Genomic DNA, 57671 nt, shown 5'->3' with positions numbered 1-57671 from the left:
TGGCCTATACGCTGCCGGTCGAGTGGGGCCCGGTTTCCTCATTGACGTTCTACAACGATTACAGCCTGATCTACGATAAAAACAACGATTATGATGACACGTACATGAACGTCACCGGCATGGCAGTATCGGCAGGTGGTGTCTATGCCTACTTCGACATCATCAATGGTGAAAATCAGCCGTTCGTGACCGGCGCCATGGCGGGTCCGGGTCAAAGCGGCGAAGACAACACCATCTTCAACATCAACGTCGGTTACTACTTCTGACGATCCAGCGGTGAAGATGATGGACAAGGCGGGCGAAAGCCCGCCTTTTTTATGCCAACCTCTCTCTGGGCGGCACCACGTAGGCGTGGCCGCCTGAGCACGGCCAACCACCATCGGCAGGGGCAGTAGATGGAAGCGGAAGTCCAGGAAATACGCGAGCACTTGCGGCATTACCCGCCGTTCGATCGGCTTGATCCCCAGTGGCTGGATCAGATCGCCGCGCGCACGGATGTCGCCTACTACCGCGAGGGTTCGACCATCCAGGAATACGGTGAGCCGATCGACAACCTGCGTTACGTTCGCAGCGGCGCGGTCGAGGTCTACCGGCACAACGGCGAGCTCTACAACCGGATCGGGGAGGGCGATATTTTCGGCCACACGGGACTGCTGCACAATCGCCGCGTCCGGTTCCCGGTGCGCGCCATCGAGGACACGTTGCTCTACCTGATCCCGGCCGACGTCTTCGATCAGCTCTGCGAAGAAGATGACCAGTTTGCGGATTTCGTCGAACTGTCGGGGCCACGCCTAAAGGCCACCGTCGAACAGAACGAGCGCGAGAATGACCTGATGGTCAGCCGGGTGCGGCGGTTGTTGACGCGCAGCCCGGTCAACATCGAGGAAAACGCCCCGGTGCACGAGGCCGCGCGCCTGATGACTGAGCACCATGTCTCGTCGATCCTGTTGTTCTCGAAATCCGACCCGGATGACGAACGGGCGTTTGCCGGCGAGGAACATGGCCATTGGCGCCTGACGGGCATCCTGACCGACCAGGACCTGCGCGCTCGCGTGCTGGCCGCGGGCCGGCCGGGTGACACGCCACTCGCCGAAATCAAGCATGACCGGCTCATCACCATCCAGTCGGACGAATCGGTGTACGAGGCGATGCTGGCCATGCTGCGCAACAACGTGCACCACCTGCCGGTCCTGCATCGGCGCCGGCCGGTGGGCGTGGTGCATCTCTCCGATATCGTGCGCTACGAGACGCACAGCAGCCTGTACCTGGTCAGCAACATCTTCAACCAGGGGTCGGTCAAGGGGCTGTCCCGCTTGATGCCGGACGTGCGCGCGGCGTTCGTGCGTCTGGTCGACGACGGTGCGACCTCGCAGATGATCGGTCAGGCCATGTCCAGCATCGGACGCAGCCTGATCCGTCGCCTGATCGAGCTTGCCGAGGAAGAACTGGGTCCGCCGCCGGTGCCGTATTGCTTCATGGTCAACGGGTCGATGGCGAGAAACGATCAGACCATCACCACGGACCAGGACAATGCCCTGATCCTCGACGATTCGTTCGATCCCGCCGAACACGATGCCTGGTTCGCCGCACTCGCCCAGCGCGTGAGCGATGGTCTGCATGCCTGCGGTTATCCGTACTGCAGCGGCGGGATCATGGCCACGAACGACAAGTGGCGCCAGCCACTGTCGGTCTGGCGGCGGTATTTCACCGAATGGATCGATGAACCGGACCCGGAAAAGCTTCTTCACAGCTCGATCTTCTTCGATCTCGAGGCCGTGCACGGCGAAGAACGATTCGTCGAGCAACTGCAGGACCTGGTCGCCGAGCGGGCGAGCCACAGCCCGCTGTTTCTCGCCGCGCTGGCTCGTAACGCGCTCAATCGAACCCCGCCGCTTGGCTTTTTCCGGACCTTCGTCATGGAAAAGGACGGGCAGCACAACAACTCCATCAACCTGAAGCGGCGCGGTACGGCCCCGCTCGTGGACGTGATACGCGTGCATGCCCTGGCCGTGGGGTCACGTTCCCAGAACTCGTTCGAGCGGCTGGACGACATCGTCAAGGCCAACACCCTGCCGGCAGGGCAGGCGGACAAGCTGCGCTACGCGCTCGAGTTCATTTCCATGGTGCGTATCCGCCACCAAGCGTATGACCTCAAGCATCACCATGCCCCGGACAACAACATCGAGCCGGAGAACGTCTCGGATGGCGAACGCCACAACCTCAAGGACGCGTTCCAGGTGCTGAGCAACGCCCAGAAATTCCTGCGGTTTCGTTACCCAATGCCGACTCGATGAGCCCGGCCGCCGCGCATCAACAACGGAGCGAATCGACCTGGGCGGCGTTCTTTGCCGACCAGGCCGATCGCTGCCGGGACCCCGCCTTGCGTGCGTTCTACGCCGCCGGATTGCCGGCCCCGGATACGCCCTTGCAGGACGTGCCGCTGATGGCGCTCGATTTCGAGACGACCGGCCTGGACGTCCACCGTCATGCCATCGTCTCGATCGGGGTGGTGCCGTTCGATTTGAAACGTATCCGCCCGTCGGCGGGCCGGTACTGGGTCGTCCGACCACCGCGGCCCCTGGACGAAGCCTCGATTCGGTTTCACCGCATCACCCACGCGGAGGTCGCCCGGGCGCCGGACCTGGACGAGGTGCTCGACGAGGTATTGGCGGCCTTGGCCGGGCACGTGGTGGTGGTTCATTACCGCGGCATCGAGAGGCCGTTCCTGGACGCCGCCGTGCTGGCCCGGCGTGGTGAGCGTTGCCTGTTCCCGGTGATCGACACCATGAGAATCGAGGCACGCCAGGTACGTGCCGGCTGGTGGAATCGCCTCAAGGGCCTGTTCTCGGCGCGACGCACGTCGATCCGACTGGCCGACAGCCGCACCCGCTATGGCCTGCCGGGCTACTCAGCGCACCACGCCAAGCTCGATGCATTGGCGACGGCCGAACTGTTGCAGGCGCAGATCGCGCGCCATTACCGCCCGGAGACGCCCGTGGGCGAACTCTGGGAATGACCCCGGCAAAGGATTGTCGATTGGATAGACACGAAAAAAGGCGGCCGAACGGCCGCCTTTCGCGTTGGTCGAACCCGGACCGATCGCGGCGGGAGTCCGCCGTGACCGGCACGGGGCGCGTCACTTGCCGCGCGGTTCGCTCATCAGTCCCTTGACGATGGCATAACAGCCCACCAGCAGGACCACCGTGAACGGCAGGCCCGCGGCGACGGCCGCGGACTGCAGTGCCGCGAGGCCGCCACCCACCAACAGGGCGATCGCGATCGCGCCCTCGATTACGCCCCAGAAGACACGCTGGGGCTTGGGTGCGTCGATCTTGCCGCCGGCGGTGATGGTGTCGATGACCAGCGAGCCGGAGTCCGACGAGGTCACGAAGAAGACGATCACCAGGAAGATGGCGATGAACGAGGTGATCTCGGCCATCGGCATCTGGCCCAGCGTCTCGAACAGCTGGACGGGCAGGTCGGAGTTCTTCGCGCCTTCAAAGCCGTTCTGCAGCTGGTTGATGGCGGTGGTGCCGAAGGCGGTCATCCAGAACACCGAGACGGTGGACGGCACCAGCAGGACCGCGACCAGGAACTCGCGCACGGAACGGCCACGCGAGACCCGGGCGATGAACATACCGACGAACGGCGACCAGCTGATCCACCAGGCCCAGTAGAACGTGGTCCAGCCCTGGCTGAAGTTGGCGTCCTCGCGGCCGAACGGGTTGGAGAGGAACGGCAGCTCGGTGATGTACGAGCCGAGGTTCTTCACGAACCCGGTCGCGATCATCAGGGTCGGGCCGACGAACACGACGAACATCAGCAGGATGAAGGCCAGCACCAGGTTGATCTCGGACAGGCGCTTCACGCCCTTGTCGACGCCGGCGACGATCGAGATCACCGCAACGGCCGTGATGGCCGAAATCAGGAGCACCAGCGTGGTGTTGCCTTCGGGCACGCCGAACAGGTGCGACAGGCCGGCGGAGGCCTGCTGCGCGCCGATCCCGAGCGAGGTGGCGAGGCCAAACAGCGTGGCGAAGACGGCCAGGATGTCGATCAGGTGGCCCGGCCAGCCCCAGATGCGCTCACCCAGCAGGGGGTAGAACATGGAGCGGACGGTCAGCGGCAGGCCCTTGTTGTAGGAGAAGATCGCCAGCGACAGTGCCACGATCGCGTAGATCGCCCAGGGGTGCAGACCCCAGTGGAAGATGGTCGCGGCCATGCCCAGGCTCATCGCGCCGGCCGGGTCGCCCTCGGCGCCACCCAGCGGGGCCCAGTCGGTGCGTGCGCCGTCTTCGCCCATGCTGACGCCACCCAGTGAGGTGCCGTAGTGGGACAGCGGCTCGGACACGCCATAGAACATCAGGCCGACGCCCATGCCCGCGGCGAAGAGCATCGCAAACCATGACAGGTAGCTGAAGTCGGGCGCGGCCTTGGCCCCGCCGATCCGCACCCGGCCCAGGGGCGAGAAGATCAGCACCAGGCACAGGATCACGAAGATGTTTGCCGCGCCGATCAGGAACCAGCTCATGTTGGTGTTGATCCAGTTCTTGGCGCCATCGAACCAAGCGGTCGACTGGTCGGGCAGGGCGAGCGTCAGCACGACGAACGCCAGGATCACCAGGGAGGAAAAGGCGAACACCGCGCCATGGATGTCGATATTCACGCCCATCGGCGCGGCCTGGTAGTTGTCCTGCCCGATCTTGTAATCGGTATCGATCAGGTTGGCCGCCCCTTCGGGGGCCGGGACGCCGACCGATTCGCTATGCGTGTCCGGTGCGTTATCGGGTTTGTTGTCCACGTGTGTCTCTCCGTCGGTTTCTGGTTGACCAGGTCAGTTCGTTTGATCGTTGGGCATTCAGGGTCGAACGAGGAAGACCGAGACGTTCGAGTGCGCGGCGACCTTGCTGCCGTTGGCCGGCATGATCGCGTCGATGTGGTGGGGGAGGTGCGTGCCCATCACCACCAGATCGGCGCCGACGTCGTCGATAGCCTTGAGCAGGATGTCGTCCAGGTCGGTCACCGGGTCGTGACTGTTGTAGACCCGAGCCGTCGGGGCATGGCCGTTGTCCGGCGCGTGCTCCCGGGCGAAGGCCTTGAGCTTCTGCTCGTATTCCTCGGGGGTTCTGGCTACCGAGCTGGGCTGGGAGGTGGTGACACCCACGTAGCAGAGTTGGGCGTTGTAGTGACGTGCCATGTCGGCTGCCACCGTCAACGGTTTCTCCAGCGCATCGAGGTGCGCGAGATCCACCGGGACCATTATCGTTTGATACATGCGTTCGGCTCCTCCTGGAATGGCATGAAAGCGGTTTGTCTCCCGATTCATGAACGACACGGTTTGGGCGCCGGATGCCGGTTAATGCGTTGGATTTTCGCCCCGACGCCCGAAAGACTCGCCCGAGTATAGGCACAGCCGATTTGCTGTGCGAATCCCGGCGATTGACGCGGGGATTGGCTCGGCTTCTGAATCCGCGGTCTCAGGACAGGGTAGCTGCCTTGTCAACTCCAATGGCGAACTCGGTTGTCGTGCCTTTATTATTAATCGGCTAATAAATGGTAGGGCTCGGGAAAAACACCGCGGATTAATCGGGATTGGATGGCCCATTTATCCAACGTGCCGTTGTCAAAACCGAGGCGATTACCCGTCGCTGATCAATCGCCACAACGGCTGCCCACTCGCCCGGTATTTGCGCTCGAACGGCGTCATGGGCGGCTCGTCATCCTCGACCGGTTCGATACGGGCGGTACGGCCATGGAACTCGAGGGCCAGCGCGAGCTCCTGGACGTACACCCGCCAGTTGCTGCGTGACTCGAATCGGCCGCCCAGGGCGACGACGCTGGGAAACACCGGATGGGCATGGAAACGCCGCTTCAAGTGGCGCGGTTTGGGTTCCGGGTTGGGGTAGAGCAGGTAGTGGCGTTCCGGTGTCCAGCCGGCTTGCCGGGCCAGCCGCCAGAAGTCGACCAGGTCGGCACGCACCAGCAGGCAGTTTGGTGGCGTGTCGGCCCGCTGGCGCGACAGGCGATCGGCCGAGCGGTCGACGCCGATTACCCAGTGGCCGGGGTAGCGGCGGGCGAGCAGGCGACTGCTGTCGCCGGTGCCGCAGCCCGAGTCGAGGATCAGGGGGCGATCGACGGCGGCCATCCGCTCGGTCACCTGGTCGAAGGCGTCGCGGTTGTAGTCGGCGATCGGCTTGGCGAAGGGCGCCTGCGCATGGCGACGCAGTTGGCGTTCGAGGTCGTCGTGCGGGCCGGTCTGGCTAGAGGTGACCGAGCGAGACACTCCGCTGGCCGGGGTGTCGTCCGTCCCGGCACCCATCACCCCTGAGCTCTGGGGATGATCGGCGTCACTCATCGGCCGTCGACGTCGTGACCGGTTGGCGGCGCACCCGGTCGCTCAACAGGATGCCGGCCCAGCGCGTCTGCGGGCTCGAATCCAGGGCGAGCTTCGCGATCATGGTCAGTGGCACGGCAAGCAGCATCCCGATCGGTCCGAACACCCAGCCCCAGACCAGCAGCGAGATCAGCACGATCACTGGCGAGAGGCCCAGTGTCCGGCCCAGCAGGCGCGGTTCCAGGATGCTGCCGATGCTGATGTTGACCACCAGGTACAGGGCACCGACCAGCAGCAGGTCCAGCGAGGAGCCGCTGACCACGGTGACCAGCAAGGCCGGTACCGCGGCGATGAACGAGCCGATGGTGGGGATGAAGTTGAGCAGGCCCGCGAGGATGCCCCAGAGGATGGCGAAATCGATGCCCAGCCAGGAGAGTCCCACGCCCACCAGCACACCGGTGACCACGCTCGCCCCGGTCTTGATAAGCAGATAACGGTAGACCGAGCGCAGGAATCGCCGGGTCCGTACCCGTGCCCGGCGACGACCAGGGAAGGCGGCGGCGAGCTTGTCGGCAAGCGTGCGCTCCTCGAGCAACAGGAACATGAACGCCAGCAGCACCAGCAGGGTGCTCGCGGTGAACTGGCCCAATCCGGTCGCGATGCCGGTGGCCGTGCCCGTGATCGTGCTCGTGGCCGGCAACGGAATCTGCGCCGGGAGCAGTTCCGGCGGCGCGCCACGCTCGGCAAGCATCGTGCGGATCTGTTCCAGCCATCCTGCCAGCTTCGCCTGGTAGGCCGGGGCCTGCGTCGCCAGGCTTTCGGCGGCGCCCTGCAGGGCGAGAAAGAGCAGGAAGAAGGCCAGGCCCACCAGCGAGAAGAGGAACAGGATCGAGACCAGGCCGGGCACGCCGCGACGCTGCATCCAGGCCATCGGCGGGGCGCTGATGATGGCGAGAAAGGCGGCCAGCAGGAACGGTGTGACGATATGGCTGACCGTCTTCAACCCCGCGAGCAGGATGAACACCGCCGCGGCGCCCAACAGCCAGGTGAGCGCGCCCGGCCGATGCGAGGGCGGGGTATCGGTGATCATGCCGAGGTCTCCTCGCTCGTCGCAATGCCGTGCTGACGCAGCAGCGGCTCGATGCTCGGCTCACGCCCGCGAAAGGCCTTGAACAGGGCCAGCGGGTCCTCGCTGCCACCGCGCTCGAGTATGTGGACCAGGAAGTCCGAACCGGCACGCTCGTTGAACACGCCGTCTTCCTCGAAACGCGACCAGGCGTCCGCCGAGAGGACCTCGGCCCACTTGTAGCTGTAGTAGCCCGCGGCATAGCCACCGGCGAAGATGTGCGCGAAGCCATGCTGGAAGCGGTTGTAGGCCGGCGGCTGGATCACCGCGACCGAGTCACGTACCTCGTCCAACGTTTCCTGGATGCGCGCGCCGGTGGCCGGGTCGAAGTCCTGATGCAGGAGCAGGTCGAACAGCGAGAACTCGAGTTGCCGGACCATCTGCATGCCGGCCTGGAACTGGCGCGCGGCGCGCATCCGCTCGAACAGATCGGCCGGCAGCGGCTCGCTCGTGTCGACGTGACGAGCGAACAGGTCGAGCGCCTCGCGCTCCCAGCACCAGTTCTCCAGGAACTGGCTGGGCAGTTCCACGGCATCCCAGGCGACCCCGCTGATCCCGGCCACCCCGGCGGCATCCACCTGGGTGAGTAGGTGATGCAGGCCGTGCCCGAACTCGTGAAACAGCGTGGTGACCTCGTCGTGGGTGAGCAGGGAAGGCTTGCCGCCCACCGGCGGGGTGAAATTGCAGGTGAGAAAGGCGGCCGGTTGCTGGATGCTGCCGTCGGGCAGTCGTCGGCGCTGGATGGCACCGGCCATCCACGCCCCGCCACGCTTGTTGGCCCGCGCGTACAGATCCAGGTAGAAGCGGCCACGCCGGTTGCCGTCGCGGTCCTCGACCTCGAAAAACCGCACGTCCTCATGCCAGGTGGGGACGTCCTCGCGTTCGCGCACGCGGATGCCGAACAGGCGACCCACCACCGTGAACAGGCCCTCGACTACCCGGTCGGCCGGGAAGTAGGGCTTGAGCTGCTCCTGGGAAATCGCGAACCGAGCCTCGCGGAGCTTCTCGCCGTAGAAGGCGATATCCCAGGGCTGCAGGGTCTGCGGGCCGCCGGAATCGCGGGCGAAGGCCTGCAAGTCGGCCAACTCGCGCCGGGCCTTGGGCACGGCCTGGTCGGCAAGCTCGCGCAGGAAGGCGAGCACCTCGGCCGGGTCGCTCGCCATCTTGGTGGCCAGCGACCGTTGCGCGTAGTTGTCGAACCCGAGTAGATGCGCCAGTTCGTGACGGATCTCGAGGATGCGGTCCATGATCGGGCCGTTGTCCCATTCCCCGGCGTGCGGGCCGACCTCGGAGGCGCGCGTGACGAATGCCTCGTAGAGCGTCTCGCGCAGGGTGCGGTCTTCCGCGTGGGTCATCACCGCGATGAAGCTGGGCATCTCGAGATTGATACGCCAGCCCGGACGGTCGGCGTTTTCGGCCGCCTGGCGGAACAGGGCGCGTGCCGATTCCGGCAGGCCGGCGAGACGGGATTCGTCCTCGATGTCCAGCGACCAGGCATTGGTGGCATCCAGCAGGTTGTTGGCAAACCGCGTGGTCAGCTGCGACAGCTCACTCTTCAATGCCTTGAACCGTGCCTTGTCGTCGGCCTCGAGGTCGACCCCGGCCAGGCGGAAGGCACGGATGGCGTTTTCCACCACGCGGCGCTGGGCCACCGAAAGCGACGTGAAATCCTCGCGCTCGCTCACCGCGCGGTAGGCCGCGAACAGGGCCTCGTTCTGGCCAAGATCGGTCGAGTAGTCGGAGAGTTTGGGCAGGCAGGCCTCGTAGGCGGACCGCAGTTCCGGCGTGTTGACCACGGCGTTCAGGTGGCTCACCGGCGACCAGGCGCGGTCCAGCCGGTCCTCCAGCGCCTCCATGGGGGCGACGAAGTTATCCCAGGTGAACGGCGCACCCTCGGCGAGGCGCGCGTCGATGGCGGCCCGGTTTTCGCTGAGGATCTGCTCGATGGCCGGCTCGACATGGTCCGGGGCAATACGGTCGAAGGCCGGCAGGTCGGGGGTATCCAGCAAGGGGTTGGACATGTGTATCTCTCGACGTGATAAGGCAACGGATGACCGCGCAGATTAGCATTTTTGCCTCGATCCCCGATTAGCGTGTGGCAGCGGGGCGGTCGTGGAACTACGCTGAATACGTTTGCGTGAATCCCCACGCCCCGATGGCGTGGCGGCGCCAACGATCAGGCCCATGACCGGTATCCCAATGAATCCCAGCCAACGCGTTTCGCTCGTCCCCCGAACCCTCCTCGCGGCCGTCTTCCTGTCGCTGCCACTGGTGGTCACCGCGGTCGACGCCGCCGAACCGCCGCGCGTGGTGACCGAGTCGGCCGCGCCCACCGAAATCATCGAGGTGGTCGAGCTCGACGGGACGGTGCGCAGCCTGCGTACCGCGGCGCTGTCGGTGGAGATCGCCGGCCTCGTCGCGGCCGTGCTGGTGGAGACCGGTGATCGCGTGACCGCCGGTACGCCGTTGTTCGAACTGGACAGCGAGCTTGAGCGACTGGCCGTGGCAAGCCTGGAGGCCGAGCGACGCCAGGCACTCGCCGCGCGCCGCGAGGCGGTGCGTCGGCTGGACGAGGCCCGTTCGGTGGGCGCCGGGCGCAATATCGCCGAGACCGAGGTGCAGGCACGCGCGAGTGCCGTCGAGCAAGCCGAGGCACGTCTGGCGGCCGTCTCGGCAACCCTCGAACGAGGCCAGGCCCGTCTCGATCGACATCGGCTAGTCGCGCCGTTCGATGGCGTGGTCACCGAACGGCTTGCCGAACGCGGCGAGTGGGTGGTGCCCGGCGAGGCGCTGATCCACCTGGTCGACCGCGACACCCTGCGCCTGGATTTCCCGGTGCCGCAACGCTACTTCCCGCTGGTGGGCGAGCAGGCGGAGCTTCGCTTCCGCCTCGACGGTACCGGGATGGACTGGCAGGCCGCCGGCATCGCCACGGTGGTGCCGGTGGCCGATGCCACGTCCCGCACCTTCCTGGTTCGTGGCGAGCCCAGTGGCGATGTCTCGGTATTACCCGGCATGGCGGTCGAGGGACGGTTGCGCCTGGCCACCGGTCGCGACGGCCTGACCGTTGCGCGCGATGCCGTGCAGCGCTATCCGGATGGCCGGACCACGGTGTGGGTGCTCGACGAGGGCGAGGGCCAGACCGTGACCGAGCGCCAGATCGAGCTTGCCGACGGGTTCGATGATCGCGTGGTAATCACCGCCGGGATCGAGGCGGGCGACCGGGTGATTGTGCGTGGCAACGAGGCGCTGGAACGCGGGATGGAAGTCCGAGTCGGCCCGCTTGAGAACGAGGAGTCGCGTTGATGTTTGCCGCGGTGGTCCGGCACGGCACGCTGGTTACGGTCATCACCCTGATCATCGCGATACTGGGTGCCGTGGCGGCACTGCGTATCCCGGTGCAGATGATCCCGGATCTCGATGTGCGCACCATCACGGTCGAGACGCGCTGGCCCGGCGCAACGCCTCAGGACATTGAGAAGGACATCCTGATCGAGCAGGAACGCTACCTGCGCAACATCCCGGGCCTGGCGGAGCTCAACGCCACGGCCACCAGCGACTCCGCCGAGATCGAACTGGAATTCCCGTTCGGCACCGACATCACCGAGGCACTGATCGAGGTCAACAATGCCCTGAGCCAGGTGCCGGATTACCCGCGCAACGTCGACGAGCCGAGGATCGCGGCCACGTCGTTCTCCTCGAACGCCTTCATGTACTTCCGGGTGTCGACCTTGCCCGACAACCCGCACGGGCTCGACATCGAACTGATGCGCGACTTCATCGACGACGAGGTGCGCCCGCGCATGGAGAGCGTGCCGGGGGTGTCGGAGGTCACCATGCGTGGCGGGGCAGAGCGGCAGATGCAGATCCACGTCGACGAGCGTCAGCTCGCCCGGCGCGGGTTGACCCTGCTTGATTTGCGCGATGCCATCCGCGCGCGCAACCAGGACATCTCCGGCGGGGAGGTGGATGCGGGCAAGCGACGTTACCTGTTGCGCACGGTGGGTCGTTTCGCCAGTGCCGAGGAACTTGAACGGCTGGTGATCGCCCGTCGGGGCGATGCCGTGATCCGCCTGGGTGATGTCGCCAAGGTGGAGCAGGGCGGTTCGCGCCAGCGGGCGCTGGCGTTCACCAACGGCCAGAAGGTGATCGGCCTGCAGGTGCGCCGCGAGAGCGGTTCGAACGTCATCGATATCAAGTACGCGATGATCGAAGAGGTCGAACGGATCAACGACGAGGTGCTCGAGCCGGCCGGCATGGTGCTCGAGCTCAACACCGACGACGCCCGTTACGTGCAGGCCTCGATCAAGAACGTCTGGACCAACCTCGGCCTAGGCGCGGCGTTTGCCACCCTGGTCATGTTCCTGTTCCTGCGCTCACCCCGGGCCACCCTGGTCGGCGTGATCGGGATCCCGCTCTGCGCGATCGCGGCGTTCCTGGGGCTCCTGGTCACGGGGCGCACCATCAATGTCATCTCGCTTGCGGGTGTCGCCTTCGCCATCGGCATGACCGTCGACAACAGCATCGTGGTGCTGGAGAACATCGAGCGCTTGCGGCGGCGCGGCATGGCACGGCTGGAATCGGCGGTCGAGGGCGTGCGCGAGGTCTGGCCGGCGGTGCTGGCCTCCACGGCGACCACGGTGCTCGTGTTCCTGCCGATCCTGTTCATCCAGGAGGAGGCGGGGCAGTTGTATTCGGATGTCGCCATCGCGATCGCCTCGGCCATCGTCGCCTCCATGCTGGTGGCGGTGATGCTGATCCCCACCCTGAGCGCGCACCTCGATTTCGGGCGCTCGGGGCGGGAAGGCATCCGGACGCCCGGTTGGGCGCGCGCGGTCGAGGCCGGCGTGGAGGCAATGATCGGGTCACGGGCGCGTCGCGGGTTGACCATGGCCGTCGTATTGGCGGGCAGCGTGTCGATCGTGGGGTTTCTCACCCCGCCAGCGGAATACCTGCCGGAGGGCGAAGAGCCCAAGACCTTCGCGGTGATGAACGCGCCGCCGGGCTACAACCTCGACGAGATGGCGCGCATCGCCGAGGAGGTCGAGGCGCACCTGCTCCCGGCGGTCGATGCCGACCCGGGCGCGTTCGAGCGTGGTGGGACGCCGGTGCCGCCGGTCCGCAACCTGGTCATGCAGGTGCAGCCGACCCAAATCCGGGTGATCTCGGAGACGATCGATCCCGATCACATCGAACCGCTGATGGACGAGATTACCCGTTTCTACGAGCAATACCCCGGCATGCGGGCGTTTGCCGCCAAGGGCTCGATCATCTCGAGCAACGATGGCGGCACGCGCAGCATCTCGCTGGACATCGCCGGCCCGGGCCTCGCCGATATCTACGCGGTGGCCAATCGCGCCTACGAGCGTGCCGAGACCATCTTCGACGACCCGCGCATCCAGACCCGTCCCTCGACACTGGAACTTGCCCAGCCCCTGGTCGAGATCCGTCCGGACTGGGACCGGGCCGCGGAACTGGGATTGAGCATGGAGGCGATCGGCTTTTCCGTCTCGGCGCTCACCGAAGGGGCCTACGTCGACGACTTCTTCCTCGACGACGACAAGATCGACATCTATCTCTACGGCTCGGGGGGTAGCGACCCTCGCCTGGCTCGACTGGACGAGATCCTGCTGAAAAGCCCGCAGGGCGCGAGCCTCCCGCTCTCGTCGGTGGCGCGCATCGACACGCGCGTCGACACCAGCATCGTTCGTCGCGTCGATGGCAAGCGGATGGTGACGCTCGACATCATCCCGCCGGAATCCGTCGCACTCGAGGCCGGTGTCGAGCGGGTGCGCGAGCAACTGGTCGGCGAGATGCGTGCCTCGGGCGAGATCCCGGCCGGGGTGAGCCTGTCGATTTCCGGCGCGTCGGACCAGCTAAACGCCACCCGGGAGGCGCTCTCCGGCAACTTCGTCATTGCGTTGGCGATCATCTACCTGCTGCTGGTGGCGATCTTCACCCACTGGCGCTATCCGTTGCTGATCATGACCGCCATTCCGCTGGGTATCGCCGGGGGCATTGCGGGGCTCGCGCTGATGAACCTGGTGGGCGGCCTGCTGCCGCTGGTCGGCTTGAAGGCGATCAGTCAGCCGTTCGACATGATCACCATGCTCGGCTTCCTGATCCTGATGGGCACGGTAGTCAACAACCCCATCCTCCTGGTCGAGCAGGCGCGGCGGAGCTTCGCCGAGGGACGTGACGCGGTCGAGGCGGTCATGGAGGCGGTGGCGGTGCGCCTGCGCCCGATCGTGATGACCACGCTCACCACCATCAGCGGCCTTTCCCCGCTGGTGCTGATCCCGGGCGAGGGCACCGAGCTGTATCGCGGGGTCGGCGCGATCGTGATGTTCGGTCTGCTGGGTGCGACTATTGTGACCCTGACCTTCCTGCCCGCGTTGACGGCGAGCGTGCTCGGGATTGCCCAGCGACGGCGTCCGCGTACGGCGTGAACGACGGCACAAACAAAAAGCCCCGAGGCGAGGCCTCGGGGCTTTTCTGATCTGGTTGCGGGAGCAGGATTCGAACCTGCGACCTTCGGGTTATGAGCCCGACGAGCTACCGGACTGCTCCATCCCGCGTCTGGTATGGCGCGCATTGTACGCGGACCCGCGATGCTGTCAAGGGAAGGTCTGCACGAATGTCATACCACTCTGGCTTGGCGAGTCGTTCGTGATCCAGGCGCGGTGTCACCGGCGTGCCGGTGGCCACGTCAAGACAGCGCAACGCGGAGCACGGGCGACTCGGCAAGCCCCGCTGGGCGCACCTTGCGCCGGACATCTGCTGCGTTGTCGTCCTTGGATGCGGGAATCACCCTTCCGCGGCGGACGAGCGCCTTGCATCTGCCCGACTCAAGGCGTGCAGAGCGGTATGCCATTCATGCAGACCTTCCCAAGGGAAACCCCGCACGAATCTGAGGTAATACACCGAGCATGAAAAAAGCCCCGAGGGGAGGCCCCGGGGCTTTCTTGAAACTGGTTGCGGGAGCAGGATTCGAACCTGCGACCTTCGGGTTATGAGCCCGACGAGCTACCGGACTGCTCCATCCCGCGAGACGCATTATACACAAGTCGGGGCCGACGTCACCAGTCCGTTACCCCGATACGCCCATCACTTCACCCGCGTGCCCGGCGTGGCCCCCTCGTCGGGCGACAGGATGTGCAGGTCCGAGCCGCCCGAGCCAGCGGCCAGCACCATACCCTCCGAGAGACCGAACTTCATCTTGCGCGGGGCGAGGTTGGCGACCATCACGGTGTGACGGCCCACCAGGGTGGCCGGGTCGTAGGCGGCCTTGATGCCGGCGAATACCTGCCGGGGCTTCTCCTCGCCGATGTCGAGCGACAGGCGCAGCAGCTTGTCCGCGCCCTCGACGTGGTCGGCCTCGAGGATCTTCGCGATGCGCAGGTCGACCGCGCCGAACTGCTTGATGTCGATGGTCTCGGCGATCGGCTCGATCTCGCGTTTCTCGGTTGTCTTCGGCGCGTTGTCACCGGCCTTGGTCTTGGCCTCGTCGGCGGCGTCCTGCTTGGCCGCCTCGAGCAGGGCCTCGAGCGAGGATTCCTCGATCCGCTGCATCATCGGCTTGAACTTGTTGACCGGGTGGTCGAGCAACGGCTGGTTGAGACCCTGCCAGGTCAGTGCCTCCACATTGAGGAACTCGGCGGCCTTGGCGGCAAGCTTGGGCAGTACCGGCGAGAGGTAGGTCATCAGCACGGCGAAGGCGTTGATCCCGTCGGTGCAGATGTTCTGTACCTCGGCGCGGGTGGCCTCGTCCTTGGCCAGCACCCAGGGCTTGCGCTCGTCGATGTATTGATTGGCGCGGTCAGCCAGCGCCATGATCTCGCGCATGGCAGCCGAGTACTCGCGGCGCTCGTAGCGCTCGGCGATGCTGGCGGCGGCATCGGTCATCTCGCGATGCAGCTCCGGGCGCTCGAGCTCGGCGGCGAGTTTCCCGTCGAAGTGCTTCTTGATGAATCCCGCGCAGCGGCTGGCGATGTTGACCACCTTGCCGACCAGGTCCGCGTTGACCCGGTAGCGGAAGTCCTCGAGGTTGAGGTCGATGTCGTCGATACCCGAGCCGAGCTTGGCGGCGAAGTAGTAGCGCAGCGCCTCGGGGTCGAGGTGCTCGAGGTAGGTCTTGGCCTTGATGAAGGTGCCGCGCGACTTGCTCATCTTCTCGCCGTTCAGGGTGAGAAAGCCGTGGGCGTGGATCGCGTCCGGGGTGCGCATGCCCGCGCCCATCAGGGTCGCCGGCCAGAACAGGGTGTGGAAGTAGGCGATGTCCTTGCCGATGAAGTGCACCAGCTCGGTGTCGGCATCCTTGCCCCAGAACGCGTCGAAGTCGAGCCCCTCGTGACGGGCCAGCTCGATGAACGAGCCGATGTAGCCGATCGGCGCGTCCAGCCAGACATAGAAGAACTTGCCCGGGGCGCCCGGGATCTCGAAGCCGAAGTAGGGCGCGTCCCGGGAGATGTCCCACGACTGCAGCCCCGACTCGAACCATTCGTTGAGCTTGGCCTTGATCGAGGGCTGCACCTGGGCGTTGTCGAGCCAGTCCTTGAGCCGATCGCCGATCTTGGGCAGGTCGAAGAAGTAGTGCTCGGAGTCGCGCTCGACCGGCGTGGTCCCGGAAATCACCGACTTGGGGTCCTTGAGCTCCGTCGGCGAGTAGGTCGCCCCGCAGGCCTCGCAGTTGTCGCCGTACTGGTCGTCGGCGCCGCACTTGGGGCAGGTGCCCTTGATGAAACGGTCCGGCAGGAACATCTGCTCGGTCTCGTCGAAGGCCTGCTTGATCGTCTTGCGACTGATCAGCCGGGCGGCATCCAGCTTGCCGAAGATCTCTTCCGCCATCTTGCGGTTGTCGTCGGTGTGCGTGCTGCCGAAGTTGTCGAAGCCGATGCCGAATCCCTGGAAGTCCGCCTCGTGGAGCCGATGCATCTTCGCGATCAGTTCCTCCGGGGTGATGCCTTCCTGCTTGGCGCGCAGCATGATGGGGGTGCCGTGGGTATCGTCGGCGCAGACGTAGCGGCAGTCGTTGCCGACGAGCTTCTGGGCGCGCACCCAGATATCGGTCTGGATCGTCTCGATCACGTGGCCGAGGTGCAGCGGGCCGTTGGCGTAAGGCAGGGCGGAGGTAACGAGAATCCGGCGTTGGTTGTCCATGCGGGTCCGAGTGTCGTGAACGTGGTGACTGGCCGGGCGGTCGGCGCCGCGAACGGCGCCACGTCCCGGGGGCGACTTTGCTGATGATTGGTTATTCAGGGCGCGGCAGTTTAGCATGCAGGCTCGCCCTGGATTCCGCTCTCTCCGGCAATCGCCTGCCACCGCCGCGGGTGGGTCGGGCAAGACCCGGGTCGCCCCGGTCGAGCCAGAGCGGCAGGCAACGGCATTGATTTTCTCAGGACGTCGACCGCATGCGTATCGCGATAGTCGCCCCCGACCTCCCGGACGAGGTCATCCCCACCTTTCCCGCCCTGACCGACGCGGCCCGTGCCCGGCCGGGGCTGAAATTCAGCGTGATCACCGGCCCCGCCGCCGCGCCCTGGTACCGGCGTCACCCGGATGTCGACGAGGTGATGGTCTTCGATGGCCCCTCCCTGTTGGCCTCGCGCTGGACGCCGGCAGGTTGGCGCGCCGGCCGGGCCTGGAAGGACGCGCTGAAAGACCATCCGCAACTCGACGCGCTCGAGTACGTGATCGACCCCTTCGGTCGCCCCGAGACACTCGCCATGGCCAAACGCCTCCCGGGCACCTCCGTGGGTATTGCCCGGCCGACCAAAGGGCGGTTGCCGCGCCGCCAGCCCTACGATTCGCAATACCCGGTTCCCGACGACCTGCACCGGGTCCAGGCCGTGCGGGTGCTGCTCGCGGCGGTGCTCGAATACTCCCTGCACGACCTGAACCCCGACTACGGCCTCTCGATCGAGGCCGAACCCGTGGTCACCGACTTGCTGATCGACCCGAGTGGCCTGCCGTTCGACGAGCATGGCCTCACCACGATCCGTCGCCGACTGGCGGAAACCGGTGTGAGTCTCGATGACGTGTCCGCCAACCCGCCGGCGGATCTGGACGAGTGGCAGCGTCGCCTGACGCAAAGCCGTTACGTGCTGGTCGGCAATAACCGTTGCGGTTGGCTCGCCGCCGCGTTCGGTATCCCGGGGGTGTGCGTCTGCCGGGACGGCGAGGCCAAGCACGATGGGGTTATCACCACGCGACGGTCGCGGCAGAAATTGATCAACGTCGACCGCGCCCCGATGAACCAGGCCGAGATCGTGGTGGAATCGATCATCCAGGTGATCACCCACGGCGAGGCGCCGATCGAGCTGCCCGACGATCCCTCGGCCGAACCTCCGGGCGCCGCGCCGCCCGACTCCGATGGCGAGGCGCGCGATGGTCGTCAGGGCATCGAGGCCGCGTCCGAGAAGTGACGAGTCCGGCTCCTTCGGGAAACGGCCGGCCTGCCTTTGAGTGGGTCGAGTCCTCTCCCTTGACCAATACCCTCCGGCTGCCGGCGTCGGCCGAGCGCCTGCTGCGGCTTAACGATCTCTCCGAGGCCACGCTGGCAACGCCGGTCGTGGCCGACTGGTTGGCCGATGCGGCCACGCGGGTCGTCGCCGGCGGATCGAATGTGGTCTTCGCCACCCCCATTATTGCCCAGGCCGTGAGTGTTGCCGCCGACGACTGGACGGCGAGTGCCGCAGGCGATGGCCGGATTGATCTGTCGGTCGAGGCCGGGAAGGGGGTGGACGCGTTGGTGCGCGAGACCACCGCGCGCGGCTGGTTCGGCATCGAGGCGCTGGCCGAGATCCCGGGCACCGTGGGTGCCGCCCCGATGCAGAACGTCGGGGCGTACGGCACCGAAATCAGTGACGTCACGCGTTGGGTGGAGGCCTGGGATCGACGCGAACGCCGAATACGGCGGTTCGATCCCGACGCCTGCGACTTTTCCTATCGCAGCAGCCGATTCAAGCGTGAAGCCGGGCGTTGGTTGATCCTGCGCGTGGGTCTGCGCCTCTCGACCCAGGCGCCCGCCGACTGGCCGCCGGTGGACTACCCGGGTGTCGAGGAGGCGGTCGATCGGTGGTCCCGGAGGACCGGGCGCGAGCGCGAGGCGATCTCACCGGCCGAGTATGCCGAGGTCATTACCGCGATCCGCCGCGCCAAGCTGCCGGACTGGCGTGAAGGCTGGCCGGGCAGTGCCGGCAGTTTCTTTCACAATCCCATCGTGAGCGAACAGGAAGCTCGGCGGCTCGCCCGTCGCTGGCCGGCGATGCCACATTTTCCAGTGGCCGATGGGGTGAAGATTCCGGCGGGGTGGTTGATCGAGACGGCCGGAATGAAGGGGCACCGCGAGGGTCCGGTGGCGGTATCGGCACGTCATGCCCTGGTACTCGAGCACCACGGCGGGGCGACGGGTGCCGAATTCCTCGCGTTTGCCGAATCGGTGCGTCGTCGGGTGGGCGAGGTCACCGGTATCGAGTTGGCGATCGAGCCCGAGCGCGTGAACCCGGCAATAGACAGGGTCAATGAAAACTCAACGCATTAATCATTAGAAAAATGAATGAGGCATAAGTAATGTTGCTCTTGTCGGTCGGGTCGCCCCGGCCGGTGCATCCCAACAGTCTTCAACAATGGAGGAAATCCGCCATGACTGATGCACAACACGTCGAGCAACAACCCGTCCTCGCCATGCCGCGTCTCAACGAGCGTGCGCCGGAGTTCAAGGCGAACACCACCCACGGCGTCAAGCAGCTGTCCGACTACGAGGGTCGCTGGCTGGTGCTGTTCTCGCACCCGGCCGATTTCACGCCGGTCTGCACCACCGAGTTCACCGCGTTCGCCCGCGCCTTCGATGCCTTCCAGCAGCGCGATTGCGACCTGTTGGGCCTGTCGATCGACAGCATCCACTCGCACCTCGCCTGGGTGCAGAACATCAAGGAGAAGTTCGGGCAGACGATCCCGTTCCCGATCATCGAGGACATCTCGATGAAGGTGTCCAACGCCTACGGCATGGTCCACCCGGGCGTGTCCGACACCTCCGCGGTGCGGGCGACCTTCATCATCGACCCGAAGGGCAACCTGCGAGCGATGCTGTATTACCCCAAGACCAACGGCCGTTCGATCGACGAGATCCTGCGCCTGGTCGATTCGCTCCAGACCTCCAGCGAGCACGGGGTAGCCACACCCGAAGGCTGGAAGCCCGGTGACAAGGTGATTGTGCCGCCGCCGAGCACCGTCGAGGAAGCGGAAAAGCGCTTGAGCGAAGGGTACGAGTGCACCGACTGGTACTTCTGCGAGAAGTCGCTGTAAGTCGGTTTTCCAGCCCGCGAGGGCACCGTGAATGAACGAAACCCCGAGGTATGACCTCGGGGTTTTATCGTTTCAGACGCAATGTCACGGTCGGGTTGCCGGGGGCTAGCTGTCCTTGCCGTGCTTGCGCGCGATCTCGGCGTCGAGCAGGGCATCGATGTCGTCCAGATCGAACTCCTGCTCCTTGTCGTCGTCCTTGCCTTTTTCCTCTTCCTTGGGGATCTCGACGTCGTCGAGATCGATCACGCCGTTCTCGTTCTCTTCCGGCTCCGCGGCGGGTGTCTCGACCTCGTCGAGATCGCGTTCGTCGGCTTGCTCGGCCGATTCCGACTGCTCCTGCGAGTCGTCGGCGACGGCACTCGTGTCCTGGTCGTTGCTCGCCTCGTCCGGCGCGCCTGTCGATTCGGGTTGTGCGTCATCCGCCGTTGGGGCCGTGCCGGCGGATTTCGGCTCGGCGGCGTCCTCGGATGGTGTCGGTTGCTGCCCGCCGGCCTCGATGGCGTCGTTCTCGGACTTGGCCTGCGCCGCCGATTCAATCAGTTGGTCGATGTCATCGGTGTCGTCGGCAGCGGTCGTCGCGTTCTCCGCCTCGCTGTCACTTGTCGGTGCTTGCGACGTCGTTTCGTCGGTCGCCTCGCCGACTGCCGCCTCGGCCGCGGGTGTCGCTTCGGTTTGCGCCTCGTCGGCGGACGTCGGTTCCCCTGCTGCCTGCGGCGCTGGCTCTTGCGCGGTGGCGTCCGTGGCGTCGTCCGGTTGCTGGCCGGCGGCCTCGGCCTCCATCGCGGCGGCCATTTCCTCTTCCGGCGACAGGGCCGGGGATTGCGCCTCGTCTTCGGGTGTCGAGGCGTCGGCATCCGACGCGGGTGCCGGTGCCGGGTCGTTCTCGGCCTCGGCGGGGGCGCTACTCGTGGCGACGAGGTCCTCGCTGAAGACGTCGTCGGCACGGCGCTTGGCGGTCTCGCAATCGGCGCCGGCCTCCATTTCCTGGACCATGACGATGGCCTTGAGCACCGTGGCGACGTGCGGCTCCTCGTTGTAGTCGAACTTGCGGCCGTACTCCCGCACCATCACGTTGACCGTTTCCAGCGACTCGTTGAGCTGTTTGGCCTGGCGGTCCCGTTGTTCGCGCAACTCCTTGATATCGCCCTCGAGTTCGGCAATCCGCGACTCGTCCGCGTCGCTTTGCTCGGCCTGGGCGCGCGCGAGGGTGAGCAGCTGTTCGAGGTCGGCCTGTCGGACCTGGAGGAAGCGGCGGGCCACCGCGGCCAGCTCGTAGCGCTTGGGCTCGAGCCACGGCTCGACCATGCCCTCGATGGCATCGAGGCTGCGTTCGGCGTAGGTCTCGCGTTGCTCGTCGTCGAGTTTGAGTTCCGGCCAGACGCGTTGGATCTGCCGGTCGACCATCTCCTCGGAGGCCCGCATGATCGGGTCGCGATCGTCGAGCAGGCGCTCGGCCGCCCCCGTGTGGCGACGTTGTCCGCGCCAGACGAGGATGGCGAGGATCAGGGAGATCACGATGAAGCCGGCCAGCAACTCGGTGGCGATGATGGCCCAGTCTGAACTCAGGAAATAATCGAGCATGGGGTCGTGTTCCGTGATGGTGCGAGAGTGCGTGTCGGTCGTCGGGTCAGTTCCGCGCGGCCTCGATCAGTTGCCCACGGCGGCGTCGGGCAAGCGCACGCCAGGTAAAGCCGAGCAGTGCCAGGAGGGCCAACCCGCCCAGGCCGAGCAGTGCGGCCATCAGCGGGTTGTCGTCTGAGTCGTTCCGGGGCGCCTCGTTGTCGGACGCTTCCTCGGCCGGGGCATTGGCCGGCTCCGACGCCGGTGACACGGGCGCGGGGATCGACTCGTCGAGCGGCAGGCTCACCTCGCGTCCGTCCTCGGTGGTGCCCGTGATTTCCCCCACGACCCGGCAATCGCTCGCTTCCGTTGACGGCAGTTCGACTCGGTTGCTGGCGCCGTCCAGCGGGGCCTCGATGCCGGTCGGCTCGCCGGTGGCGCATTCGATTCGCGCCACGAGCCGAGAGGCACGGGGGTCGAGCAGGGCGACGTCCTGTTCGATGATCAGTTGGGCGGCCGGCTCGTGCGTGGCCTCGGCGGCATCGCCGTCCCGCGCGGCGAGGTGCGGGCGCACCACGCGCGCTTCGAACGGCAACAGGCGGGCCAGGGCGATCTTCTTTCGGATCACGCGTTCGAAGGTGGGGCCGCTTGCCCGGCCCTCGAGGGTGTAGATACCCGTGTCGCCGTCCAGGCGCAGGCGGAAATCGTAGCGGCTGTCGCCGCCCATCACGTCCGGGTCGGCGCCGATGTCGTTGAGCTCGAGTGTCTCGATCACCGCATCTTGCGGGTCGTGCGCGGTCACTTGCGCCTCGATGTCGTTGGTCAGGCGCGGTTCGACGATCGGCTCGCCGCGGTTGGTCAGAACGAGGCTGCCATCGACCGCCTCGCCCGGGAACACGCGGCTGGGCAGCCCCGGCATCGCGAGCTTGAGGTCGGTGATGACCAGTGCGCGGTTGTCGGGGTCTTCGGCCGCGAGGATGCGCCAGCTGCCCGCCGGCGGGTTGCGCACGGTAATCAGGTCGCGCCCGGCGCTGTCGTCCCAACGCCAGTCGGCCAGGGCGCCGGCGGTCTCGAAATCGATCTCTCCGCCGTCGGGGATCTGGATGCGGGTGGGATCGGCGTCGTCGGCCCGAAACACGACCAGGGTGAGTTCGCTGATGCTGTCATCGACCCGGAAGCGGTTTTCCACCAGCGGGACGCCGGTGCGGGGGGCGGTTGCCTCGAACAGGGCGAGGAATACGCGCTGCAGATCCTCGTTGCTGCGTGCGCTGAGCGCCAATCCGCCGGTGCGTTCGGCAATCTCGGTGAGGATCGCCTGGTCGGCGGCCTCGGAGAGGGCCACGGTATGCACCTGGACGTCGGCATCGATCAGCGCCGGGATCACTTCTTCCTGCAGGCGCGTCGTGGCCCGGTCGTTGACCGCCTCGTCGGGCGAGATGTCGACCTTACCGTCGGAGAGCAGGATGACGTTGCGCGTCGTCTTCTCGCCCCAGTCACCGTTCGCGGCGTCCAGGGCGGCCGGGATGTCGGTGAACGGCTCGTCGGAACGGACGTGGGCGGCGGCCTGTCGCATCGCCCGCTTGGTCTCGGGCGTGGCCTCGGAGGCCGGTAGCACCGAGGTGATCCGGTTGCCGAACAGGTCGAGGCGTACCCGGCTCTCCTCGGGGACCAGGTCGCCGAGCAGGCGCAGGGCCGGTTCCCTCAGGTTCTCCGGGTCGGTTTTCTTCATGCTGCCGGAAACATCGATCAGCACGTGCAGCTCGGGTTCGCCGGCGGCATGGGCCGACAGGGGCACGGCGCTCAGCAGGAAAACCGCGCCAACGAGCGAGAGGAGCCGGGCCGCCAGACGCCCGCTTGCGCAAGATACCTCTGTGAACCACGTCGGCCGCGAGCGAATCGGAATGTGAGGCGGTGTCGGGCGAGGGGCATCAAGTCGCGGCACAGTGCTGGTATCCTTGTGATCAAACGCGGTCGCTATCCTGGGCAATCTGCTAGAGGGAAATCTGCTGGCAGGATTTGCCCAGCGAGATAGTGCCGCTTCATTTCGTTTGCAACAACACAAAGTCTCGGACCCTATGGCTCAGTACATCTTTACCATGAACGGCGTGGGCAAGGTCGTCCCGCCGAAAAAGCACATCCTCAAGGACATCAATCTCAACTTCTTCCCCGGGGCAAAGATCGGCGTGCTCGGCTACAACGGCGCCGGCAAGTCGACCCTGTTGCGCATCATGGCCGGCGTCGACACCGACATCATCGGCGAGGCGCGCCCGCAGCCGGGCATCAAGATCGGTTACCTCAAGCAGGAGCCGGACCTCGATCCCGACAAGGACGTGCGTGGCAACGTCATGGATGGTGTCGGCGAGATGGCCGAATTACTTGAGCGCTTCAACAAGGTTTCCGAGCAGTTTGCCGACCCGGACGCCGATTTCGAGGCGCTGATGGAAGAGCAGGGCAAGCTGCAGGACCAGATCGAGGCCGGCGGCGGCTGGGATCTCGACCGCAAGCTCGAGGTGGCCGCCGACGCGCTGCGCCTGCCGCCCTGGGATGCCGACGTCACCAAGCTCTCCGGCGGTGAGCGCCGCCGGGTGGCCCTGTGCCGCCTGCTGCTGTCGAACCCCGACATGCTGATCCTCGACGAGCCGACCAACCACCTCGACGCCGAATCCGTCGCCTGGCTGGAGCGGTTCCTGCAGGAATTCTCCGGCACGGTGGTCGCGGTCACCCACGATCGCTACTTCCTCGACAACGTCGCCGGCTGGATCCTCGAGCTCGACCGCGGCCAGGGTATCCCGTTCGAGGGCAACTACTCGCAGTGGCTGGAGGCCAAGGAGAAGCGCCTGGAGCAGGAGGAGAAGGCCGAGTCCGCCCACCAGAAGGCCATGAAGCAGGAGCTCGAGTGGGTACGCCAGAACCCCAAGGGTCGCCAGGCCAAGTCCAAGGCGCGCATGAAGCGCTTCGAGGAGCTCCAGTCCGAGGAATACCAGAAGCGTTCGGAGACCAACGAGATCTACATCCCGCCCGGTCCGCGCCTGGGCGACAAGGTCATCGAGGCGGAGAATCTCACCAAGGCCTTCGGCGACCGCGAGCTCTACCAGGGGCTGTCGTTTTCGGTGCCCAAGGGCGGGATCGTTGGCATCATCGGCCCGAACGGCGTGGGCAAGTCGACCCTGTTCCGCATGCTGATCGGCGAGGAGAAGCCGGACGGCGGCTCGATCGAGATCGGCGAGAGCGTCGAGATGGCCTACGTCGCCCAGTCCCGCGAGGACATGGAAGACACCAAGACCGTCTGGGAGGAGATCTCGGACGGCTACGATCACATCACGGTCGGCAAGTTCGAGATGCCGTCGCGCGCCTACCTGGGCCGGTTTAACTTCAAGGGCCAGGACCAGCAGAAGTTCATGAAGGATCTCTCGGGCGGTGAGCGCAACCGGGTGCATCTCGCCAAGCTGCTGAAGTCCGGCGGCAACGTGCTGCTGCTCGACGAGCCGACCAACGACCTGGACGTCGAGACCCTGCGTGCACTGGAAACGGCGCTGCTGGACTTCCCGGGCTCGGCGCTGGTGATCTCGCACGATCGCTGGTTCCTCGACCGGATCGCCACGCACATCCTCGCGTTCGAGGACGACGGCTCGGTGATGTTCTTCGAGGGCAACTTCCAGGAATATGAGGCCGACCGTCGCAAGCGTCTCGGTGACGCCGCCGACCAGCCCAAGCGCGTGAAGTACACTCGCCTGGCAGACTGAGCGTGAAAGGCCGGTCCCCGAGGGGGTGACCGGCGCTATTCAGGGAGAAGAAAACGTGGCCAATCCGGCACTTGAACAGGCGATCATCAACAAGATCCGCGACAAGGGCATCTCCTTGCCCGTGCTGCCCGATGTAGCGATGCGCGCCCGGCGGATCATCGATGACCCCAACAGCTCGGCGAGCGATCTGGTCGAGGTGATCTCGCAGGATCCGGCGATCGCCGCCCGCCTGATCCAGGTAGCGAACAGCCCGCTGTATCGCGGCGCTCAGCACATCGACAACCTCAACCAGATCGTCTCGCGGTTGGGGATGCGAACGGTCAGCCAGCTGATCGTCTCGCTGTCGGCCAAGCAGCTGTTCCATGCCGACACGCCCACCATCAAGCGCATCATGCGCGACCACTGGGCGTTTTCCACCCAGGTGGCGGCATTGGCGAACCACATCGCCCGCCGGCACACCAAGCTCGATCCCGACCAGGCCCTGCTCGCGGGTCTGCTGCACAGCGTGGGCGGCATCCCGGTAATCGTGGTCGCCGAGGACATCCCCAAGCTGCAGGACGCGCCGGCGGTGCTCAACGAGCTGGTCGAAAGCCTGCAATCGCGCCTGGGCGGTAATATCGTCAAGGCCTGGGACTTCCCCGACATGTTCGCCGAGGTGATCGAGCACTGTGGCGATCTCGGCTACCAGCATGACGGCGATCCCAACTACAGTGACGTGGTGATCTGCGCGATTGCCCAGGCGCGAGGTATCAGCCGCACGCCGGACGATCGCCCGATCATGGCCGCGGAAAAGCTCGGGGTGGATCTCGAGTCGAGCATGATCGACGACGAGCTCGACGAGGCGATTCGCGCCCTGGGTGGCTAAGGAAGGTCTGCACGAATCCGATGCCACTCTGGCTTGGCGAGTCGTTCGTGATCAAGGCGCGATGTCGCGGGCGTGCCGGTGGCCACGTCAAGGCATCGCAACGCCGAGCACGGGCGACTCGCCAATCCCCGCCGGGCGCGCCTTGAGCCGGGCATCTGCTGCGTTGTCGTCCTTGGAAAGGGAATCACCCTTCCACGGCGGACGAGCGCCTTGCATCTGCCCGGCTCAAGGTGCGCAGAGTGGTATCGGATTCGTGCAGACCTTCCGCAAGAATCGCCGACGGGTGAGGAACCGATACCAACAACCCCGGTCTTCGTGAGATCGGGGTTTTTTTATGCGTTTGCCGGTTTGAAGAGGACAGTCTGATGCGTGTGCCACGTTTGCCGATGGCCGTCACCCTGGCGGGGGCCCTGCTGGTGACGGCCGGTTGCGCGACCCACCCGGTCACGGGGCGCAGCCAGTTGATGATCATGCCGGAGGGCCAGGCCAACCAGATGGCCTACCAGGCCTATTCCCAGATGACGGAGCAGAAGCCGACCCTGCCGGCCTCCCATCCCGCCAGCCAACGGGTGCAGCGCATCACGCAGCGCATCGTGCCGCAGGCGATCCGGGTCTACCCGCAGGCGGGCGGATGGCAGTGGGAAAGTCGCGTGTTCCGCGATGACAGCGTCAACGCCTTCGCGATGGCCGGCGGCAAGGTGGGCATCAACACCGGCATGCTCGACAAGATCCAGCCCAGCGACGACGAGCTGGCGCAGGTGATCGCCCACGAGGTGGCCCACGCCCTGTCGGGGCACACGCGCGAGAAGATGTCGATGGCGATGACCCAGCAGATGGGCCTGTCGGTGGCCTCGGCGCTCGGTGGACTGGATGGCCGCACCGCGGCGATGGCGCAGCAGGTGGCCACCGTGGCAGTCGACCTGCCGTTTAGTCGGCGCATGGAGCTCGAGGCCGACGAGGTGGGGCTGCTGCTGGCCGCGCGGGCGGGTTACGACCCGCATGCGGCCGTCAGCCTGTGGCAGAAGATGCAGGCACGAGGCGGTGGCGGCGGGCCGGAATGGCTCAGCACCCACCCGAACAGCAGCAATCGCATCCAGGCGCTGGAGCGCGCCATCCCCTCCGTGATGCCCGAGTATCGCCGCGCCACGGGGCGATAGCCTCTACCTCAGCGCGTGTCGACGAGCGCCAATGGCGGCCCCGCTGTGTCGCGGACCGGCGTCGTGTCGGCGGGATCGCCATCCAGTTCGAGTCGGACCTGGCGCGGGTGGAAGGGCTTGAGTCGTTGCACGCTCAGGGCTCGGTCCGCCCCCTCGGTCTGGCGTTGCACGCTCAACTGGACCCAGGCCGGGCTGGAGGGGGCATGCGTGCCGCCTCCAACCGCCATGTCCCGACCAAACGGGTAGGGCGTGGCCAGGCAGCTGCGCCCGGTTTCGGCGGCCAGCTTGAGCCGCCGGCGCAAGGCGAACCCCAACGGGGGCAGCCAGGCAATCACCAGCGCGCAGGCGCCGGACTGGAGCACCTCCTCGGTCGCCCAACCCAGCTCGCGCAGGTTGCGTGGCTGGATGACCAGCAGCTCGTCGAGCGTCACCCCCTCCCGTTGCCAGCGCTCGGCGCAGGGAACGGCCGGGGGGTTGATCAGCGCAACGCTGCCCGCCCGGGTTCGTTGGCGCAACCAGGGCATCAGCAGGGCGGTGAGGCCATGGCCCAGGGATGCCTGGAACCAGTCCCGCTGCGACGAGAGCGGTGTCGTGTCGAGTCGATCGAAGGGTCGGCGCCAGGGTCCGTTGGGCGCGCGACCGGCATAGAGCTCCACCAGCCCTTCGCCGGGCCAGCCGCCGCCGAGCAGCTCGTCGAGTGTCGACCAGCCGCTGGGGCAGGGGGCGGCAACCGACTCGGGCGGGCGCGTCTGCCGGCCACGCCAGATATCGTGCCGGGTCAGCAGCTCGGCGACGTCGTTTCCCGCCATGGCTCGTTCTCCCATGATGTGGCGCTCTTGCCGGTCCCCGGGGAGGGCCGTCAGTCGAAGGTGCGCAACACGCCGACCACGCGACCCTCGACGATCAGCTCGTCGCGACGCAGGTCGACCTCGATTGCGGTCATCTCGCTGTTCTCGGGAATCAGCCAGACCTTCGCCCCGCGTCGCCGGTAACGCTTGACCGTCACCTCGTCGGCCAGCCGGGCGACCACGATCTGGCCGTTACGGACCTCTTCGGTGCGATGCACGGCGAGCAGGTCGCCGTCCATGATCCCGGCATCGCGCATGCTCATGCCGCGTACCCGCAGCAGGTAGTCGGCGCGGGGACGGAACAGGGCCGGGTTGACCGGCACCTGGGCCTCGACGTGCTCGGCCGCCAGCACCGGGCTGCCGGCGGCAATCCGGCCGATCACGGCCAGCTCCTCGCGGTGGCTGTCGTCGGGCAGGCGAATGCCCCGGGAGCGGCCACCCACCAGCTCGATGGCGCCCTTTTTCGCCAGTGCCTTGAGATGGCTTTCGGCGGCATTGGGCGAGCGAAAGCCGAGCGCGGTGTTGATCTCCGCTCGGGTCGGCGGCATGCCGGTCTCGCGGATGGTGTCGCGGATGAACGCCAGGATCTCGGCCTGGCGGGGCGTGAGGGGGCGGCCTGTGTTCGTTTCGGTCATGGTCATCGGTCTTGGCGGAAGTAAGGAAACGCTGCACGAATCCGATATCGCTCTGCGCGCCTTGAGTCGGGCATCTGCTGCGTCGCGAGGTCCGTCCTTGGACCTCGCCCTTCGGGCCGGCTCACGCCGGCCGGATCGGCGTCCTGCCGATCCGGTTTCGTCCTTGGAAAGGGAATCACCCTTCCGCGGCGGACGAGCGCCTTGCACCTGCCCGACTCAAGACGCGCAGAGCGATATCGGATTCGTGCAGCGTTTCCTTTAAGTATACTGTAAAAAAGAACAGTATCCATGCCCGGAGTTCGCCATGACCACCCACTCGACCGAGCGACACGAGAGCTATTGGCTGGCGCTGCGCTTCCCGGAGGCCTGGTTCGAGTGCCGTTGCCCCGAGGCGGAACGTCGGCAACCGCCTCCCGCGGTGCTGCTGGACGGTGGGGGCCGTGCCGGCCGGGTCGTGGCGGTCAATCGCGCGGCAAGGGAACGGGGGATCGAGGCCGGCCAGAGCCTGGCGGGCGCCCGTTCCCGCCATCGGGCGCACGACCCGGCGGACCCGGTGCCGCTGCGCTGTCTGACCATCGACCAGCGAGCCGTGGAGACGTGGCTGGCCGAGTGGGGCGAGTGGGCGCTGACCTACACCTCGCGGGTCAGTCGGCCACCGCCGGTCGGTCGCGACGTGGAGAACGGCCCCGGACTGTTGCTGGAAATCGGCGGCAGCGCGGCCCTGTTCGGCGGGCTCGAGGCACTGGTTTCACGCCTGCTCGAGGCATTGCAGCCGTGGGGCCTGGTGGTGCGGGCCGCGGGGGCGGGGCATCCGCGGATCGCGTGGGCACTGGCCGCGGTGCTGGATGACGAGGCACCCTGGCTCTGCCCGGCGCGGGAACAACTGGCGGCGGTCAGCCGGTTGCCCCTGGCCTTGCTCGATTGGCCGGTGACCTGGATCGATCGATTCGCCGAGCTGGGCCTGCGTCGACTGGGCGAGGTGCGCCGCTTGCCGCGCGAGGGAGTGGGCATGCGCAGCGACCCGGCCGTGTTGGTCGACCTGGACCGCCTGTTCGCCGAACGGGACTGGCCGTTGGCCGACCTGGTGCCGCCGGCACGCTATGCCCGCGAGGTCAGCCTCTGGGACCCGGCCAACCAGGTCGACCGCCTGCTTCTGCTTGCCCGAGGGCTGTTGGTGGGGCTGGGGGACTTCCTGCGTCGCCGGCAGCTCGCGGTGGCCGATTTCGTGGTGTGGCTGGGTCACGAGGCGCGCCCGTCAACGAGGCTGGAGCTGGCCACCGCCGAGCCCGGGTGGGAGGTGGGCCTCTGGCAGGAGCAATTGCGCCTGCGCCTGGAATCGGTCGGGGAACTGGCGCCGGTGACCTGCCTGCGGGTGGAGGCCGAGCGCTTTGTCACGCCCCGCCCGGGGCAGGGCAGCCTGTTCGCCGATGCCGACGAGCGCGTGCGCGACCGACAGGCCCTCTTGCAGCGCTTGCAGGCCCGGTTGGGGAGCGAGGCCGTCAATCGACTGCAGGATGCGCCGGGCCTGGTGCCGATGCGGCGTTCCCGCCTGCAGCCCGTGTCGGCGTATCGGGGCAGGTCACGGCGCAGCGGGCCGACCGAAACCTCGTCGGCGCAACTCGGCGATGCCGCGCCGCCGGGGGCATTTCGGCCGCTGTGGTGGCTCGAGATGCCTCGCCGCCCCGATGCCCCGGTGCGCTACCGCGGGGAAACCGAGCGGGTCGAGACCGGGTGGTGGCTGGCCGCCGAGGAGGCGGCCGACTACTGTGCCGGCGAGTTGGCCGGCGGGCGGGCGGTCTGCCTGCGCCGGGAGCGTGAGGGCGGCGAGTGGCAGATTATCGGCCTTGAGGACTGAATTTCCGCTCAGCGACGGGGTGCGGCCGGCATCAGTCCGCGCCAGTGTCGCCAGACCGCGATGGCCACCAGCAGCCCCGTGCCACCGAAGAGGAGGAAGAAGGTCGGCAGCCCGATCCCGACCACCGCGAACAGGGCGATGGCCAACAGACTGCTGACCACCATGGCCAGGGCGTTCTGCACGTTGAGCGCGGCGATGAGCCGGGCGCGTTGCGATGGCCGCGAGGCCCGCTGCAGGTGGCTGTAGAGCGGGACGACCAGCGTGCCCGCCAACAGGCCGGTCAACGCGATATCCACCCCGATGCGCCACAGGGACGGGCTTGGCGCCGAGGCGACCACATACCAGTCGATCGCCACCAGTGCCACGCCGAGCGCGGCGAACGGCGCCACGGCCCGCGGTGGGCGTCGACCGCCCAGGTAACCCACCAGCAACCCCCCGGCACCGATGCTCAGCGCGAACAGGGCCAGCAACCCGGTCGCCCCGTCGGCTGGCAGCCCGAGCACGTCCTCGGCAAAGCGGGGAAACTGGGTGAGATACCCGGCGCCAACGAACCAGAACCAGCTGATCAGCCACATCGACAGGCGCAGGCTGGCCGGCTGCTGGAGTAACAGGCGCCAGGTGGAGGCCCAGCTTTCCAGTGGCCCGGCGTGGTCCGGCAGCCGTCCCGGTGGGGGCGCGGCCGGGATGAAACGCGCGGCGGCGACGCCGGCGAGCGACACCCCGATGACAAGCAGACTCGCGATCAGGGTGGCACGGTCGCCGGTGGCCGCGAGCAGCCCGCCGGTGAGCGTGCCCAGCAGGATCGCGGTGAAGGTGCTGGCAGTGACCCAGCCGTTCGCCCGCATCAGCATGCCCGCCGGGAGGTGCCGGGGGACGATGGCGTACTTGAGCGGACCGAACCACGCCGATTGCGTGCCCATCAGGAACACCAGCACCATCAGCAGCCAGACGCTCTGCCACCAGAAGGCCAGCGCGGCGATGAGCATCAGCGCCAGTTCGGTCCACTTGAGTACGCGTGCCAATGCGGCCTGGTCGAGACGATCGGCCCAGTGACCGGCCATGGGCGAGAACAGCAGACCGGGCAGGATGAACAACCCCGCGGCCAGGTTCATGAGCACGTCGATATTGCCGTCCTGCGCGGTACCGAGCTCGTAGGTGATCAGGAACATCACCGAGAAGCGGAACGCATTGTCGTTGAACGCCCCGAGTGCCTGGGTAAAGAAATACGGCAGGAACCGTCGGGAAAGCAGGGAGGCCGTCGGACGGCTGGGCATGGCCGGAAAGCTCCTTGGCGGGTATCCGGGCATTGGAACACGTGCCCGAGGGGTGGCCAAGTCGCCCGACATGGCGACCGCCCAGGGCGTAACGTCGCCGGAGCGCCGTTCGGGTGCAAGTCGTCGGTGATGGAGCGGGGTCGGTCGTGCCCGGGGCAATCGTGCTAGGGTTTCGTCCGTTTCGATGCACACCGTTGAAGGGGAGCACCCATGCCCGAGTCGGTCGATATCCGCGAGTTGCTCAGCTACTGCGAGGGGCTGCTGGAGCCCGAAACCTATCGCGACTACGCGCCCAATGGCCTGCAGGTCGAGGGGCGAGGCGAGATCCGTCGGCTGGTGACCGGTGTGACCGCCTGCCAGGCGCTGCTCGATGCCGCCGTCGAGGCGCAGGCGGACGCCGTGCTGGTCCACCACGGCTATTTCTGGAAAAACGAACCGGAAACGATCACCGGCATGAAACGTCGCCGGATCGCGACCCTGCTTGCCAACGACATCAACCTGATCGGTTACCACCTGCCGCTCGACGGTCACGACGAGATCGGCAACAACGCCTGGCTTGCCCGTACCCTGGGCATGAACGTCACCGGCCGCTTCGGCCACCAGCAACTGGCTGTCTCCGGTCGGCTCGAGCAGCCCGCGACCGGCAGCGAACTGGCCGCCCGGATTGCCGAACGCCTGGGGCGCGATCCCTTGGTCGTCGGGCCGACCGACCGCCCCATTCACCGCATCGGCCTGTGCACCGGCGGGGCGCAGGACATGCTGGGCGAGGCGATTGATCTCGGGCTGGATGCCTTCATTTCCGGCGAGATCTCGGAGCGCACCACCCATCTCGCTCGCGAGGCCGGGGTGACCTATTTCGCCGCCGGGCACCACGCCACCGAGACGGGCGGGGTGCGCCTGCTGGGCGAGCGTATCGCCGACGAATTCGATATCGAGCATCGCTTTATCGATATCCCCAACCCGGTCTGACCTCGCCAAACGGCGCGAAAGCGGTTTCCCAAGCTAATAAAAGTCTATGCCGAGGTATTAGCCTCGCTTGTTTGACGGTCGGGTCGAGATGCTTAAACTACCCGGGCCCTGAAAATGGCAGATGCTGTGCATCGGTGATGCCCGAGGCGACCCGGCTCCGTCCGGGTGTTTTTTCGCCGGGTGCAGGGAGGCCGACGAGGCTCGCCAGCAACACGAGCGGCACGGAATCGCTTTTCCGGCCGTGATCGATTGACGGACAACCATCCAGGAGTACGACGTAACAATGGCTGATTCTCCCTCCAACCCGGCAAGGCGCCGGTTCCTGACCGGCGCGGCGACGGCGGTTGGCGCGGTGGGCGTCGGCTTTGCCGCCGTGCCGTTCTTGAGTTCCTTCCAGCCCAGCGCCAAGGCCCAGGCCGCCGGCGCCCCGGTCGACGTGAACATCGGCAAGCTTTCCCCCGGCCAGATGACGACCGTCGCCTGGCGCGGCAAGCCGGTCTACGTGGTGCATCGCACCGACCGCATGCTCGAATCCCTGCCGGAGATGGACGATCGCCTGCGCGATCCCAACTCCGAGGTGGTCACCCAGCAGCCCGAGTTCGCGGCCAACCCGTACCGGGCCCGCGAGGAAAACCAGCGTTTCCTGGTCATCGTCGGCCTGTGCACGCACCTGGGTTGTGCGCCGACCTACCGCCCCGAAGTCGCCCCGGATGACCTGGGCGACGACTGGCAGGGCGGCTTCTTCTGCCCCTGCCACGGCTCGAAGTTCGATATCTCGGGTCGTGTCTACAAGGGCGTACCGGCACCGACCAACCTGGAGGTCCCGCAGTACGTGTACGTCACCGAAGAAATCATCCGCGTCGGCGGGACCGAGGAGGACGTCGCATGATCAAGGGCCTGGGAAAATGGGTGGATGACCGCCTGCCGGTGTCGCATTTCTGGAATGCCCACTTGGCGAAGTACTACGTCCCCCACAACTTCAACTTCTGGTACTACTTCGGCTCGCTGCTGCTGGTCGTGTTCGTCCTACAGATCGTCACCGGCATCTGGCTGACGATGAGCTACAAGCCGTCGGCCGAGAACGCCTTCGCCTCGGTCGAGTACATCATGCGCGACGTCGAGTGGGGCTGGCTGATCCGCTACCTGCACTCGACCGGCGCCTCGTTCTTCTTCATTGCGGTCTACCTGCACATCTTCCGCGGGATGATGTACGGCAGTTACAAGAAGCCGCGCGAGCTGATCTGGATCTTCGGGGTCCTGATCCTGCTGGTGCTGATGGCCGAGGCCTTCATGGGCTACCTGCTTCCCTGGGGGCAGATGTCCTACTGGGGCGCACAGGTGATCATCTCGCTGTTCTCCTCGGTGCCGGTGATCGGCCCGGACCTGGCGCTGTGGATCCGGGGTGACTACGTCGTTTCCGACGCCACCCTGAACCGCTTCTTCGCACTGCACGTGATCGCGCTGCCGCTGGTGCTGCTGTTCCTGATCGGCGGCCACATCATGGCCCTGCACGAGGTCGGTTCGAACAACCCCGACGGCGTGGACATCAAGGAAAACAAGGACGATTCGGGCAAGCCGGTCGACGGCATCCCGTTCCACCCGTACTACACCGTCAAGGACCTGTTCGGCCTGGGCGTGTTCATGTTCATCTTCGCCGCGGTGCTGTTCTACTGGCCCGACGGTGGTGGCCTGTTCCTGGAGCACCCGAACTTCACGCCGGCCGATCCGCTCAAGACGCCGGAGCACATCGCCCCGGTCTGGTACTTCGCGCCGCACTACGCGATCCTCCGCGCCGTGCCGGACAAGTTCCTGGGCGTGGTCGCGATGACGGTCGCGATCCTGATCCTGTTCGTGCTGCCGTGGATCGATCGCAACCGTACCCGCTCGATCCGCTACCGCTCGACGGCGTTCAAGGTGAACCTGTTCGCGTTCGCCGCGGCGTTCATCGGCTTGGGTTACCTGGGTACCCAGTCGCCGACCACGCTCGGCACGCTGGCCTCCCAGCTGCTGTCGGCCGTGTACTTCGGCTTCTTCATCGCGCTGTATTTCATCAGCCGTCGTGAACGTACCCAGCCCGTGCCGGAGCGCCTGCAATGATCCGTATTACGTTTTTTCTTTGTCTGATCGGCTTGCTGGTCGCGCCCAACGCCAAGGCGGCCAGCAGCAACTATCCCCTCGAGGACGCCGAGGTCGACCTTAGCGACAAGGCCTCCCTGTACCGCGGCGCGCAGACGTTCATGGACAGCTGCGCGAGCTGCCACGGCGCCAAGATGATGCGCTTCGGCCGCATCGGTGACGACCTGGGGCTCACCGACGAGCAACTGGCCGTGCTGATGCCGGACGAGTCCACCAAGCCGGGCGACGTGATCGAGACCAACATGCCGGCCGAGTACGCCCAGGAGACCTTCGGCATCGTGCCGCCGGATCTCACGCTCACCGCGCGCGTAAATGGGGGTGACTGGCTCTACACCTACCTGACCACCTTCTACGCCGATCCGGACACGGCCTGGGGCGTGAATAACGCGGTCTTCCCGGGCGTGGGCATGCCGCATGTGCTGGCCGCCGAGCAGGGCCTCCTGCAGCCGGTCTACGAGACCGAAGGCGAGGGCGAGAACGCCAAGCGGCGCCTGGTGGGTCTGGAATCACCCGAGCGCCCCGGCACCCTCAGCGAGGAAGAATTCGAGCAGAAGATGCGCGACCTGACCGCCTTCATGGTCTACATGGCCGAGCCGGCGGCGCTGCTGCGCGCGCACTACGGCCCGTACGTGCTCGCCTTCCTGTTCATCTTCACGCTGGTGATGTACCTGCTGAAGAAGGAATACTGGCGCGACATCAAGCACTGATCGGAGCCGTCCGAGCGGCCGTCCGGTCGCCCGAAACCCCGATGAACCCGGCCTCGAGGCCGGGTTTTTGTTATGATGACGTTTTAACCATTGCACCACGGGAGGCGCCAATGGCGACCGTCAATCGTCGTTCGGTCATGACCTTGTTCACCAGCCCGGATTCGCCGGACTGCCACCGCACGCGCATCGTTCTCGCGGAAAAGGAACTGACCGCCGAGATCATCGACCTGTCCGAACAGGAGCCGCCGGAAGACTTCCACGACCTGTCGCCGGAAGGCACGGTGCCGGTGCTCGCCGATCGTGACCTGGTCCTGACCAACGCGCGGGTGATCATGGAGTACCTCGACGAGCGCTTCCCGCACCCGCCGCTGATGCCGGTCGACCCGGTCAGCCGCGCGAAGGTGCGCACCGCGCTCTACCGGATCGAGAAGGACTGGTACGGCCTGCTGCCCGAGTTCGAGCGTGGCGAGAAGACGGTGGCGCGTGCCCGCAAGCAGCTGAAGGAAGAACTGCTCTCGGCCGCGCCGATCTTCTCGGCCATGCCGTTCTTCATGAGCGAAGAGTTCTCACTGGCCGACGTGACCCTGGCTGCACTGCTCTGGTACCTGCCGAAGTACGGCATCGAGCTCTCCGGTCCGGGCGCCAAGCCGATCCTCGATTACATGGATCGGGTGTTCAGTCGCCCGACATTCCAGGCGAGCCTCACCGAAGTCGAACGCGAGATGCGCGAAGGCTGATCATGCTCTCCAAGCGTCCCTATCTTGTCCCTGCCTTCTACGACTGGATCCTCGACCAGGGACACGTGCCGCACCTGGTCGTGAACGCCGACGCGCCCGAGGTGATGGTGCCGACCCAGTTCGTCGAGGACGGCCACATCCAGCTCAACATCAGCCCGTCGGCCGTGCGCGATTTCCACATGGATCGCGTTGGCATTTCGTTCGAGGCGCGTTTTGGCGGTCAGCCGGAGCGGGTGTTCGTGCCGATGCACGCGGTTCGTGCGATCGTCGATCGTGATTCGGGACAGGGGGCGACGTTCCCGGACGAGCCGGAGGAAACCTTCCCGCAATCGGACGACGACCGCGAGGGGGCACCGGCACCCAAGAGCGAGGGGAAGGGGCGGCCGCAATTGCGCGCCGTGCCCGGTGGTGAGGACGGCGAGTCCGACAAGTCGACCTCGGGCTCCTCGACGCGCGACTCGAGCGATGAGGGTCCGGATGACGATCCACCACCCACCTCTCCCTCCGGGGGAGGCAAGGGCGGTCCCAGCCTGCGGGTGGTCAAGTAGCGGATTCGTCCTCGCTTGGTACGAAGTCCAGGCAGACGCTGTTGATGCAGTAACGCAGGCCGGTCGGGCGCGGCCCATCCTCGAACACGTGCCCCAGGTGGGCGTTGCAGTTGGCACAGAGCACTTCGGTGCGGATCATGCCGTGGCTGGTGTCGCGACGCTCTACGATCGCCTCCGTGCTGGCCGGCTGGAAAAAGCTTGGCCAACCGGAGCCGGAATCGAACTTGGCGTCACTGACGAACAGCGTTGACCCACAGCAGACGCAGTCGAAGCGCCCCGGGCGCTTTTCGTCGTTCAGGGCCCCGGACCAGGGCGCTTCGGTGCCGCCGAGCCGGCAGACGCGGTATTGTTCCTCGCTGAGCTTTTCGCGCCAGAGATCGGGTTCATTACTCATGCTGCGGTCCATTCGGTTTGGGTGGAGCGATGCGGTTAAGGCCTCCCCATCTTAGCGGACGTGTGCCGTTGTCTCAGGGCGAATTCTGGGGTTATCGCCGGGAGGTGTGTGCCGCAAGGATGCGCTGTTCGGTGGCTTCACTCGGGCGGTTGGCAGGGCGAATGTCGGCTTGGTATGATCTCGACTCGATCCAATACTATAAGAACCGCAAGTAAGCCATTGACTGAATTAAAGATAGGCCCTTTCAGATGCCCGGAATGACCAAGCCCGCGATCTTCCGCCCCCAGCTCGCCCTGCTCGAGCTGGCCCTGCTGGTCGTGGCGCTTTTGCTGGGCGTCTATCTGCTGGCCTTGCTCAGCTACCACCCGGGCGATCCCGGATTCAGCGTCACCGGAAGCGGCGAGATACACAACGCCGCCGGGCTCGTTGGGGCCTGGGTGGCCGACGGCGCGCGTTACCTGGTGGGATTCGGCGCCTACATGCTGGTGCCGGCGCTGTTGCCGCTGTTGTGGCGTACCTTTCGACGCGCCCGCCAGGCTCAGCCTTGGGCCGACCTGCCGTTTGCCATCCAGTGGCTGGGGGTCTTGCTCCTGGTGCTGTGCGTGAGCGTGCTGGCCTCGATCAATCACGAGCCACTCGCCGCGCCCAGCGGCCTGTCCGCGGGGGGGGTGCTCGGGCTGGTGCTCGCCGAGGGCATGGTGCGCATGCTTGGGGCACTTGGCAGCACGCTGGTGCTACTCGGTCTCACCATGCTCGGGGTATCGGCCACGACGGGCCTGTCGTGGTTTGCCCTGTTCGACCTGATCGGGGGAACGCTGTTGCGCCTTGCCAATGGCCTGCGCGCGATCGGCGCGTGGATCGTGGCGCGCCTGCCGCTGTCACGCCGTCCGGGTCCGGCGCCGATCCCGGAGGTCGGGGCCAGCTACGAAGAGGTCGAGCAGCGGCGCAAGAAGGCCGCCCCGCCGGAAAACCGGCCGAAACCCAAGGCGAAGACGCCTCCTGCCCCCAAGCCGGCGCCAACCCCGTCGGTCACCTCGACCAAGAAGAAGTCGTCGACGCCACCCCAGCCGGAACTTGGCACCGCCGATGGCAAGCCGATACTGGAGCTGCTCGATCGGCCGGTGCAGCAGAGCAGTGGCTTCGACAAGGACGACCTGCAGCGCATGTCCGAGGTGATCGAGGCGCGCCTGTCCGAATTCGGCGTGTCGGTGGAGGTGGTCGCGGCACACCCCGGCCCGGTCATTACCCGCTTCGAGCTCCAGCCCGCGCCCGGGGTCAAGGTCAGCCAGATCTCGAACCTCGCCAAGGACCTGGCGCGCGCGCTGTCGATCGTCTCGGTGCGCGTGGTCGAGGTGATCCCCGGCAAATCGACCGTGGGTCTCGAGATTCCCAATACCTCGCGCGAGATCATCGCCTTGCGCGAGCTGCTGGAATCCCGCCGGTACCGCGAGGCCCGCTCGCCGTTGACCGTGGCGCTCGGCAAGGACATCGGTGGCGAGCCGATCATGGCCGATCTCGCCCGCATGCCGCACCTCTTGGTGGCGGGCACCACCGGCTCGGGCAAATCGGTCGGGGTCAACGCCATGATCCTGAGCCTGCTCTACAAGGCGACGGCCGAGGAAGTGCGGTTGATCCTGATCGACCCGAAGATGCTCGAGCTGTCGGTCTACGAGGGCATCGGTCACTTGCTCGCACCGGTGGTCACCGACATGAAGGAGGCGTCCAACGCACTGCGGTGGGCGGTGGGCGAGATGGAGCGTCGCTACCGGCTGATGGCCAAGCTCGGTGTGCGCAATATCGCCGGGGCGAACGAGAAGATCCGCGAGGCGATCGCCCGCGGTGAACCCATCAAGGACCCGTTCTACGACCACGCCCAGGCCTTCGACCCGGACCTGCCGCCGCCGACCCTCGAGCCGATGCCGTACCTGGTCATCGTGGTCGACGAGTTTGCCGACATGATGATGGTGGTCGGCAAGAAGGTGGAGGAGCTGATCGCTCGCCTGGCCCAGAAGGCGCGCGCCGCCGGCATCCACCTGATCCTTGCCACCCAGCGTCCGTCGGTGGACGTGATCACGGGGTTGATCAAGGCAAACATCCCCACTCGCATCGCCTTCCAGGTCTCGTCCAAGGTCGATTCGCGCACCATCCTCGACCAGATGGGGGCCGAGCACCTGCTCGGGCACGGCGACATGCTCTACCTGCCGCCGGGTAGCGGCATGCCCATGCGCGTGCATGGGGCGTTCGTCGGCGACGACGAGGTCCACCGGGTGGTCGAGGCACTCAAGACACTTGGCGAACCGGAGTACGTCGACGAGGTGCTGTCCGAGACCACCGCGGCGAACGTTACCCTGCCGGGCGAAAAGCCAGTCCGGGCGGATGGCGAGGAGATCGACGAGCTCTACGATCAGGCCGTCGCCATCGTCACCGAATCGCGCAAGGCGTCGATCTCCTACGTCCAGCGTCGCCTGAAGATCGGTTACAACCGGTCGGCGCGCCTGGTCGAGCAGATGGAGGCCGATGGCGTGGTCGGCGAACTGGGCGCCAACGGCAGTCGGGAAGTCCTGGCCCCGCCACCACCCAAATAGCCACGGCACACCTCCGTGTTGCCAACCGGGCCGGAACCGACGCCCACGGGATTCGTCGAACCGGTCCCATCCACGAACTGGTGATCCATGAACAGAGTCATTCCCCGCCAAAGCGGCGTCCTTGCCACGATGGCGTTTGTCGGCAGCTTGCTCGTGTCCACATTGGCTCCCGCCGCGCCGGCCGAGTCGGTTGACGCACTGGTCGAGCAGCTCAGTGGTATCGAGACACTGGCCGCCGACTTCCGACAGGAACGTCGTGACGCCCAGGGGCAGGTGCGCCGTGAATCCGCCGGACGTTTCGTGCTGCGGCGTCCGGGGCAATTCTTCTGGCGTTACGAAACCCCCTACGTGCAGGAACTGATCGCGAACGACGGTACGCTCTGGGTCTACGAGCCGGATCTGCGTCAGGCCAGCCGCTCGCCACTCGCCGCCACGGAAGGCGCCCCCATTGCGATCCTGACCGGCGAACGGCCCGTCGATGAGGTGTTTCGGATTCGCCACCTGGAAAGCGAGGGCGGTTTGAGCTGGTTTGCGCTGCGTCCGCGCGCCGAGGAGGGGGATTTTCGGGAAGTGCTGCTTGGGGTGGATGACCGCGGCATCCGCGAGATGCGTTTCATCGATCAGCTCGATCAGACCACTCGCGTGACCTTCGAGTCGCGACGTTTCAACCAGCCGGTCGACGAGTCACGCTTTCGCTTCGAGGCCCCGGAGGGGGTCGACGTGGTCGAGGCGCGCGAGCCGCCCGCGATCCAGTGATGCCGTCCCTTCACGGCACGGACAAGCGGTGAGCGAGGTGACCCCGCAGGACGACCTGTTCTCGAGCGGCGAGTCGCCGTCGGTGGACGGCTCGGGTGGCGCGGATCGTCACGCGTCATCGGTCTACCGCCCGCTGGCCGACCGGTTGCGGCCACGCCGGATCGAGGAGTTCGCCGGTCAGGTGCGCGTGGTCGGTGACTCCGCGCCGTTGCGGGTGGCCATGGAAAAGGGCCAGGCGCATTCCTGCCTGCTCTGGGGGCCGCCCGGCGTGGGCAAGACCACGTTGGCCGGGCTGTATGCCGAACGCCTGCAAGCCGAGATCGTCTACATGTCGGCGGTCGAGGCGGGGGTGAAGGAGCTTCGTGCGGTGATCCAGTCGGCCCGCGACCGCCGCCAATCGGCGGGGCGGCTGACGGTCCTGTTCCTCGACGAGATCCATCGCTTCAACAAGACCCAGCAGGATCAGTTGCTGCCATCGGTCGAACAGGGCGTCCTGGTTCTGGTCGGCGCGACCACCGAGAACCCGTCCTTCTCGCTGAATAACGCGTTGCTCTCGCGCTTGCGCGTGTACCGGCTGCAGTCGCTTGACGATGCGGCCATGCATGCCTTGCTCGAGCGGGCATTGACCCATCCCGAGGGCGTCAAGGAGACCACCGGTGGCCTGCCGCTGGTGATGCAGCCGGCGATCGCCAACCGGTTGGTGGCCGCGGCCGACGGCGATGCGCGCCGCCTCCTCACCTTGCTGGAACTTGCCGCGCAGCTGGCCGCCGACACCGAGGGCGGCGAGGCCCGGGAGGTGGGCGAGGAGACGTTCGAGGCGTTGCTGACCCAGTCACCGAGGCGTTTCGACCAGGGCGGTGACGAGTTCTACGACCAGATTTCGGCCATGCACAAGGCGATTCGTGGCTCGAACCCGGACGCCGGCGCCTACTGGTTGCTGCGCATGCTCGACGGCGGAGCGGACCCGTCCTACCTGGCGCGTCGCCTGGTGCGGATCGCCTCCGAGGACATCGGCAATGCCGACCCCCGCGCCCTGACCGTGGCGCTGGATGCCTGGACGGCCTTCGATCGTCTCGGCGTGCCCGAGGGGGAGCTGATGCTGACCCAGGCGGCCATGTACCTGGCCGTGGCGCCCAAGAGCAACGCGGTCTACACCGCGCACAACGCGCTGTTGGCGACCGTCAGGCAACGCGGCACCGACCCGGTGCCGATGCACCTGCGCAACGCCCCGACGGCCCTGATGGAGCGCGAGGGATGGGGCAAGGGCTACCGTTATGCCCACGACGAGCCCGATGCCTACGCCGCCGGCGAGACCTACTTGCCGGACGGGCTGGTCGGAAAACGCTTCTACCAGCCAGTTGAGCGTGGCCTCGAACGCAGCATCGCCGAGCGGATGCGCTACTGGGCGGAGCTCGACGAGCAGGCCCCCGACCGTCGCCGGCCGGGCAAGGCCGACACCGCATCGGACGACTAGGGCTCGCCGACGGGCCTCAGCGGTAGTCGATGTCCTCGAGCGAGAGCAAACGCGACTTGATGCGTGTGCCCTGCGCGTAACCGCCGAGGCGTTGCCCGGCGGCCAGGACCCGATGGCAGGGGACAAGCGGAGCCCAGGGGTTGGCGCCCACCGCCTGACCGACTGCCCGCGCCGCGCCCGGACGGCCAACCCGACGCGCCAGTTCACCGTAACCCACCGACTCGCCCCACGGCACCTGACACAGCGCGGCCCATACCGCGCGCTGAAAGGCCGTGCCCGATGGGGGAAAGCCCGGATGAGCGGTCCAGTCGGTGGGCTTGCCGCCTGATGTGCCCCAACCCTTCAATGCCTCCACGACGTCGGCATACGCGGAGGGCAGGGTGTCGTGCGGTTCGACGTTGTCGTCATCCTCGACCCGCATGCCGGTGAGTACGCCATCGGTGATGGTGAGCCGCACCCAAAGTCGACCGCGCGCCGGTGCGCCGGGTCGACCCGAATGAGCGAGCGGGACCCATCTCGATTCCGTGGCGTTCATGACCGTCTACCTCCGATCAGGTCGGTGCGTGTTTGCGCCGGAACAGCTTCTCGCTGCCGGTCTGCAGCAGCTCGAAGAACATCGGGATGAACAGGATCGCCACGTAGGTGGCCAGGATCATGCCGCCGACGATGGGGGTGCCCAGCGAGTTGCGCGCGGCCTCGCCCGCACCGGTGGCCAGCGCCAGCGGCAGCACGCCCAGGATGAACGCCATCGAGGTCATGATGACCGGACGGAAGCGGATGCGCGCGGCCTTAAGCGCGGCGTCCTTGATCGACAGGCCGTCCTCGGTGTGCATCTTCGAGGCGAACTCGACCACTAGGATGGCGTTCTTGGCCGACATCGCGATCAGTACCAGCATGCCCACCTGGAAGTAGATGTCGATGTTCAGTCCGCGCATCCAGATCGCGATCAGCGCACCGAGCACGGCGAACGGCACGGCGGTAATGACGGCGAACGGCAGGGACCAGCGCTCGTACTGGGCGGCCAGGATCAGGAAGACCATGATCACGCCCAACAGGAAGGCGATCGCACCGGCCGAACCGCTGGAGAGCTCCTGGAAGGCCGAGCCCACCCAGCCCAGGGTGTAGTCACCGCCGCCAAGCGTTTGGTCGACCACCTCCTGCATCGCGGTCAGGGCCTGTCCGGAGGAATAGCCCTCGGCCGGGTTACCCATGATCTTGGCCGCGGGGAAGATGTTGAAACGGTCGATTACGTCCGCGCCGGTGGTGCGAGTCAGGCTCACCACCGAGCTGATCGGTACCAGCTGCTGGTCGCCGCTGCGCACGAACACGTTCTCCAGGTCCTGCGGGTCGGCGCGGAAATCCGCATCGGCGGCCATGTTGACCTGGAAATTGCGCCCGAACAGGGTGAAGTCGTTGATGTAACGCGTCCCGAAGGTGCCCTGCATGGTGCGGAACACCGCCGCCACCGGGACGTCGAGCGCGTAGGCCTGCTCCCGGTCGACGTCCATGCGGAACTGGGGCGTGTTGTCGACGAAGGTAGTGCGCACGCCGGCCAGTTCGGGGCGTTCGTTGGCGGCGGCGACCAGGGCGTTGGCCGCCTCGGCGAGCGCCTTGACGTCCGCCGAGCCGCGTTGCTGCAGGTAAGCCTCGAACCCGCCGGTGGTCGACATGCCCCGGATCGGTGGCGGCACGAAGGCCATGATCATGCCTTCCTCGATCTGAGTGCCCGCGCCCATCGCCTTTTTGACCGTTGCCTGGACGCTCTGGTCCTCGGCCGGACGTTCCGACCAGTCGTTCAGGCGGGTGAAGGCCACGCCCTTGTAGGGGCGCTGGGTGCCGGCGAGCAGATCGAAGCCGGCGAAGGCGACCTGCATCTGCACGTCCGGATTCTCGCGGATCATGGCCGAGTACTCGTCACGCACCTCGCCGGTGCGCTCGAGGCTCGCCGCCGGGTCGAGGTTCAGCGTCGAGATGAAGTAGCCCGGGTCCTCCTCCGGCACCAGGCCCGTCGGCGTGCTGCGGAACATCACCACCGCGGCGATCACCACGCCGGCGAACAGCAACAGCCCGATCGGCCAGGCGACCAGGAAGAAGTGCACCACCTTCATGTAGCCGTCACGGAAGGCATCGAAACCCCGATTGAAGATCCGGAACGGCAGCACCGGCTCCTTGTCCTGGTGATTCTTGAGGAGAAGGGCGGTCATCGAGGGGGTCAGCGTAAGCGCCACCACCCCCGAGAGCACCACGGAGATCGACAGCGCGACGGCGAACTGGCGATACATCTCGCCGGCCAGCCCCGGGATGAACGCGACCGGCACGAACACGGCCAACAGGACCAGGGTGGTGGCCACGATCGGTCCCGTCACCTGTTCCATCGCCTTGATCGAGGCCTCGCGGGCCTTCAAGCCCTCCTCGCGCATCAGGCGCTCGACGTTCTCGATCACGATAATCGCGTCATCCACGACGATGCCGATCGCCAGCACGAAGCCGAACAGGGTCAGCAGGTTGATCGACATGCCGCTCAAGTACAAACCGGCGAGTGCGCCGATCAGGGCGACCGGAATGGCGATCAGGGGCACGATGGTCGCACGGGGTTTCTGCAGGAAGACGAAGATGACCAGGGAGACGAGCACCAACGCCTCGACGAACACCTTGAGCACTTCCTCGATCGAGATGCGCACGAAGTCGGTGGTGTCGAGCGGAATCTTGTAGGTCATGTCGCCGGGGAAGCGGTCACGCAGCTCTTCCATTCGTTCGCGCACCTGGGCGACCGTCTCAAGCGCGTTGGCGCCCGGCGCGAGGTAGATCCCCATCGGGACGGTGGGGGCGCCGTTGTAGGTGGCGTTGAAGCCATAACGCTGCGAGCCGAGCTCGACCTCGGCCACGTCGCTCAAGCGCAGTGTGCCGCCGTCCTCCGAGGAGGCGAGGATGATGTTCTGGAATTCCTCGACGTCGGAGAAGCGTCCCTGCGAGGTGATGGTGTAGGTGAACGCCTCGCCTTCCTTGTTGGGCGAGTCGTTGAACTTGCCGGCAGCGAACTGGGCGTTCTGCTCACGGATCGCCTCGGCAATGTCGTCCTGGGTGAGATCGAAGTGCGCCAGTTTCGCCGGATCGAACCAGACACGAATCGAGTAATCCTGCGCACCGAACAGGCGCGCGTCGCCGATGCCGGGCACCCGCTTGAGCGAGTCGAGGATGTTGATCAGGCCGTAGTTGGAGAGGAACTTGGTGTCGAATTCCTCGTTCTCCGAGATCAGGGTGATGACCATCAGCAGCGAACTGCTCTTCTTGTTCACCACCACGCCCTGGTCACGCACCTCCTGCGGCAACTGGGGCAGGGCGCGCTGCACGCGGTTGTTGACGTCGATGGTCGCCTGGTCGGGGTCGGTGCCGGTGGCGAAGGTCACCGAGAGGTTCATCGTGCCGGCATCCGAGCTGCCCGACGTCATGTAGAGCATGTCGTCGACGCCGTTGATCGCCTGCTCGAGTGGCGCGGCCACGGATTCGGCCAGTGTGCTGGCGTCGGCACCGGCGTAGGTCGCTCGCACCTCGACCTCGGGCGGCACGATCTCGGGGTACTGCTCGACCGGCAGGCCCGTGAAGGCGGCCCCGCCGGCGATCATGATCACGATCGCCAGCACGGTGGAGAAGATCGGTCGGTCAATGAAGAACTTGGAAAACATCGATGGTCTCCGGTGCCCTCGTCACGAGGGCGTCACGGTCGGGTAGTTACGACGGGCGGCGGGTAGGCGCCGTTTTAGTCGCCGTTGCCTTGCTGCGGGTCCTGCGGGTCGACCGGTGCACCCGGGCGCACCTTGAGCAGCCCGTCGATGACCAGCCGGTCACCCGGCTCCAGGCCGGAGAGGATGATGCGGCCCTGATCGCTCATCGGGCCAAGCTCCACGCGACGCTGGTCGGCCCGGTTCTCGTCGTCGATAACGTAAACGACCGTGCTGTTGGGCTCCGCGCCCGTGCCGATGGCGGTCTCGGGGATGATGACCGCGTCGCTGACCTCGTCGACCTTGAGGCGAACGCGGACGTAACGGTTGGGGCGCAGGACGTCACCCGGGTTGTCGAACACGCCACGCAGCTCGATCGAGTTGGTGCCGCGCTCGATGCTCGAGGCGCGGTAATCGAGCTCGCCGGTGATCGCCTCGCCCTCGGGGCCGGTGACGCCCACGACCTCGGCCGGGGTGGTCCGCTCCGGGGTGGGGTTGAGCGCCGTCGAATCGGCAAACGGGTCGTCCACGGGGTAGGAGAGGGTGACCTGGATCGGGTCGATTTCCTCGATGCTGACCAGTCGGTCGCCGACACCGATCAGGTTGCCCGGGTCGACGGCGCGGCGACTGGCGATGCCCGGGATCGGGGCGGTCACCGAGGTGTAGTCGAGGTCGATCTGGGCGGACTCGAGCTGCGCCTCGGCCACCTTGACGCCGGCCTGGGCGGTCTCCAGCGCTGAACGGGCATCGTCGCGCTGTTTCTCGCTGGCCACGCCACGATCGAACAACGAGCTGATCCGGCGCCAGTCGCGTTGGGCCGCGGCAAGCGTCGCGCGGGCCGAGGCCAGATCCGCTTCCGCCTCGTGGACGGCCGCCTGGAACGGCCGGTCGTCGATCTTGAACAGCGGATCACCGGCCTCGAGCCGGGCCCCTTCCACGTAGTCGCGAGATTCGAGAATGCCGTTCACCTGGGCCCGCACCTCGACGTGACGGTTGGCCTCGGTGCGACCGGTGTACTCCTTGTAAACCGCGGCGCTGCTAGGCTGGATCTCGATGACCGGCACCTTCGGCGGTGGCTGCTGGCCACCCGACTGGGCCTGGGCGGACAGGCTCGCGGCCAGCAGGGCGGCGGGCGCCATGGCCATGACGATGGACCGGGAGCGGAGGAGCGTGAGGGCGCGGATCGGGGACATGGGTGTTGTACCGTGTCGGCGGCAGGGAAGGGCTGCCTTGGGGTTGACGCAACGGAGTCACTCGGCGGGGCAGCGAGCTGCCGCGCCAAAAGAAAGGTAGTGTACTAATGAATTCGTTCGCCAGCAATCGGGGCGGCCCGGGACGGGTAGCGTGCCGCGATGCCTCGCCGTTGCTCGACCGAGGAGACAAGAACTTAGGCTAAGCTGGACAACATTTCATTGCGCTGATTCCTGGCGTTTGCCATGTTTCCGCTTCAACGACCTGTGTCATGACCGGGAGGCTCAACCGTGAGCGAGACCATCTTCAGCAAGATCATCAACCGTGAAATACCGGCCGACATCGTGTTCGAGAACGATCGGATACTGGCCTTTCGCGATATCAACCCGCAGGCGCCGGTGCACCTGTTGATCATCCCGAAAAAGCCCATCCCGACGGTGAACGACATTGCGCCGGAGGACGCGCCGCTGGTGGGTGAGCTGTTCGTTGTCGCCCGGGAGTTGGCCGCGCAGGAGGGCATCGACGAATCGGGCTACCGCACCGTGTTCAATTGCAATCGCGATGGCGGCCAGGAGGTCTACCACCTGCACCTGCACCTGCTCGGGGGGCGGGCGATGCAGTGGCCGCCGGGCTGATTGTCGCGATGCTTCGCGCGTTCCCGGTTCAGCTCCCAGTCTGGCGCATGGCCTGATACTGGGCGAGACGGCGCTCGAGGATGTCGCCCGACGCGACGCCGGCCCGCACGGCGCATCCCGGCTCGTTGACGTGGCGGCAGTCGTTGAAACGGCAGTAGGCCGAGGCGGCGTGAATCTCGGGGAAGGCATCGTCGAGGGCGGATGGTGGGACGTCCTCGACCGGAAAGTCGCGCACTCCGGGGGCATCGATCAGCCCACCCTCGCCATCGGTGAAGCGATACAGCGTGCTGGCGCGGGTGGTGTGCGTCCCCTCGCGATTGAACGCCGAGATCTCGCCGATGGCGGCCTGATCCGCACTCGGCGTGATTTCTCGTGAGAGTGATGTCTTGCCGACGCCGGAGAGGCCGACGGCCAGCGTGATCTGATCGTGCAAGCGCGAGCGCAGGGTCTCGATTCCTTCGCCGGACTTGACCGAGGTGCGGATCACCTCGAAGCCCAGCGACTCCCACAGGGCGACCGTTGACTCGATGCGCTCGCGCTCGGCCGCGCCGATCTCCGCGAGCAGGTCGGTCTTGTTGAGCACGATCACGGGCGTGGCCGGCAGGGCGAACACCGCGACCAGGGTCCGCTCGACCACGTCCGGGTTCATCCACGGCAGCACCGAGGTCACCACCAGCACCTGGTCGATGTTGGCGGCCATCATCTTCTTCTTGCCGTAGGCGTCGGGCCGGATCAGCAGATTGCGGCGATCCTCGCGTTGCTCGATCACCACGTTGTCCTGTTCGTCGCGATGCCAGCGGATGCGGTCGCCCGTGGTCAGGCGCCCCACCGTGCGTCGTGCGCGCCCCCGGTGCAGGTGATGCTCGGCGTCCTCGATCAGCAGGTCGTGGCCGTGATGGGTGACCACGATACCCGGTGTCAGGCGGGTGTCGTCTTGCGTGTCGACGCGCCGTCGGCGATCGATCTGGCGCTGCTGCTGCTTGCTCAGGCGAATCTTGCGGGTCATGGCGGCCGGTTCAGAGCAGGAACAGGGTGGCGAGCCCGAGGAAGATGAAAAACCCGCCCGAATCGGTGATCGCCGTGATCATCACCGCGCTTCCCAATGCCGGGTCGCGGCCCATGCGCGTGCGCACGATCGGGATGGTCACGCCGAAGAAGGCCGCGCTCAGGAAGTTCAGGGTGACGGCGGCGACCATCACCGCGGAGACGCCGGCGTTCTGGTACATCGCGAAGGTGACGATGCCGAGGATGCCGCCCCAGACCACGCCGTTGATCAGCGCAACCTTCAGCTCCTTTCCATAGAGCAGGCGGATATCGCCGCCACCGAGTTTTCTAAAGGCCAACTCGCGCACGATCATGGTGATGGTCTGGTTGCCGACGTTGCCGCCCATGCCCGCGACGATGGGCATCAGTACGGCCAGCGCGACCAGTTGCTGGATCGAGCCCTCGAACAGGCCGATCACCTGGGCGGCGACGATCGCCGTGACGAGGTTCACGGCCAGCCAGGGCGCGCGGTTTCTCACGGACTTTCGTACCGGCGCGAAGATGTCCTCTTCCTCGGACAGACCCACCTGGGAGAGGCGCTCTTCGTCGGACGACTCGCGGATGAAGTCGACCACGGCGTCGATGGTGACCCGGCCGACCAGGCGGTCGACCTCGTCGACCACCGGCGCACTGACGAGATCGTAGCGCTCGAAGGCATCGGCGCCGTCGCGCGCCTTGTCCTCGGGGTGAAAGCGCACCGCGTCGCTCTCCATCACATCGCTGATCAGGGTCTCCGGGTCGTTGATCAGTAGCGTCTTGAGATGGATCACGCCCTCGAACAACCCATCTCGATCGGTGACGAACAGCTTGTCGGTGTGATCCGGCAGCGAGTCCATCCGGCGCAGGTAGCGCAGGGCGACCTCGATGGTCACGTCGCCCCGGACGGTGACGAGGTCGAAGTCCATCAGCGCGCCGATGGTGTCCTCGTCGTAGGACATGACGAACCGCAGCTTTTCGCGATCGTCGATCGGCAGGGCGGTGAACACGTCCTGCATCATGCCCTCGGGGAGATCGGGGGCCAGGTCGGCGAGTTCGTCGGTATCCAGCGTCGAGGCGGCGTTGAGGATCTCCTCGCGGTCCATCACCTCGATCAGGGTGTCCCGGACCGAGTCGGACACCTCGAGCAGGACCTCGCCGTCGCGGTCGGAATGGACCAGCTCCCAGATGACCAGTCGCTCGTCCTGGGGCAGGGACTCGAGCACCTTGGCCACGTCGGCGGCATGCAGGCGCTCGATCTTTTGAGCGAGTTTGGCCAGGTCATGCTTGGTGAGCTCGGAAAGCGGCGTGGCGACGTCACCCGGTTCGCCGCCGCGATCGGCGGCAACTTGCTGGGAGAGCGTGTCGCGGATCTCGTGGATCAGCGAATCGAGCTCTTCCTGGCGATCGGTGTCGGTGAGTTCGGCCATGAACGTCGGATTCCGGGCGGTGTGGAGGCAGCCGACTGCCCCGTCGGTGGTTGAAGACTCTGCTCGAATGGCCAAGCCAGAGTGGTTATGGCATTCGAGCAGGGTTTCCTTAGATGAGCCGCGGCCAGTATAGCGGACGGGGCCGGCCCGGGTGCATGGTCCGATCGCGGTCGCGCTCACCGGCGAGCGGGGTTCGACGTGCTAGGCTTCTGTGCGGCTCGAGCGCGCCGTACTGCCTCACTGGCGTCGGTTTCCGCGCCCTCAATCGACAGGAGAGAATCCATGCACGCCCCGGAAGACAATCTGATCTGGATCGATCTCGAGATGACCGGGCTCGACCCGGTGCGGGACACCATTATCGAGATTGCCACCCTCGTGACCGACAAGCACCTCAACGTGCTCGCCGAGGGACCGGTGGTGGCGATCCATCAGCCCGAGGCCATGCTTGCCGGCATGGACGAGTGGAACCAGCGGGTTCACGGGCAGAGTGGTCTGATCGAGCGGGTTCGCCAGAGCGATTGCGATCTGCGATGCGGCGAAACGCGCACGCTGGAGTTCCTCCGCCAGTACGTGCCGGAAGGCAAGTCGCCCATGTGCGGCAACAGCATCTGCCAGGATCGCCGTTTTCTGGCCCGCCTGATGCCGGAGCTCGAGGCGTATTTCCACTACCGCAACCTCGACGTCTCGACGATCAAGGAGCTGGCGCGGCGCTGGCAACCGGACGTGCTGGCCGGGTTCCGCAAGCCCTCAAATCACCAGGCAATGGATGACATCCGCGGGTCGGTTGCCGAGCTTTCCCACTACCGGGCCGGGTTTTTCAAGCTTTAAGGTTGGTAGACTTTGCCGCATTCGTAACCAGAAGCCATCGCAAGCACAACCTTTGGAGTCGGACAGAAGATCATGAGCACACGAGTCGGGATTGTTGGCGCCAATGGCCGGATGGGCCGCCGGCTGATCGAAGCGGCCCACCAGGGTGGGCACACGCAAATGGGGGCGGCCTTTGCCCGCAGTGGCAGCCCGCTGATCGGCCAGGATGCCGGCCAGATCGCCGGCATCGGCCAGATCGGTGTGCCGGTCGTCGACGACCTGCCGGGCCACGGCGACGATTTCGACGTGCTGATCGACTTCACCTCGATCGACGCGACCATGCGCCACCTCGAGATCTGCCGCGAGGCGGGGCGGGCCATCGTGATCGGCACCACTGGCCTGTCCGATGCCCAGAAGGAACGGCTGGAGGAGGCCGCACGGGACATCCCGGTGGTCTTCGCACCCAACATGAGCATCGGCATCAACGTGTTGCTGCAGGTACTGGGACAGGTCGCCACGATGCTGGGCGACGACTACGACGTCGAGATCATCGAGGCGCATCACCGCCACAAGGTGGACGCCCCGTCGGGTACGGCCTTGCGGCTGGGCGAGGCGGTGGCCGAGTCCCTCGACCGCGACCTGCAGCAGGTCGCCATTTATGGTCGCGAGGGCATCACCGGCGAGCGGGCCGCGGAGACCATCGGTTTCTCCACCATTCGCGGCGGTGACGTGGTGGGTGATCACACCGTACTGTTCGCCGGCATCGGCGAGCGCGTCGAGATCACGCACAAGGCCTCGAGCCGGATGACCTTCGCCAAGGGCGCCGTGCGCGCCGCCCACTGGGTGGCCGACAAGCCGGCCGGGCTCTACGACATGAGCCACGTGCTGGGCCTCAAGCCGGTCTGAACTCCCCTCGGCGTCGGCGACGGCAGGGCCTTGCCCGACCCGTCAGGAAGTGCTCCGCCGTGGACAGCATCGGGGCCTTTCAGTCATAATTGCGCCCCGAAACCGAGGCACGCCGACTGCCTCGATGGCCGGCGCCGACTCGGGCGGGGCGACACGACAATTCAGTGGGGGAAAGTTCTTGGATAGCACGGTCTCAGACGCGAACACCGGGCTCCCGGCCAACACGGCGCTCCTGGCTCTTGAAGACGGGAGCGTTTTTTACGGCACCTCCATCGGCGCATGGGGAGTCCGTGGGCGAGGTGGTGTTCAACACCGCGATGACGGGCTACCAGGAGATCCTCACCGACCCGTCCTACCGCCGCCAGATCGTGACCCTGACCTACCCGCATATCGGTAACGTCGGCATCAACGCCGAGGACGCCGAATCGGACTCGGTCCACGTGGCCGGCCTCGTCATCCGCGATTCCGGCCAGATGAGTTCCTGGCGCGGCGAGCAGAGCCTCGAGGACTACTGCCGCGAGCACGGCGTGGTCGCCATCGCCGAAATCGATACCCGCGAACTGACCCGCCGCCTGCGTGACCAGGGGGCGATGAAGGGCTGCATCGTCGCCGGCGGGGACCTGGACGCCACCGCCGCGATCGAGAAGGCGCGCGAGTTCGCCGGCCTGGCGGGCATGGACCTGATCCCCGAGGTCGGCACCCGCGAGGTGCGCGAGTGGGCCAAGGGCTCGTGGTGGGTCGACGTGTCCGATCGCCCCGAGGCCACCCGCCACGTGGTCGCCTACGACTACGGCTTCAAGCACAACATCCTCCGCAAGCTCGTCGATCGCGGTTGCCGCGTCACGCTGTTCCCGGCCGACACGCCGGTTGAGGAGCTCCTGGCCGCCAACCCCGACGGCATCCTGGTGGGCAATGGCCCGGGCGATCCGGCCGCCTGCACCAAGGCGATCGGTGACATCGAACGATTCCTCGAGACCGGCATACCGCTCTTCGGCATCTGCCTGGGTCACCAGCTGCTGGCGCTGGCCAGTGGCGCGAAGACCAGCAAGATGAAGTTCGGCCACCACGGGGCGAACCACCCGGTTCAGGACATCCGCAGCAAGCGCGTGCTGATCTCCAGCCAGAACCACGGCTTCGCGGTCGAAGAAGACAGCCTGCCCGCCCACCTCGAGGCGACGCACCGGTCGCTGTTCGACGGCAGCCTGCAAGGCATTCGCCGCACCGACTGCCCGGCCTTCAGTTTCCAGGGTCACCCCGAGGCGAGTCCCGGGCCGCACGATCTCGACCTGCTGTTCGATCAGTTCGTCGAGAGCATCGACGCCCGTCAGTGACACCGCCTTTTCAAGAACAACCAACTGCCCAGCCATGGCTGGCAGGTGAGTCGAGCATGCCAAAGAGAAACGATATCCAGAGTGTATTGATCATCGGCGCGGGGCCGATCGTCATCGGTCAGGCCTGCGAGTTCGACTATTCGGGTGCCCAGGCCTGCAAGGCGCTGCGGGAGGAGGGCCTGCGGGTCATCCTGATCAATTCGAACCCGGCGACGATCATGACCGACCCGGAGATGGCCGATGCGACTTACATCGAGCCGATCACCTGGGAGGCGGTCAGCGCGATCATCGAGAAGGAGCGCCCCGACGCGGTGCTGCCGACCATGGGTGGCCAGACGGCGCTCAACTGCGCGCTCGACCTTTACCGCCACGGCGTGCTCGATCGCTTCGGCTGCGAGCTGATCGGGGCGAGCCAGGACGCCATCGACATGGCCGAGGACCGTGATCGCTTCAAGGAAGCGATGACCGAGATCGGCCTGTCCACGCCGGCCTCGACCGTCGTGCACACCTTCGATGCCGCGGTGGCGGCCCAGGTGGAGATCGGTTTCCCGGCGATCATCCGCCCGTCGTTCACCATGGGCGGCACCGGCGGCGGGATCGCCTACAACCGCGAGGAGTACGAAGAGCTGGTCCGTCGCGGGCTGGACCTCTCGCCGACCAACGAGCTGCTGATCGAGCAGTCGGTGCTCGGCTGGAAGGAATACGAGATGGAGGTCGTGCGTGACAAGAACGACAACTCCATCATCATCTGCTCGATCGAGAACCTCGACCCGATGGGCGTGCACACCGGCGACTCGATCACCGTCGCCCCGGCGCAGACCCTGACCGACAAGGAATACCAGGTCATGCGCAACGCCTCGCTCGCGGTGCTGCGCAAGATCGGCGTGGAAACCGGCGGCTCGAACGTGCAGTTCGCGGTCAACCCGGAAAACGGCGACATGATCGTCATCGAGATGAACCCGCGGGTCTCGCGCTCCTCGGCGCTGGCCTCCAAGGCGACCGGCTTTCCCATCGCCAAGGTCGCCGCCAAGCTCGCCATCGGCTACACGCTCGACGAGCTGAAGAACGACATCACCAGCGGCGCGACCCCGGCCTCGTTCGAGCCGACCATCGACTACGTGGTCACCAAGATCCCGCGCTTCACCTTCGAGAAGTTCCCCGCCGCCAACGACCGCCTTACCACGCAGATGAAGTCGGTGGGCGAGGTGATGTCGATCGGCCGCACGTTCAGCGAATCCCTGCAGAAGGGGCTGCGTGGCCTGGAGATCGGTCGTGACGGGCTCGACGAGGTGCTCGAGGGCAGCCTGTCGGACGACGACATCGAGGATCGGCTGGTGCGCGAACTGCACTCGCCGGGTGCAGATCGCCTCTGGTACGTCGCGGATGCGTTCCGTCACGGCTTCGACGTCGAACGTGTCCACCGTCATTCGTTCATCGACCCGTGGTTCCTGCGCCAGATCGAGTACCTGGTCCGCACCGAGGACGCATTGCGCGGTGGCAAGCTCAAGGAGATCGGCACCGGGCAGATGTACCAGCTCAAGCGCCTGGGCTTCTCCGACGCCCGCCTGGCCAAGCTGCTCGACGAGACCGAGAGCACCGTGCGCAAGCATCGCCACGCGCTGGGCGTGCGCCCGGTCTACAAGCGGGTCGATACCTGCGCGGCCGAGTTCCCCACCTCGACGGCGTACATGTACTCGACCTACGAGCCGTTCTGCGAGGCCGAGCCGTCCAACCGTGACAAGATCATGATCCTCGGCGGCGGGCCAAACCGCATCGGCCAGGGCATCGAGTTCGACTACTGCTGCGTGCACGCCGCGCTCGCCCTGCGTGAAGACGGCTACGAGACCATCATGGTCAACTGCAACCCGGAGACGGTTTCGACCGACTACGACATCTCCGACCGGTTGTACTTCGAGTCGCTGACCCTCGAGGACGTGCTCGAGATCATCGAGGTCGAAAAGCCGCGAGGCGTGGTGGTCCAGTTCGGCGGCCAGACGCCGCTCAAGCTGGCCCGCGACCTCGAAAAGGCCGGCGCCCCGATCATCGGCACCACGCCGGATGCGATCGACCGGGCAGAGGACCGCGAGCGCTTCCAGGACATGATCCACAAGCTGGATCTCAAGCAGCCGCCCAACCGCACGGCCAAGTCCGCCGATCAGGCCATTCACCTGGCCGCCGAGATCGGCTACCCCCTGGTGGTGCGCCCGTCCTACGTGCTGGGCGGCCGGGCGATGGAGATCGTCCACGACGAGGAATCGCTCAAGCGCTACATCCGCGACGCGGTCAAGGTCTCCAACGAGTCGCCGGTGCTGCTCGATCGCTTCCTGGACGATGCCACCGAGATGGACATCGACGCCGTCTGTGACGGCGAGGACGTGGTGATCGGCGGGCTGATGGAACACATCGAGATGGCGGGCGTCCACTCGGGCGACTCGGCCTGCTCGCTGCCGCCGTACACCGTGCCGCGCTCCGTGCAGGATCGGGTCCGCGAGCAGATCAAGGCAATGGCCCGTGAGCTGAACGTGGTCGGCCTGATGAACACCCAGGTGGCCATCCAGGGCGACGACATCTACATCATCGAGGTCAACCCGCGTGCCTCGCGCACCGTGCCGTTCGTCTCCAAGGCGGTCGGCGTGCCGCTGGCCCAGGTGGCCGCCCGCACGATGGCCGGGGTGAGCCTCAAGCGCCAAGGGATCACCGCCGAACGCATCCCGCCGTTCTACTCGGTCAAGGAAGCGGTGTTCCCGTTTATCAAGTTCGCCGGCGTCGACCCGCTGCTGGGCCCCGAGATGAAGTCCACGGGCGAGGTGATGGGCGTCGGGCGCGAGTTCGGCGAGGCGTTCGCCAAGGCCCAGGCCGGGGCGAGCAACTCGCTGCCGCTCTCGGGTACCGCGTTTATCTCCGTGCGTAAGCAGGACTACAAGGGCATGCTGCCGGTGGCCAAGGCACTGGTCGAGTGGGGCTTCTCGCTGGTGGCGACCCGCGGGACCGCGCGTTTCCTCGACGAGAACGGGCTGGCCGTGACCACGGTCAACAAGGTCACCGAGGGCCGGCCCAACGTGGTGGACATGATCAAGAACAAGGAGATTGCCATGATCGTGAACACCACCTCCAACAGCCAGCAGTCGCGTAGCGATTCCTACGAGATCCGCCGCGAGGCGCTGCATTACCGTATCCCGTACTTCACCACCCTGGCCGGGGCGGAGGCCATGGCGCTGGCATTGAAGTACCTGCACCAGCCGGTCTCGGTCAACCGGCTGCAGGACCTGCATAAGGAGTGCGTTGCATGAACCAGACCCCGATGACGGCCGCCGGTGCGGCCAAGCTGGAGGAAGAGCTCAAGCGACTGCGCAGCGTCGAGCGTCCCCGCATCATCGCGGCGATCGCCGAGGCGCGCGAGCTGGGCGATCTCAAGGAGAACGCCGAGTACCACGCCGCCCGCGAGGAGCAGGGTTTCGTCGAGGGGCGGATCAAGGAGATCGAGGCCAAGCTGTCGCACGCGCAGATCATCGACGTCACGCGCATGCCGCCGGGTGACAAGGTGATCTTCGGCGCCACGGTCGAACTGCTCGACCTGGATACCGACTCGGAGATTCGCTACAAGATCGTTGGTGACGACGAGGCCGACATCAAGCAGAACCTGATCTCGATCCATTCGCCGATCGCCCGTGCGTTGATCGGCAAGTCGGTGGGTGACGAGGTCACCTTCAATGCCCCGGGTGGCACCACCCGGACGTTCGAGATCGTCGAGGTCGAGTACCTCGCCTGACCTAACGCGTCGACCCGGCACGCGTGCCGGTCGGCCTGTTCTTCGCAACCGCTGGATTCCCCATGCTTGACGCCCGAGTTCTTCGCCAGGAAACCGACGATGTCGCCGCGCGGCTGGCCCGACGCGGGTTTGCCTTCGACCGTGAGCGCTTCGAATCGCTCGAGTCCGAGCGCAAGGCCCTGCAGGTCGAGACCGAGTCGCTGCAGGCCGAGCGCAACGCCGAGTCCAAGAAGATCGGCAAGGCCAAGGCCGCCGGCGAGGACATCCAGCCGCTGATCGCCGCGGTTGGCGAGCTCGGCGAGCGCCTCGATGCCGCCAAGGCGAGGCTGGGCGAAATCGCCGAGGAACTGGACGCCTTTCTTGCCGGCATTCCCAACCTGCCCGACGACGATGTGCCGGTTGGCGAGAGCGAGGACGACAATGTCGAGATGCACGCGGTCGGCGAGATCCCGTCGTTCGACTTCGAAGTGCGCGACCACATCGACCTGGGCGCGGGGCTGGCCGGCATGGATTTCGAGGCGGCGGCCAAGCTCACCGGCGCGCGCTTTGTCACCCTGTCCGGGCCGGTGGCCCGACTGCACCGGGCGCTCGCCCAGTTCATGCTGGACCTGCATACCCGCGATCACGGCTACACCGAGGTGCAAGTGCCGTTCATCGTGCATGCCGACTCGCTGTTCGGTACCGGCCAGCTGCCGAAGTTCGCCGAGGACCTGTTCCGCCTCGAGGGGGACGCGCCGTGGTACCTGATTCCGACCGCCGAGGTGCCGGTGACCAACCTCGCGCGCGACCGGATCCTCGACCGGGACGAGCTGCCGCTCAAGATGGTGGCGCACACGCCGTGCTTCCGTTCCGAG

At 66.3% G+C, this 57671-nt stretch carries 44 protein-coding genes, 2 tRNA genes and 1 pseudogene (2 of these 47 cut by a window edge); 28 read left to right on the top strand and 19 right to left on the bottom strand.

Annotation, left to right across the window (positions count from 1 at the left end):
• From FAZ79_RS01600 to FAZ79_RS01590, 3 genes are all read left to right on the top strand, one after another.
• A protein-coding gene (locus FAZ79_RS01600; protein ID WP_211238770.1) for a carbohydrate porin crosses the window boundary here: on the top strand, window positions 1–266 show its 3' portion. It extends 1039 nt beyond the left edge of the window; only the last 266 of its 1305 coding nucleotides appear in the window; its start codon lies beyond the left edge, outside the window; its stop codon occupies window positions 264–266.
• A 129-nt stretch (window positions 267–395) separates the two neighbouring features.
• Window positions 396–2294 (top strand): DUF294 nucleotidyltransferase-like domain-containing protein, encoded by a 1899-nt coding sequence (locus FAZ79_RS01595; RefSeq protein ID WP_136866161.1) that lies wholly within the window; start codon window positions 396–398, stop codon window positions 2292–2294.
• The gene (locus tag FAZ79_RS01590; protein ID WP_136866160.1) at window positions 2291–3016 is read left to right on the top strand and encodes a 3'-5' exonuclease; all 726 of its coding nucleotides are present in this window, start codon (window positions 2291–2293) and stop codon (window positions 3014–3016) included. The genes FAZ79_RS01595 and FAZ79_RS01590 overlap by 4 nt, the downstream gene beginning before the upstream one ends.
• 120 nt (window positions 3017–3136) lie before the next feature.
• Here the strand turns inward: FAZ79_RS01590 and FAZ79_RS01585 are convergent, their stop codons facing one another.
• The 5 genes from FAZ79_RS01585 to prlC form a co-directional block, all read right to left on the bottom strand.
• Window positions 3137–4801: a BCCT family transporter gene (locus FAZ79_RS01585; protein WP_136866159.1), complete on the bottom strand. Its 1665-nt coding sequence runs from the start codon at window positions 4799–4801 to the stop codon at window positions 3137–3139.
• 57 nt (window positions 4802–4858) lie between these two features.
• Complete coding sequence (locus tag FAZ79_RS01580) at window positions 4859–5275, bottom strand: universal stress protein (RefSeq protein ID WP_136866158.1); 417 nt, start codon at window positions 5273–5275, stop codon at window positions 4859–4861.
• Between the two features lie 363 nt (window positions 5276–5638).
• Window positions 5639–6355 carry a methyltransferase domain-containing protein gene (locus FAZ79_RS01575; RefSeq protein ID WP_247709461.1) on the bottom strand — a complete coding sequence of 239 codons (717 nt, stop codon included), beginning with the start codon at window positions 6353–6355 and terminating at the stop codon, window positions 5639–5641.
• Window positions 6348–7424: an AI-2E family transporter gene (locus tag FAZ79_RS01570; protein WP_136866157.1), complete on the bottom strand. Its 1077-nt coding sequence runs from the start codon at window positions 7422–7424 to the stop codon at window positions 6348–6350. Before FAZ79_RS01570 ends, FAZ79_RS01575 begins: the two co-directional genes overlap by 8 nt.
• Complete coding sequence (prlC, locus tag FAZ79_RS01565; protein ID WP_136866156.1) at window positions 7421–9481, bottom strand: oligopeptidase A; 2061 nt, start codon at window positions 9479–9481, stop codon at window positions 7421–7423. Before prlC ends, FAZ79_RS01570 begins: the two co-directional genes overlap by 4 nt.
• A gap of 163 nt (window positions 9482–9644) precedes the next feature.
• Here prlC and FAZ79_RS01560 point away from each other — a divergent pair, with 163 nt between their 5' ends.
• Together FAZ79_RS01560 and FAZ79_RS01555 are read left to right on the top strand one after the other, a co-directional pair.
• Window positions 9645–10766, top strand: a complete 1122-nt coding sequence (locus FAZ79_RS01560) for an efflux RND transporter periplasmic adaptor subunit (protein ID WP_136866155.1) — start codon at window positions 9645–9647, stop codon at window positions 10764–10766.
• Complete coding sequence (locus FAZ79_RS01555) at window positions 10766–13909, top strand: efflux RND transporter permease subunit (protein WP_136866154.1); 3144 nt, start codon at window positions 10766–10768, stop codon at window positions 13907–13909. Before FAZ79_RS01560 ends, FAZ79_RS01555 begins: the two co-directional genes overlap by 1 nt.
• A 52-nt stretch (window positions 13910–13961) precedes the next feature.
• Here FAZ79_RS01555 and FAZ79_RS01550 read toward each other — a convergent pair.
• The 3 genes from FAZ79_RS01550 to metG all read right to left on the bottom strand — a co-directional run bounded on the left by FAZ79_RS01550 (window position 13962) and on the right by metG (window position 16619).
• A tRNA-Met gene (locus FAZ79_RS01550) sits at window positions 13962–14038 on the bottom strand.
• A gap of 394 nt (window positions 14039–14432) precedes the next feature.
• Window positions 14433–14509 (bottom strand) — tRNA-Met (locus FAZ79_RS01545).
• Window positions 14510–14567: 58 nt separating this feature from the next.
• Window positions 14568–16619 (bottom strand): methionine--tRNA ligase, encoded by a 2052-nt coding sequence (gene metG / locus FAZ79_RS01540; protein WP_136866153.1) that lies wholly within the window; start codon window positions 16617–16619, stop codon window positions 14568–14570.
• A 251-nt stretch (window positions 16620–16870) separates the two neighbouring features.
• Between metG and FAZ79_RS11420 the strand changes: the two genes are divergently transcribed.
• The 3 genes from FAZ79_RS11420 to FAZ79_RS01530 all read left to right on the top strand — a co-directional run bounded on the left by FAZ79_RS11420 (window position 16871) and on the right by FAZ79_RS01530 (window position 19766).
• Window positions 16871–17884 (top strand): hypothetical protein, encoded by a 1014-nt coding sequence (locus tag FAZ79_RS11420; RefSeq protein WP_169303519.1) that lies wholly within the window; start codon window positions 16871–16873, stop codon window positions 17882–17884.
• 59 nt (window positions 17885–17943) lie between these two features.
• The gene (locus FAZ79_RS01535; protein WP_169303518.1) at window positions 17944–19002 is read left to right on the top strand and encodes a UDP-N-acetylmuramate dehydrogenase; all 1059 of its coding nucleotides are present in this window, start codon (window positions 17944–17946) and stop codon (window positions 19000–19002) included.
• 101 nt (window positions 19003–19103) lie between these two features.
• Window positions 19104–19766, top strand: a complete 663-nt coding sequence (locus FAZ79_RS01530; RefSeq protein ID WP_136866151.1) for a peroxiredoxin — start codon at window positions 19104–19106, stop codon at window positions 19764–19766.
• Between the two features lie 105 nt (window positions 19767–19871).
• On the opposite strand, the gene FAZ79_RS01525 is transcribed toward FAZ79_RS01530, so the two are convergent.
• The gene (locus tag FAZ79_RS01525; protein WP_136866150.1) at window positions 19872–21347 is read right to left on the bottom strand and encodes a hypothetical protein; all 1476 of its coding nucleotides are present in this window, start codon (window positions 21345–21347) and stop codon (window positions 19872–19874) included.
• Between the two features lie 46 nt (window positions 21348–21393).
• Window positions 21394–23121 carry a VWA domain-containing protein gene (locus FAZ79_RS01520; protein WP_136866149.1) on the bottom strand — a complete coding sequence of 576 codons (1728 nt, stop codon included), beginning with the start codon at window positions 23119–23121 and terminating at the stop codon, window positions 21394–21396.
• A 280-nt stretch (window positions 23122–23401) separates the two neighbouring features.
• Between FAZ79_RS01520 and ettA the strand changes: the two genes are divergently transcribed.
• The 3 genes from ettA to FAZ79_RS01505 all read left to right on the top strand — a co-directional run bounded on the left by ettA (window position 23402) and on the right by FAZ79_RS01505 (window position 27091).
• On the top strand, window positions 23402–25069 hold the full coding sequence (ettA, locus tag FAZ79_RS01515) for an energy-dependent translational throttle protein EttA (RefSeq protein WP_136866148.1): 1668 nt from the start codon (window positions 23402–23404) through the stop codon (window positions 25067–25069).
• Window positions 25070–25124: 55 nt separating this feature from the next.
• Window positions 25125–25934, top strand: coding sequence for an HDOD domain-containing protein (locus tag FAZ79_RS01510; RefSeq protein WP_136866147.1), 810 nt, complete (start codon window positions 25125–25127; stop codon window positions 25932–25934).
• A gap of 365 nt (window positions 25935–26299) precedes the next feature.
• The gene (locus FAZ79_RS01505; protein WP_136866146.1) at window positions 26300–27091 is read left to right on the top strand and encodes a M48 family metallopeptidase; all 792 of its coding nucleotides are present in this window, start codon (window positions 26300–26302) and stop codon (window positions 27089–27091) included.
• An 8-nt stretch (window positions 27092–27099) separates the two neighbouring features.
• Here the strand turns inward: FAZ79_RS01505 and FAZ79_RS01500 are convergent, their stop codons facing one another.
• Together FAZ79_RS01500 and lexA are read right to left on the bottom strand one after the other, a co-directional pair.
• The gene (locus tag FAZ79_RS01500) at window positions 27100–27915 is read right to left on the bottom strand and encodes a hypothetical protein (RefSeq protein ID WP_169303517.1); all 816 of its coding nucleotides are present in this window, start codon (window positions 27913–27915) and stop codon (window positions 27100–27102) included.
• A gap of 35 nt (window positions 27916–27950) precedes the next feature.
• Complete coding sequence (lexA, locus tag FAZ79_RS01495; protein ID WP_136866144.1) at window positions 27951–28574, bottom strand: transcriptional repressor LexA; 624 nt, start codon at window positions 28572–28574, stop codon at window positions 27951–27953.
• Between the two features lie 304 nt (window positions 28575–28878).
• On the opposite strand from lexA, the gene FAZ79_RS01490 reads away from it, so the two are divergent.
• Window positions 28879–30429, top strand: coding sequence for a DNA polymerase Y family protein (locus FAZ79_RS01490; protein ID WP_136866143.1), 1551 nt, complete (start codon window positions 28879–28881; stop codon window positions 30427–30429).
• An 8-nt stretch (window positions 30430–30437) separates the two neighbouring features.
• Here FAZ79_RS01490 and FAZ79_RS01485 read toward each other — a convergent pair whose 3' ends face one another.
• Window positions 30438–31703 carry an MFS transporter gene (locus tag FAZ79_RS01485; RefSeq protein WP_169303516.1) on the bottom strand — a complete coding sequence of 422 codons (1266 nt, stop codon included), beginning with the start codon at window positions 31701–31703 and terminating at the stop codon, window positions 30438–30440.
• A gap of 210 nt (window positions 31704–31913) precedes the next feature.
• Between FAZ79_RS01485 and FAZ79_RS01480 the strand changes: the two genes are divergently transcribed.
• From FAZ79_RS01480 to FAZ79_RS01455, 6 genes are all read left to right on the top strand, one after another.
• A complete protein-coding gene (locus tag FAZ79_RS01480) occupies window positions 31914–32672 on the top strand; it encodes a Nif3-like dinuclear metal center hexameric protein (RefSeq protein ID WP_136866141.1) in 759 nt (252 codons plus the stop codon).
• A 283-nt stretch (window positions 32673–32955) separates the two neighbouring features.
• Window positions 32956–33561 carry a ubiquinol-cytochrome c reductase iron-sulfur subunit gene (gene petA / locus FAZ79_RS01475; RefSeq protein ID WP_136866140.1) on the top strand — a complete coding sequence of 202 codons (606 nt, stop codon included), beginning with the start codon at window positions 32956–32958 and terminating at the stop codon, window positions 33559–33561.
• Window positions 33558–34769, top strand: coding sequence for a cytochrome bc complex cytochrome b subunit (locus tag FAZ79_RS01470; protein WP_136866139.1), 1212 nt, complete (start codon window positions 33558–33560; stop codon window positions 34767–34769). Before petA ends, FAZ79_RS01470 begins: the two co-directional genes overlap by 4 nt.
• On the top strand, window positions 34766–35515 hold the full coding sequence (locus FAZ79_RS01465) for a cytochrome c1 (protein ID WP_136866138.1): 750 nt from the start codon (window positions 34766–34768) through the stop codon (window positions 35513–35515). The genes FAZ79_RS01470 and FAZ79_RS01465 overlap by 4 nt, the downstream gene beginning before the upstream one ends.
• Window positions 35516–35625: 110 nt before the next feature.
• Window positions 35626–36252 (top strand): glutathione S-transferase N-terminal domain-containing protein, encoded by a 627-nt coding sequence (locus FAZ79_RS01460; protein WP_136866137.1) that lies wholly within the window; start codon window positions 35626–35628, stop codon window positions 36250–36252.
• Between the two features lie 2 nt (window positions 36253–36254).
• A complete protein-coding gene (locus FAZ79_RS01455; RefSeq protein ID WP_136866136.1) occupies window positions 36255–36800 on the top strand; it encodes a ClpXP protease specificity-enhancing factor SspB in 546 nt (181 codons plus the stop codon).
• On the opposite strand, the gene msrB is transcribed toward FAZ79_RS01455, so the two are convergent.
• Entirely contained in the window at window positions 36793–37194 is a 402-nt protein-coding gene (gene msrB / locus FAZ79_RS01450) for a peptide-methionine (R)-S-oxide reductase MsrB (protein WP_211238769.1), read from the bottom strand. The two genes, FAZ79_RS01455 and msrB, sit on opposite strands and share 8 nt — an antisense overlap.
• A gap of 257 nt (window positions 37195–37451) precedes the next feature.
• On the opposite strand from msrB, the gene FAZ79_RS01445 reads away from it, so the two are divergent.
• The 3 genes from FAZ79_RS01445 (at window position 37452) to FAZ79_RS01435 (ending at window position 42009) form a co-directional block, all read left to right on the top strand.
• Window positions 37452–39779: a DNA translocase FtsK gene (locus FAZ79_RS01445; RefSeq protein WP_247709460.1), complete on the top strand. Its 2328-nt coding sequence runs from the start codon at window positions 37452–37454 to the stop codon at window positions 39777–39779.
• Window positions 39780–39866: 87 nt separating this feature from the next.
• Window positions 39867–40535 carry an outer membrane lipoprotein chaperone LolA gene (gene lolA / locus FAZ79_RS01440; protein WP_136866133.1) on the top strand — a complete coding sequence of 223 codons (669 nt, stop codon included), beginning with the start codon at window positions 39867–39869 and terminating at the stop codon, window positions 40533–40535.
• Window positions 40536–40563: 28 nt separating this feature from the next.
• Complete coding sequence (locus FAZ79_RS01435; protein ID WP_247709459.1) at window positions 40564–42009, top strand: replication-associated recombination protein A; 1446 nt, start codon at window positions 40564–40566, stop codon at window positions 42007–42009.
• Between the two features lie 16 nt (window positions 42010–42025).
• Here the strand turns inward: FAZ79_RS01435 and FAZ79_RS01430 are convergent, their stop codons facing one another.
• From FAZ79_RS01430 to FAZ79_RS01420, 3 genes are all read right to left on the bottom strand, one after another.
• A complete protein-coding gene (locus FAZ79_RS01430) occupies window positions 42026–42466 on the bottom strand; it encodes a methylated-DNA--[protein]-cysteine S-methyltransferase (protein ID WP_247709458.1) in 441 nt (146 codons plus the stop codon).
• 94 nt (window positions 42467–42560) lie between these two features.
• Window positions 42561–45692, bottom strand: coding sequence for a multidrug efflux RND transporter permease subunit (locus FAZ79_RS01425; RefSeq protein WP_136866132.1), 3132 nt, complete (start codon window positions 45690–45692; stop codon window positions 42561–42563).
• A gap of 74 nt (window positions 45693–45766) precedes the next feature.
• Window positions 45767–46873: an efflux RND transporter periplasmic adaptor subunit gene (locus tag FAZ79_RS01420; RefSeq protein WP_169303514.1), complete on the bottom strand. Its 1107-nt coding sequence runs from the start codon at window positions 46871–46873 to the stop codon at window positions 45767–45769.
• A 336-nt stretch (window positions 46874–47209) separates the two neighbouring features.
• On the opposite strand from FAZ79_RS01420, the gene FAZ79_RS01415 reads away from it, so the two are divergent.
• Window positions 47210–47554, top strand: coding sequence for a histidine triad nucleotide-binding protein (locus FAZ79_RS01415; RefSeq protein ID WP_136866130.1), 345 nt, complete (start codon window positions 47210–47212; stop codon window positions 47552–47554).
• Window positions 47555–47582: 28 nt separating this feature from the next.
• Here FAZ79_RS01415 and rsgA read toward each other — a convergent pair whose 3' ends face one another.
• Together rsgA and mgtE are read right to left on the bottom strand one after the other, a co-directional pair.
• Window positions 47583–48560 (bottom strand): ribosome small subunit-dependent GTPase A, encoded by a 978-nt coding sequence (gene rsgA / locus FAZ79_RS01410; protein ID WP_136866129.1) that lies wholly within the window; start codon window positions 48558–48560, stop codon window positions 47583–47585.
• A 10-nt stretch (window positions 48561–48570) separates the two neighbouring features.
• Window positions 48571–50004 (bottom strand): magnesium transporter, encoded by a 1434-nt coding sequence (gene mgtE / locus FAZ79_RS01405; RefSeq protein ID WP_136866128.1) that lies wholly within the window; start codon window positions 50002–50004, stop codon window positions 48571–48573.
• A gap of 282 nt (window positions 50005–50286) precedes the next feature.
• Between mgtE and orn the strand changes: the two genes are divergently transcribed.
• The 6 genes and pseudogenes from orn to serS all read left to right on the top strand — a co-directional run.
• Window positions 50287–50832: an oligoribonuclease gene (gene orn / locus FAZ79_RS01400; protein ID WP_136866127.1), complete on the top strand. Its 546-nt coding sequence runs from the start codon at window positions 50287–50289 to the stop codon at window positions 50830–50832.
• Between the two features lie 72 nt (window positions 50833–50904).
• Window positions 50905–51717 carry a 4-hydroxy-tetrahydrodipicolinate reductase gene (gene dapB / locus FAZ79_RS01395; RefSeq protein WP_136866126.1) on the top strand — a complete coding sequence of 271 codons (813 nt, stop codon included), beginning with the start codon at window positions 50905–50907 and terminating at the stop codon, window positions 51715–51717.
• A 178-nt stretch (window positions 51718–51895) separates the two neighbouring features.
• Window positions 51896–53048, top strand: a pseudogene (carA, locus tag FAZ79_RS01390) (glutamine-hydrolyzing carbamoyl-phosphate synthase small subunit).
• Between the two features lie 56 nt (window positions 53049–53104).
• Window positions 53105–56338 carry a carbamoyl-phosphate synthase large subunit gene (carB, locus tag FAZ79_RS01385; protein ID WP_136866125.1) on the top strand — a complete coding sequence of 1078 codons (3234 nt, stop codon included), beginning with the start codon at window positions 53105–53107 and terminating at the stop codon, window positions 56336–56338.
• Entirely contained in the window at window positions 56335–56817 is a 483-nt protein-coding gene (gene greA, locus FAZ79_RS01380) for a transcription elongation factor GreA (protein WP_136866124.1), read from the top strand. Before carB ends, greA begins: the two co-directional genes overlap by 4 nt.
• A 62-nt stretch (window positions 56818–56879) precedes the next feature.
• Window positions 56880–57671 carry the 5' portion of a serine--tRNA ligase gene (gene serS / locus FAZ79_RS01375; RefSeq protein ID WP_136866123.1) on the top strand. Its footprint extends 489 nt past the window's final position, so the window shows 792 of its 1281 coding nt (coding positions 1–792); its start codon is at window positions 56880–56882; its stop codon lies beyond the right edge, outside the window.

The organism is Guyparkeria sp. SB14A (genome assembly GCF_005096345.1).
Taxonomy (GTDB): domain Bacteria; phylum Pseudomonadota; class Gammaproteobacteria; order Halothiobacillales; family Halothiobacillaceae; genus Guyparkeria; species Guyparkeria hydrothermalis.
The sequence above is the reverse complement of the archived record's forward strand: the minus strand, read 5'-3'. Positions and strand labels throughout refer to the sequence as shown.

Coding starts and splice junctions, on each gene's coding strand:
- FAZ79_RS01595 (WP_136866161.1), top strand. CDS start 396: ATGGAAGCGGAAGTCCAGGAAATACGCGAGCACTTGCGGCATTACCCG.
- FAZ79_RS01590 (WP_136866160.1), top strand. CDS start 2,291: ATGAGCCCGGCCGCCGCGCATCAACAACGGAGCGAATCGACCTGGGCG.
- FAZ79_RS01580 (WP_136866158.1), bottom strand. CDS start 5,275: ATGTATCAAACGATAATGGTCCCGGTGGATCTCGCGCACCTCGATGCG.
- FAZ79_RS01575 (WP_247709461.1), bottom strand. CDS start 6,355: ATGAGTGACGCCGATCATCCCCAGAGCTCAGGGGTGATGGGTGCCGGG.
- FAZ79_RS01570 (WP_136866157.1), bottom strand. CDS start 7,424: ATGATCACCGATACCCCGCCCTCGCATCGGCCGGGCGCGCTCACCTGG.
- prlC (WP_136866156.1), bottom strand. CDS start 9,481: ATGTCCAACCCCTTGCTGGATACCCCCGACCTGCCGGCCTTCGACCGT.
- FAZ79_RS01560 (WP_136866155.1), top strand. CDS start 9,645: ATGACCGGTATCCCAATGAATCCCAGCCAACGCGTTTCGCTCGTCCCC.
- FAZ79_RS01555 (WP_136866154.1), top strand. CDS start 10,766: ATGTTTGCCGCGGTGGTCCGGCACGGCACGCTGGTTACGGTCATCACC.
- metG (WP_136866153.1), bottom strand. CDS start 16,619: ATGGACAACCAACGCCGGATTCTCGTTACCTCCGCCCTGCCTTACGCC.
- FAZ79_RS11420 (WP_169303519.1), top strand. CDS start 16,871: ATGCGTATCGCGATAGTCGCCCCCGACCTCCCGGACGAGGTCATCCCC.
- FAZ79_RS01530 (WP_136866151.1), top strand. CDS start 19,104: ATGACTGATGCACAACACGTCGAGCAACAACCCGTCCTCGCCATGCCG.
- FAZ79_RS01525 (WP_136866150.1), bottom strand. CDS start 21,347: ATGCTCGATTATTTCCTGAGTTCAGACTGGGCCATCATCGCCACCGAG.
- ettA (WP_136866148.1), top strand. CDS start 23,402: ATGGCTCAGTACATCTTTACCATGAACGGCGTGGGCAAGGTCGTCCCG.
- FAZ79_RS01505 (WP_136866146.1), top strand. CDS start 26,300: ATGCGTGTGCCACGTTTGCCGATGGCCGTCACCCTGGCGGGGGCCCTG.
- FAZ79_RS01500 (WP_169303517.1), bottom strand. CDS start 27,915: ATGGGAGAACGAGCCATGGCGGGAAACGACGTCGCCGAGCTGCTGACC.
- lexA (WP_136866144.1), bottom strand. CDS start 28,574: ATGACCGAAACGAACACAGGCCGCCCCCTCACGCCCCGCCAGGCCGAG.
- FAZ79_RS01490 (WP_136866143.1), top strand. CDS start 28,879: ATGACCACCCACTCGACCGAGCGACACGAGAGCTATTGGCTGGCGCTG.
- FAZ79_RS01485 (WP_169303516.1), bottom strand. CDS start 31,703: ATGCCCAGCCGTCCGACGGCCTCCCTGCTTTCCCGACGGTTCCTGCCG.
- FAZ79_RS01480 (WP_136866141.1), top strand. CDS start 31,914: ATGCCCGAGTCGGTCGATATCCGCGAGTTGCTCAGCTACTGCGAGGGG.
- petA (WP_136866140.1), top strand. CDS start 32,956: ATGGCTGATTCTCCCTCCAACCCGGCAAGGCGCCGGTTCCTGACCGGC.
- FAZ79_RS01470 (WP_136866139.1), top strand. CDS start 33,558: ATGATCAAGGGCCTGGGAAAATGGGTGGATGACCGCCTGCCGGTGTCG.
- FAZ79_RS01465 (WP_136866138.1), top strand. CDS start 34,766: ATGATCCGTATTACGTTTTTTCTTTGTCTGATCGGCTTGCTGGTCGCG.
- FAZ79_RS01460 (WP_136866137.1), top strand. CDS start 35,626: ATGGCGACCGTCAATCGTCGTTCGGTCATGACCTTGTTCACCAGCCCG.
- FAZ79_RS01455 (WP_136866136.1), top strand. CDS start 36,255: ATGCTCTCCAAGCGTCCCTATCTTGTCCCTGCCTTCTACGACTGGATC.
- msrB (WP_211238769.1), bottom strand. CDS start 37,194: ATGAGTAATGAACCCGATCTCTGGCGCGAAAAGCTCAGCGAGGAACAA.
- FAZ79_RS01445 (WP_247709460.1), top strand. CDS start 37,452: ATGACCAAGCCCGCGATCTTCCGCCCCCAGCTCGCCCTGCTCGAGCTG.
- lolA (WP_136866133.1), top strand. CDS start 39,867: ATGAACAGAGTCATTCCCCGCCAAAGCGGCGTCCTTGCCACGATGGCG.
- FAZ79_RS01425 (WP_136866132.1), bottom strand. CDS start 45,692: ATGTTTTCCAAGTTCTTCATTGACCGACCGATCTTCTCCACCGTGCTG.
- FAZ79_RS01420 (WP_169303514.1), bottom strand. CDS start 46,873: ATGGCCATGGCGCCCGCCGCCCTGCTGGCCGCGAGCCTGTCCGCCCAG.
- rsgA (WP_136866129.1), bottom strand. CDS start 48,560: ATGACCCGCAAGATTCGCCTGAGCAAGCAGCAGCAGCGCCAGATCGAT.
- mgtE (WP_136866128.1), bottom strand. CDS start 50,004: ATGGCCGAACTCACCGACACCGATCGCCAGGAAGAGCTCGATTCGCTG.
- orn (WP_136866127.1), top strand. CDS start 50,287: ATGCACGCCCCGGAAGACAATCTGATCTGGATCGATCTCGAGATGACC.
- dapB (WP_136866126.1), top strand. CDS start 50,905: ATGAGCACACGAGTCGGGATTGTTGGCGCCAATGGCCGGATGGGCCGC.
- carB (WP_136866125.1), top strand. CDS start 53,105: ATGCCAAAGAGAAACGATATCCAGAGTGTATTGATCATCGGCGCGGGG.
- greA (WP_136866124.1), top strand. CDS start 56,335: ATGAACCAGACCCCGATGACGGCCGCCGGTGCGGCCAAGCTGGAGGAA.